The organism is Pseudomonas sp. Eth.TT006, assembly GCF_054456575.1.
On sequence record NZ_JBTJEN010000028.1, the window covers coordinates 1 to 42359 of the forward strand.

A 42359-nucleotide genomic window follows, 5' to 3' on the forward strand; every position below is an offset into this window, starting at 1 on the left:
GGGCAACGCGAACCACTGTTCCAGATATGGAACACTCAAGCCGGTTTTTGCCGGCTAGTCCTCCGCGCGTCATGGATTTAAGCTTAATCCATTGCGTCACCCACCTTTTTGGAGGCAACCATGAAAAACATCATCGGTATCTACACCAGCCCTCGCGGCCATTGGGTCGGCGATGGGTTCCCGGTTCGCACCCTGTTTTCCTACGACAATCTGGGCAAACACATCAGCCCGTTCCTGCTGCTCGATCACGCCGGCCCGGCCGAATTCACTCCGACCACCGAGCGCCGTGGCGTCGGCCAGCATCCGCATCGCGGGTTCGAAACCGTGACCATCGTCTACGACGGCGAGGTGCAGCACCGCGACTCCACCGGCAGCGGCGGCACCATCGGCCCGGGGGATGTGCAGTGGATGACCGCTGCGTCCGGGATCCTCCACGAGGAGTTTCATTCGGACGCGTTCGCCAGAACCGGCGGCAAGATGGAAATGGTCCAGCTGTGGGTCAACCTGCCGGCCAAGGACAAAATGGCCGCACCCGGTTACCAGACCATTCTCGATCGCGACATTCCGGTGATTGCGCTGAAGGACAACGCTGGCAGCCTGCGCCTGATTGCCGGTGAATTCGATGGCCATAAAGGCCCGTCGAAGACGTTCACTCCGATCGACGTCTGGGACCTGCGGCTGAATGCCGGCAAACCGCTGACGCTGGATCTGCACCAAGGGCGCAACAGCGCGCTGGTGCTGTTGAAAGGTTCGGTACGGATCAATGGCCGGGAAACGGCAGGTGTCGGGCAACTGGTGCTGTTCGAGCGCGACGGCAGTCAGCTGACTCTGGAGGCCAGCGAAGATGCGGTGGTGCTGCTGCTCAGTGGCGAGCCGATCGATGAGCCAATCGTCGGCCACGGCCCGTTCGTGATGAACACCGAGCAGGAAATTCATCAGGCATTCGCCGATTTCCAGTCCGGGCGTTTTGGCCGGATGCACGGCTGAATCCGTCCTCTGGACTGCTTTACCCCTGTGGGAGCGGGCTTGCTCGCGAAAGCGCACGGTCAGTCAACGCCTGTTCGACTGACTGACCGCCTTCGCGAGCAAGCCCGCTCCCACAGTTGTTTCGGGGTGTTTTCAACGGCGGATTAATCCTGCCAGATCAATTACTCCTACACTTGCCCAATCTGTGCGATCTTCTCGCGATTGGCCCGTGTCGGAGTGGTTTGATGTTGTCTTTCCTGACTGAACATCCGTTGTTTTGCGCGTTGATCCTGATCCTCCTCGACCTGGGCCTGTGGCGGCTGATCAGCTCCCATGGCAGTGCGTGGAAGCTGTTGGTGCGGGTGCTGATTTTCGCCCTGTACAGCGCGGTCCTGTTCAACGAAGGCCTCAACCCGATGGAAACGGCGCCGTGGCCCGACAACGTGCCGCTGCACCTGGCGGCGACCGGGTTGCAGATAGGCTGGTGGCTGTTCGGCGCGCGCACCCTGACCGTGCTGATCGGCGCGGTGATGCTGCAGCGGGTCGGGCACACCGGACGGTTGTTGCAGGACCTGCTTGGTGCGGTGATCTTCCTCATCGCGATTATCGCGGCGCTGGCCTACGTGCTCGATCTGCCGGTCAAAGGCGTGCTGGCGACGTCCGGGGCGCTGGCGATCATCGTCGGTCTGGCGTTGCAGAGCACATTGAGCGACGTGTTCTCCGGGATCGTGCTCAACACCACCAAGCCGTATCAGATCGATGACTGGATCTCGATCGACGGCACCGAAGGCCGGGTGATCGACATCGATTGGCGCGCCACGCGCCTGCAAACCAGTCAGGGCAGCATGGCGGTGATCCCCAACTCGCTGGCGGCCAAGGCCAAGATCATCAACTTCAGCCGGCCAAGCAACATGTTCGGCCTCGCCGTCAGCGTGCAGGTCAGCCCGCATGCACGTCCGACCACCGTGATCGACGCGCTGGAGCGGGCGATGCAGGGTTGCCGTCCGCTGCTGGATAATCCTTCGCCCAGCGTCGCGCTGAAAAGCTCCAGCAGCAGTGGCGTCGAATACGAAATCAGTGGCTTCGTATCGTCGATGGACCAGAAGCGTCCGGTGCGCAATCAGCTGTTCGATCTGGCCTATCGGCACTTGCAGGCGTCCGGGGTCAATCTGTTGTCGAGTGTCGAACCGAGCGTCTCCGCCAACCTGTCGCGGCCACGGGCGCTGCTCGACAGCTCACCAATTTTCTCCACCCTGCGCCAGGATGAGAAAGACACTTTCAGCCAGAACATGACCCTGCAGACCTTCCGCGCCGGCGAGACGATTCTGGATGCGGGGGAGGTCAGCGATCATTTGTTCATCATCGAATCCGGGGTAGTCAGCGTGACCCTGATCCGCCATGGCAGCCCGTTCGAGTCCGGGCGCATGGGGCCGGGGGAGGTGATTGGGGAGGCCGGGATTCTTTCCGATTCGTCGGTGCCGGCGACCTTCACCGCGAGAACCTTCTGTGCGCTGTACCGCATCGAAAAGTCCTACCTCAAACCCTGCCTGGATGCACGCCACGACATCAGCGAGGCGATGAAAGCCTTGCTCGATTATCGCCTGCACAAGGCCCAGACCCTGACTCAGGACGTGCCGACGGTGGTGGCGAAAACCGGGTTCCTGCAGTGGTTACGCAGTCGGGTGTGAGCGGGGTGGTCTACTCGTCTTCCGGGAGATTGGCTATTTGTCCGGGGCAGTGCCGGGACTACCTTAGTCACACATTCACTGGCCCCGGAAACTCATCATGCAAGCTCGTACCGATTTCTACACCGCTTCCCCAGACGCCCTGAAAGCGATGATGGCCCTGGAAGGCGCAGTCTCGAAACTGCCGCTGGAAAAGACCCTGATCGAACTGGTCAAGCTGCGCGCTTCGCAGATCAATGGCTGCGCGTTCTGCATCGACATGCACACTGCCGACGCGATCAAGGGCGGCGAGACTCCACGCCGGCTGTTCGCGGTGACCGCATGGCGTGAAGCACCGTTCTTCACCGAGCGCGAACGCGCCGCGCTGCTGTGGACCGAGTCACTGACCCAACTGAGCCTGACCCACGCCCCGGACGAAGACTACGACATCGTCGCCGCACAGTTCTCGCCCAAGGAAATGGTCGACCTGACCGTGGCGATCAGCACCATCAACAGCTGGAACCGCCTGGCAGTGGGCTTCCGCAAAACCCCACCGCTCTGATGTTCCACGGTCGATAACTGTGGGAGCGGGCTTGCTCGCGAAAGCGGTGTGTCAGATAACCACTAGGGTGAGCGACACGACGCCTTCGCGAGCAAGCCCGCTCCCACAGTGGAAAGTGCATACCGCTCAGAGCGGTGATCAATGCGCATCCGCACTCGGCGCCGCCGGTGGTTGCACCTTGCGCATCAGGGGCACCATCGCCGTGGCGATGATGAAGCACAGCATGATCATCAGAAAGGTGTCGCCGTAGGTCTGGGTCTGCGCCTCGCGGTAGGTCAGCAGCCAGAGTTGACGCAGGCCGGCGGTGATGCCGATATCACCGCTCTGGCCCAGCGTCGCGAGGTTGCCGGTGACCTGCGTCAGCCACTGGTTCATCGCTTCGTTGCTGCTGTTCAGATGCTCGGCCAATCGGGTGAAGTGCAGGTTGGTGCGGTCGTTGAGAATGGTCGCGCAGGCGGCAATACCGATTGCCCCGCCCAGGTTGCGCATCAGGTTGAACAGGCCCGAGGCATGCTTCAACCGCGCCGGTGCCAGCCCGCCCAACGTCAGCGTCACTGCTGGCGGAACCGCCAGTTGCTGAGCGATCCCGCGCAGCGCCTGCGGCAGCATCAACTGTGCGGCACCCCAGTCGTGGGTGATCGGGCTGAATTCCCACATCGACAGCGCAAACAAACCCAGACCTAGCATCATGATCCAGCGCAAGTCCACGCGATTGGCGAGAAACGCATACAGCGGAATCGCCATGATCTGGAACACCCCGGTGGAAAATACCGCCAGGCCAATGTCCAGCGCGCTGTAGCCGCGCACCCGTCCGAGAAACAGCGGGGTCAGGTAAATCGTCGCGAACAGACCGATGCCGGTGACAAAGGAAAAGAAGCAGCCGAGGGCGAAGTTGCGATCCTTGAGTGCGCGCAGATCGACGATCGGATTGGCCACGTGCAAGGTGCGGCCAATGAAAGCCAGCCCCGCCAGGCCGCTGATCCACGCCGTGGTCAGAATCGTCTGATCGCTGAACCAGTTCCAGCGCGGTCCTTCTTCGAGGGTGTATTCCAGGCAGCCGAGAAACAGCGCCAGAAACAGCATGCTCAGGTAGTCCGCGCCTTTGAGCAGCGACAGTTCCGGCTGGTCGATCTTCACCAGCATCGGCACCGCCACCGCGACGAAAATCCCCGGCAGCAGGTTGATGTAGAACAGCCAGTGCCACGAAGAGATATCGGTGATCCAGCCGCCGATAACCGGGCCCAGGGTCGGCGCCAGTGACGCCACCGCACCGATGGTTGCTGCGGCGATCACCCGCTGTTTGCCGGTGAAGAAAAAGAATGCGGTGGTGAACACCAGCGGGATCATCGAGCCGCCAAGAAAACCCTGCAACGCCCGGAAGGCGATCATGCTCTGGATATTCCAGGCTATGCCGCAAAGCAGGCTGGCGAGGGTGAAGCCGACCGCCGAGGCGCAGAACAGCCAGCGCGTGGAGAACACCCGCGACAGCCAGCCCGACAACGGAATCACGATGATTTCGGCGATCAGGTAACTGGTCTGCACCCACGCGGTTTCATCGGTGCCCGCCGACAGTCCGCCGCCGATATCACGCAGCGACGCCGAGACAATCTGGATGTCCAGCAGGGCAATGAACATGCCGATGCACATGGTGGCGAAGGCGAACACTTTGGTCGCCGTGGCCATATCAGCGGCGTTGAATGGCGGCGCTGCGGCGGTGAGTGTGGTGCTCATGGCGCCACGGCCACGGCGCTGTTTTCAGCGGGCGCGCGGGTGTCGACTTCAGCGGTGACCGACAACCCTGGACGCAGATGACCGAGCACACTGTCGGCCGGGTCGAGCAGGATCCGCACCGGCACGCGCTGGACGATTTTGGTGAAGTTGCCGGTGGCGTTCTCCGGCGGCAGCACGCTGAATTGCGCACCGGTGGCGGGGGCGAGGCTGTCGAGGCGACCGTGGAATTCCTGGCCGGAGAGCACGTCGGCGCGGATGCTAACCCGTTGTCCGGGGCGCATTCTGGCGAGCTGGTCTTCCTTGAAATTGGCATCGACCCACAGACCGCTGGCCGGCACCACTGACAACTGTTGCGACCCGGCCTGGGCATAGGCGCCGACCCGCGCACGCCGGTTGCCGATCACTCCGTCGAACGGTGCACGCAGTTCGGTGTAGCCGAGGTTCAATTGCGCCAGATCACGCTCGGCCCGGGCTTGTTGCAGGGCGGCGCGGGCCTGTTGTTTTTGCGTGTCGATGACTGCCAGTTGGCGTTGGGCGGCGAGCAGTTCGGCCTGGGCGCGGGCACTTAGAGCCTGGGCGGTTTTGAAAGTGGCGTCGGCACGCTGGGCGCTTTCCACTGACACCGCATTGCTGTTCACCAGGCGTTTGTAGCGCGTGTTGTCGTCCCGCGAGCGGGCGGTTTCGGCACCGGCTGCATCGATGCCGGCGCGGGCCTGGCCGATGACTGCTTGCTGCAGTTGTTCGGTGGCGTCGAGGTTGGCCAGGAGCGCCTGCTCAGCGGCGACTGCGCCTTCGGCTTTGGCAAGGTTGGCGCGGTAGTCGCGGGCATCGAGGCGGATTAACACGTCGCCGGCCTTCACTGACTGGTTGTCGCTGACCAGCACTTCGTCGATGTAGCCTGCGACCTTCGGCCCGATCACCGTCACGTCGCCTCCGATGTAGGCATCGTCGGTCTCTTCGAGAAAACGCCCGGTGCCCCACCAGTGCACGGCGTACACCCCAGCCGCCAGCAGCGCGATCAGGCCCGCGCCGGTCAGTAGCAGGCGTTTGCGCAGTGGCGCCCTGGCGCTGGTTACCGCTGCAGATAGCTCGGGTTCAAGGGAGGGCATGCTGGTCATGGCGTAATACCTGCGGGATCGATTAGTTATTACGGCTGTAATATGACGCGAGTAATATTTTGTCGCAAATGATTTTTCGTGCCGGTCGTCAGTTGCTGCTGAAGTCTCAGGGTTTGCAGCGGATTCCATCCACGACAGCGACAGGTATTACTGGGTCGGGAAATGGAAAACGTTATGCCAGCGCTCAGGCAAACCCTGAGACGATGCCGTTGAAAGCAACGAAATCAAATGTTTAAGAAATGTAAGCGTTGTAGGAAGCGTCTTGCATTTGTGTGGGAAGGCTCTGACTATCACTCGCATTGATGAAGTGGCATTACGCCAGTTTATGAGTGCAAGGATGTTGCGTGCCGTATTTGCTTCGCGCTGTTTTTCGTCGTCGTTCTACGTATTGCCCGCTGCTGTCGGCCGTCGTGTTGAGTGTGTGTGCCGCCTCAGCGCACGCCGCTGACCCAGCCGCGCCGGGCCAGGAAGTGCTGCGCCAGCAGCAACAGCAACAGCGCGATCTGCAACAACTGCAGATGGAGCAGCGCAAGCGTCAACTCGAGCGCGGCGCGTTCGGTCCGGCACCGGCCACACCCGCGATCCCGCAAACGGTCGCGCCCGATGAACGCTGCTGGCCGCTAAGTGGCACACGTATCGGCGGTGTCACATTGATCGACCGCGACAAACTCGATGCGCGGATCAAACCGCTGCTGGCACCGTGCATGGGCGTCGGCCAGATCAATCATCTGCTGGCGACGATCACCGCGATCTATGTCGAGAAGGGCTACATCGCCAGTCGCCCGTACCTGTTGAGCGCACCGGCGGCGGGGCAGTCGCTGGACATCAGGGTCGACGAGGGCTACATCGAGTCCATCGAACTGGCCGACCAGAGCCTGCCGGTGTCGCTCGGCGGGGCGTTCCCGCACATGCTCGGCCAGCCGCTGAACCTGCGCGATCTGGAGCAGGGTCTGGATCAGTTGAACCGTCTGCGCTCGATTGACCTGACCGCCGACATCGCCCCCGGCAGCCAGCCCGGCGCCTCGCGGATCATCCTGCGTTCGCGCACGGCCGGGCAGTCGCGCTGGGCACTGGGGTTGGGCGTCGACAACCTCGGCAGCGCCAGCACCGGACGCGATCGCAACAGTTTCAGCGTGAGTCTCGACAGCCCGTTGCAACTCAACGATCTGTTGAGCCTCAGTGCCAGCGACACCTTGAATCAGGGCGACCGCTACAACCGCAACGCCAGCCTGTATTACGCAATCCCCTACGGCTACTGGACCTACAGCGTGTTCGCCAGCCACGCCGAATACCGCGCGCCGTTCAAACTGCCGAGCGCAACCTTGCACAGCAGCGGCATCACCGATCAGTTGAGCCTGCGCGCCGACCGCGTGCTGTGGCGCGACCAGAGCCGCCAGCTCAGCGCCAATCTGCAACTGGCACACAAGGACGTCGACAGCTACCTGGAAAACGTCCGCCTGGGCATTCAAAGCCCGACCCTGACCGTGGCCGATGCCGGCCTCAATCTGTTCTGGCTCGACCGCGCGGTGTGGAACCTTGATCTGACTTACTCGCAAGGCTTGCGCTGGCTGGGCGCCGATGACGACGCCAATCACGCCGTCAGCAACTTGCCCAAGGCGCAGTTTCGCAAGTACCGCGCCGGCCTCAGCCAATGGCGCAACGGCCAGTTCGGCGCGCAGGCCTGGCAGTGGCAGAGCCAGCTCAATCTGCAATACAGCCCCGACCCGCTGCCGGCCATCGAACAGTTGCTCGGCACCGACGATTCGGCGGTGCGCGGCTACCGGGTCAGCAGCGCTTCCGGCGCCAGCGGCGCGATCTGGCGCAACACCTTGCGCCTGCCGCTGCGCCGTGATTGGCCGCTGCAGATAACTCCGCGCGTGGCGCTGGACAATGGCTGGCTCAAGGCCGACCACGGCGCCCAAGGCCAACGCCTGAGCGGCGCCAGCGTCGGGCTGAATCTGGGCTGGAAGAGTCTGCAAGTGGACGTCGATTACCAACGCGCCCTCAACACCCCCAACGGTTTGCAGCACGAGCCAGAGACCTGGCTGATGCGCGTGGGAGTGCAGCTATGAGCAGCACCGAGAATCAACAAGCAGTGAACAGACAGCCGTCGGATCTGAGCGCGACAGCCGCGGCCAAGACTAAATCGCGCGCCGTGACGCCGTACTTACATGGAGACGTTTTTATGCCAGCACACACCTTTGCATTTCATCTTTCTCCTCGGGGCAAATTGCGCTGGGCGATCGCCAGCCTGTTCTTCGCCGTGCACCTGCCCAGCGCCATCGCCGGCGGTGTCGTGGTCGCTCCCGGCCCCGGCGGCACCGCGCAATTGCAGACCCAGGGCGGCGTGCCCATCGTCAACATCGTCGCGCCTAACGGCTCGGGCTTGTCGCACAACCAGTTCCTCGACTACAACGTCGACCGCCAAGGGCTGGTGTTGAACAACGCGTTGCAGGCCGGGCAATCGCAGCTCGCCGGGCAACTGGCGGCCAACCCGCAATTGCAGGGCCAGGCGGCCAGCGTGATTCTCAACGAGGTGATCAGCCGCAACCCGTCGGCGATCAATGGCGCTCAGGAAATCTTCGGTCGCGCTGCCGATTACGTGCTGGCCAACCCCAACGGCATTTCGGTGAACGGCGGCAGTTTCATCAACACGCCAAACGCCAATCTGCTGGTCGGGCGCCCGGAACTCAACGACGGCAAACTGCAAGCGCTGAACACCCGCGATGCCAGCGGCCAGTTGCAGATCCACAGCGGCGGCCTGCGCAACGCTGAAGGCTCGATCAACCTGATTGCCCCGCGTATCGACAGCCAGGGGCGCATCGATGCCCGCGATCAACTGAACCTCACGGTCGGGCGCAATCAGCTGGATTACGCCAGCGGTCAGGTCAAAGCGGTGGACCCGGCGGGCAATACTGCCGATCAACGCATCGACGCCAGCCTGTTCGGCGCGATGCAGGCCGGGCGCATCAACATTGTCAGCACCGCCGAAGGCGCGGGTGTGCGCGTGGGTGCGGTGCAAGTGGCCGGGCGCGACGGCGTGCAGATTCGTTCCGCCGGTGACCTCAGCGTCAGCGGCGAAGCGATCCCCAACAGCCTCGAAGTCACCCGTGCCGGTATCCGCAGCAGCCAGGGCGATGTCGGCCTGCACAGCGGCAAAGACCTGACCCTGGCCGCCACCGATGTCAGCGCCCGCGACATCACCGTCGCTGCCAAACGCAACCTGACCCTCAGCACCGTAGAAAGCCGCAAGCTCCAGGAGCAACGCGAAAACTGGAACAACAGCACCATCGGCATTACCTGGGAAACCTACAATCGCACGCAGACCGACAGCGACTCACGCCAGCACGGCAGCCAGATCGTCGCCAGCCGTGACGCCAGACTGTCCTCCGGCAAAGACATCGAGCTCAAAGCCGCCAAGGTCGAGGCGGCGAATAATCTCGCGGTAAACAGCGGTGGCGATTTACGCCTGACTGCCGCCACCGAAAGCCACACCCAGACCGATCAGGGCAACCACCGCAAGCACCTGTGGAAGGCTGACTGGAACAGCAGCAGCGAAGAGCAGCGCAGCGTTACCAGCCAGTTGAAGGGCGGCAATATCGCCTTGCAAACTGCCGCGTTGTTGCGCTCCGAAGGCGCCGAATTGACCAGCGCCGGCGACATCAAACTGGCGGGCAAGCAAGTGGACGTCACCACCGCCACCCGCACCAGTCGCAGCAATGCCAACAGTTACTCCGGCGACTTGGTCGGCGGCGGTTTCTTCGGCAAGACCGGTGACGCCGACAAGGGCCAGACCCGGCATCAGGGCAGCAAAATCAACGCTGCCGGCAAACTGATCGTCAAGGCTGACGACGTGCGCATCAGCGGCAGCCAGGTGCGTGGCGGCAGCGACGCCAGCGTGATCAGCGACCAGGGTTCGCTGCTGATCGACGGCGTGCAGGACACCTCGCACAGCAACAATCACGATAAAGACAGCAAGTTCTTCGGCATCACCAAGGACGAGTCGCGGCAGAATTCCAAGGACAGCACCACCCTGGGCAGCGAGCTGGTCTCCGACAGCAACCTCAAGCTCAGAAGCGCCAAAGACATCGAAGTGGCTGGCTCCACAGTCAAGGCCGGTGCTGCGCTGACGGCGGACGCTGCCGGTGATGTCAACGTGCATGCCACGCAGAACAGCCACGACAACAGCACCACCAGCGCGACCCGTGGCTTCGACGCCTACGCCAAAGAAAACACCCCAGAGCAATACCGCGCCGGGGTGCACTACGAAGACAAACAGCAGACCGTCACCCGCAACGACGTCAACCAGCAAGGGGCCAGCCTCAGCGGCGGTAGCGTGCAGGTGCAGGCCGGCGGCGACCTGACCATCAAGGGCAGCGAGGTCAAAGCCACTGCCGGTGACACCACGCTGGGCGGCAAGAATGTGTCGTTGCTGGCCGGACAGGACAGCCACAAGACCTCGACCGATACCACCAGCACCGGCGGCGGTTTCTACTACACCGGCGGTCTCGATCGCGCTGGCAGCGGCGTCGATTTCGCTCACAGCAGCAGCCAAGACAGCAGCAGCAAGACCGTCGCGCAAACTACCCATCTGCAGAGCAGCGGCAACCTCAATATCAACGCGGACAAGCTGCTGACCGAAGGCGCACAGGTCAAGGCCGGCAACGGTCTACACGTGGCGGCCAACGAGATCGACAACCGCGCCGCCAGCAACAGCGAAAGCAGCACCCACACGCAGAGCAACTGGTCGGCGGACATCGGCGCCAATGTCGAATACAAGGACATCGCCCGGCCGATCGCTGGCGCGGTGAAAGATGTACTCAACGGCAAGATTCCAGACAAGGACGGCCTGAGCAATCTCGGCCAGCCGAACGTCGGTCTCGACGTGGTGATCGGTCACGCCAGCGCCGACCAGAGCCAGCAGAGCAACAATGCGGTGGTCAGCCGTTTCGATGGCGGCAACGTCGCGGTGAGCGCCGCCGGCACCCTGCACGATCAGGGTACGCAGTACAGCGCCAGCAACGGCAAGGTCAATATCAGCGCTGACAAACTGCTTGCCGACGCCGCGAGCAACAGCCACAGCAGCACGGATAACGCGGTGGACGCCAAGGTCGACGTGCGCGTCTACACCAAGACCGGCGAGGACGTGAACGTCGCCGGCAGCGGCGCCGGTGGCAACCACTACAGCAGCAAGGACAGCAGCACTGCAGTGGTTGGCGGCTATGCCGGCACTCAGGGCGTGAGCATCAAGGTCGGCGGTGACGCGCAGTTCGCCGGCAGCCGTTTCGACGGCGGGCAGGGCGGGGTGAGCATCAACACCGGCGGCGATCTGGCACTGAATCAGGCCAACGACCGCCAGAGCAGCAGCGACTCCAGCCTGCGCGGCAATGGCTCGCTGACAGTCGGCACCTTGCCGGGCACCGACGGCACCAACGTCGACCTCGGCGCCGGTTTCCAGCTCGACCACACTGCCAAGCAAACCACTGATACTCAGGCCCGCGTCGCCAGTATCAACGCTAACGGTCCGGTGCAACTGAGCAGCGGCGGTAACCAGGTTCAGCAAGGCACGCAGATCGACAGCGTCGGCCCCATCGATCTGCACGCTGACGGCAAGCTCGATCTGCAAGCGGCCAGCGCTACGCACAGCGCGACCGGCAGTAATCTTGGCGGTGGCTTGAAGGGCGGCGCCAGCAGGACCAGCAGCGAGAAGAGCCGCGATCAGGGCGGCAACCTGAGCGGCAACTTCAACATTGGCCGGATCAACGAAAGTTCGCAAACCCTCAGTGGTGGTCAGCTCAGCAGTGGGAGTGATGTTGCGTTGAGTGGTGACGCGGTGCATCTGCAAGGCACGCAAGTCAGCGCGCCAAGCGTCAAGATTGATGCGCAGCAGGGCGGTTTCATTCAGGAGTCGGCGCAGTCCAGCGAGAGTCGCAATAACTGGAACGTCGCGCTGAATGCCGGCGGCAACCTGAGCAGCAAGACCCCGACCGCTGCCGATGAAAAAGCCAGCAGCGACCACGGCTTTAACGCCGGGGCCAAGGTCGGTGTCGATTACCTGCAAGGCAGCATCCAGCAGAACAGCCAGATCAAGGCTGACAGCGTGGTGCTCAACAGCGCAGGTGATGCGCAGCTGTCGGGTGCACGGATCGACGCGAAAACCGTTAGCGGCAGGGTCGCCGGTGATCTACGCGTAGACAGCCGTCAGGACGCGAAAACCCAAGCCAAAGTCGATATCGATCTGGGCCTGACCGCGAAGAAGAACCCGCCGAGCGACAAGGAAAAACTCGCCGGCACCGACTACAAACCGACGTTGAAAGCACAGGGCGAATACAGCCACAAGGACGGCGTGACGCAGGCGTCCGGAATCAGTGGCAGCCAGGGCGTGAACCTCGCGGTGGGCGGCGCTACGCAACTGAGCGGCGCGCGGATTTCGGCGAGTGAGGGCAAAGTGGATCTGGGCGGTTCGAAGGTCGGCAGCAGCGATCTGGTCAATCATGAATACGGAGTGAAAGCCGGGCTGGACCTGCCGCAGAAAACCGAGGAGAACGCGCCGAAAGTGTCGTTCGATAACGGCAATCTGAAAGTCGGCCCGGTGACGTTGAGCGGGAATCTGGACAGCCAGACCCTGCAAGCCGGGATCGACGAAAAAGGCTAAACCACACCGCGGTCAAAACTGTGGGAGCGGGCTTGCTCGCGAAAGCGGTATTTCAGTCACGAAAGTATTGACTGAACCACCGCTTTCGTCGGAACGCCGCCCGGAGCAAGCCCGCTCCCACATTTGGTTTTCTGTTTCGATCAGGTCCGGCGATCAGTTCAAACCCTTCGCCTTACCCGCATTCACCAGCACGACCACCGCCAGCAACGCGGACAGGATCGAGCCCAGCAACACCCCCACCTTCACCGAATCCACCAGATGCGGCGCCCCCGGAAACGCCAGTGCGCCAATGAACAGGCTCATGGTGAAGCCGATCCCGCAGAGCAGGGCGACGCCGTACAGTTGCAGCCAGCTAGCGCCTTGCGGCAGTTGCGCCAGACCGCTGCGGATCGCCAGCGCGCCGAGGCCGAGGATGCCGATCTGCTTGCCGAACAGCAGCCCCAGCGCAACGCCCAGCGGTACCGGCTCCAGCAGGTTGCTCGGGGAAATGCCGGCCAACGACACGCCGGCGTTGGCGAAACCGAAAATCGGCACCACGGCGAACGCCACCCACGGATGCAGTTTTTCTTCGAGGACCAGCAGCGGCGAGTTGTGCTCGTCTTCCGGATGACCCAACGGAATGCACAGCGCCAGAATCACTCCGGCGAGGGTCGCGTGAATCCCCGATTGCAGCATGAAGAACCACAGGAAAGCACCGGCGAGCAAGTACGGCCAAAGCTTTCTGACCCCGCAGCGGTTGAGGATCACCAGCAACGCAATGACCGCCAGCGAAGCCAGCAACATGCTTAACGACAGGCCGCTGGTGTAGAAAATCGCGATGATCACCACCGCGCCCAAGTCATCAAGAATGGCCAGCGCCGAAAGGAAGATTTTCAGCGAGACGGGCACGCGTTTGCCCAGCAGTGACAGCACGCCCAAGGCGAAAGCAATGTCGGTGGCGGCAGGAATCGCCCAGCCGCTGAGGGTCTGCGGGTTGCCCCAGTTGATCGCGACATAGATCAGCGCTGGCACCAGCATCCCGCCCAGGGCGGCGAAGCCCGGCAGCGCGCGCTGACCCCAGGTCGACAACTGACCGGCGAGCATTTCGCGCTTGATCTCCAGGCCGACCAGCATGAAGAAGATCGCCATCAGGCCATCGTTGACCCAATGCTCGATCGACAAGCCGCCGAGTTTGATCTGCAGGTTCGAAAAATAGCTGGTCGCCCACGGCGAGTTGGCGATCAACAAGGCGGCGAGGGCCGAGGCCATCAGGACCAGACCGCCGGCCGATTCAGCGGCGAAAAATCGCGAGAGAAAGGCCATCGCAGAGGGCGAGCCCTGGCGCGTAGGGGCAGATTGCAGGCGTGACGGATCGTGGCTCATAGGCACAGCAACTCCGCGCGGCGGCCCGACCTGCGCTGAATTAAACCTGCCCTGCCGCGTTGTGCGGTGGCACCCGGGCGGCATTTTACACAATCGGCGCTGGCTTGGGGGCAACGTGGCGGCAGTTTCGCGGCCGTGTGTCGCCACGCTGAAGCTCAGCTGCCCCAACTACGTTTCAGACTTTGAGGGTTTTGCCACCAATCGCCACCGCCACCAACAGCACCGCCATCAACCCGAAGGCAAAACTCAGGCTGCTGGCATGGGCGACAAAGCCGATCACCGCCGGGCCCGCGAGAATCCCGGCATAGCCAAGGGTGGTGATCGCCGGCACCGCAATGCTTTCCGGCATCACCGTCTGCTTGCCCACTGCGGTGTACAGCACCGGGACGATGTTCGAACAGCCGGCGCCGACCAGCGCATAACCCAACAGCGCCGCTTGCCAGCTCGGGGCGAAGGTCGCCAGAAACAGCCCCGACGCCGCCAGCAGGCCACCAAACAGAATGATTCGCGTGGCGCCGAGTGCGCGCACGATGCGGTCACCGAGCAAGCGCCCGGCGGTCATGGTCAGGGCGAAGGCGGCGTAACCCAACCCGGCGTAGGCGGTGTCGATCCCGCGTTCCTCGGCGAGGAACACCGCGCTCCAGTCCAGCGCCGCGCCTTCGGTGAGGAACACGATGAAGCACATGCCGCCGATGAACAGCACGATGCCGTGGGGAATGGCGAACGCCGGTCCCGAACTTTCACTGCCGTACGGCAACATGTGTGGCACACACTTGAACAGTGCGCCGAGCAGCACCGCCACCACCACCAGCATCGCCGCCAGCGGCGTCAGGCCGAGGCCGAGCAGGGCGCTGACCCCCGCCGCGCCGACAATCCCGCCGAGACTGAACAGACCGTGAAAGCCCGACATCATGTGCTTGCCACTGGCGCGTTCGACGATCACTGCTTGCAGATTGACGGTCGAATCCACCGTGCCCAGCCCGGCACCGAACATGAACAGCGTGGCGATCAACGCCGGAATCGACGACAGCGTCGCCAGCAGCGGCAACGCCGCACAAATCAGCAGGGTGCCGCCGGTGGCAACTTTGCGGCAGCCGAACCGGGTGGCGAGAATCCCCGCCAGCGGCATCGCCAGAATCGAGCCGACCCCCAGGCACAGCAACAACAGACCCAGCGTGCCTTCATCCAGTCCGGCGCGGGCCTTGGCGTACGGCACCAGCGGCGCCCACGCGGCAATGCCGAGGCCGGCGATGAAGAAGGCGATGCGCGTCGACATCTGTTGCAGGCGTCCGGGGACGAAGGTGTCTTGCGGGTTGAGACTGGTCATATCGATCCTTGGCAAAAAACGTCGCGTTCCCGAATGACCTTGATTGCGCGTCGAGGTTCGATCGCAGGTCGGGGGGAGTGACATCGTAACCTGTGGGAATGACACTGTTGGGCGGTGTTCCGACGATTGCGTTGGTTCAGGCGATAAACATGGCGACTGACACGTCGCCTTCGCGAGCAAGCTCGCTCCCACAAGGATTGCGTTTTACAGTGGCTGCTTCGGGAGTATTTAACAGTAAGGGCCAGTGATGACGCAGTTCTATGACGCGCGGGGCAATATTTACGCGGTGGTTTCGCCGCAGGCACTGCGCGAGGCGGGAATCGATTTGCCGGTTGATGCCGCGCAGTGTGCCGTGTCGCGACCAGCCTGGAGCGCGGCCGCCATTGCGCTGTGTTGTGACTGGCCCGAAGGCCAGCGTCCGCCAGGCAGCAAATCCCACCGCAGCGATGGTCTGCTGATCGGGCCGTTTCAATCCGCGCCGCCGTTCGATGTGCTGATCGTCAACACCGACGGCACCCTGGCCGAACGCAGCGGCAATGGCCTGACGATCTTTTCCCAATTCTTGCTGGAGCAGGGGCTGATGCCGGCGGAGGGCGCATTGCTGCGCGTGCATCACGACAAGGGGCCTGCCGTGGAAACTTCGGTGAACCCGGCCGCCGTCGAGGGTGTAGATGGCTTCTGGCTGGACCTCGGGCAACCGGCCTTCGGGCCTGTTGCCGTGGCGGCGCAACAGGTTGAAAATCGCACCTTCAACGGACGGAAGTTGAGCCATGTAGCACAACTGGCCGAGCTGAGTCCGGCGTGGCAACACAGCCAGTTCGTGCGCATCGGCAACCCGCATTGCGTGACCTTGCTGAACGACATCGCCGCGTTACCCACCAATCGGCAAATGCGCGAAGCACCATGGGCCGAAGGCCTGACCCGCATCGCCTACGCCATGCCCACCGGTGCCGGCCAGCCATGCCCGGCGGGCGTCAATCTGCAATGGGCCGCGCGCGAATCTGCGCAACGCATCGTCGCCCGGGTGTTCGAACGCGGCGAAGGGCCGACGGAGTCGTCCGGCACCAGTGCCAGTGCGGTGGCCTGTGCGGCTTGGGCGGTGGGCTGGGTGGCGAGCGGGGAGGTGCAGGTGGTGATGCCCGGCGGGACGGCGCCGGTGTTGCTTGAGGAGGAGGGCGGTGAGTTGCTGCGGGTCAGGCTGTTTGGTACGGCGCGATTGATGGGCTGACGCGGCAATCGCTTTCGCTGGCAAGCCAGCTCCCACAGGGTTTTGAGGTGAACATGTTCTCTGTAGGAGCTGCCGCAGGCTGCGATCTTTTGACTTTGACTTTAAAAAGCAAGATCAAAAGATCGCAGCCTTCGGCAGCTCCTACAGGGGGCGCGGTCAATTCAGGGGGTTGCTGAACTCCACCACCGGCATCTGCCGCTGCATCAGCACTTTGCCGCCGCGAATTGAATACAGCGGCAGGCCTTGGCTGCGGATTACCTCGTAATCACTGTCCGCCGACAGAATCAGCAGGTTGGCCGGACGCCCCGGCTCCAGCCCGTAACGCTCGCCCAGGTGCATGGCTTTGGCGCTGTTATCGGTGACCAGATCCAGCGCATTTTGCAGGTTGCGGTAACCGAGCATGTGGCAGATGTGCAACCCGGCTTCGAGCACGCGCAGGATGTTGCCGTTGCCCAGCGGATACCACGGATCGACGATGGAATCCTGGCCGAAACACACGTTCATCCCGGCTTCGAGCAACTCGTTGACCCGGGTGACGCCACGGCGTTTGGGGAAGTTGTCGAAGCGTCCTTGCAGGTGAATGCTCTCGGTCGGGCAGGAGACGAAACTGATCCCGGAATGCCCGAGCAGGCGGAACAGTTTGGCGCAGTAGGCGTTGTCGTAAGAGCCCATCGCCGTGGTGTGGCTGGCGGTGACCCGTGCGCCCATGTCGCGGCTGCGCGCTTCTTCGGCGAGCACTTCGAGGAAGCGCGAATGCGGGTCGTCGGTTTCGTCGCAGTGCACGTCCACCAGGCAGCCGGTGCGTTCGGCCAGGTCCATCAGAAACTTCACCGAGCTGACGCCCTGTTCGCGGGTGTATTCGAAATGCGGGATGCCGCCGACCACATCGGCGCCCATGCGAATCGCTTCCTCCATCAGCTCGCGACCGTTGCGGAACGACTCGATGCCCTCCTGCGGGAACGCGACGATTTGCAGGTCGATCAGGTGTCGGGTTTCCTCGCGTACTTCGAGCATCGCCTTGAGTGCGGTGAGCTGCGGGTCGGTGACGTCGACGTGGGTGCGCACGTGCTGGATGCCGTGGGCGGCCAGGGCCTGAATGGTTTTTTTCGCGCGGGTCTTGGTATCTTCTTCGGTGATGGTGACCTTGCGCTCGCCCCAGCACTCGATGCCTTCGAACAGCGTGCCGCTCATGTTCCAGCGCGGCTCGCCGGCGGTGAGGGTGGCGTCGAGGTGGATGTGCGGTTCGACGAAGGGCGGCACCACCAGATTGCCGCCGGCGTCGAGGTCGCCAGGGTTGAGCGTCGGGGCTTCGGTCTGGCGGCTGATGCTGTGGATCAGGCCGTGTTCCAGGTGCAATTCGTGCAAACCTTCCTGGTTGCGCAGTCGGGCGTTGATGATGTGCATCAGGCGAATCCTTCTTATAAGTCTTGTAGTGGCGCAGAGGCGCGGCGGGCGCCGAGCACGCCGGTGACGATGACATACGTTAGCGCGGCGGCGGCAATCCCTACCAGCGGCGCGACCCATGGCGAGTGGAACGCGGCGAGCGTGCCGACCGCGTAAGCCGCCAGCCCCGCCCAGTTGAACGCCGGCAACCGCGCGTCGGCCAGACGCGGATAGCGCCCGCGCCAGCGGAAGAAAAAGTCGGCCATGATCACCCCGCCAATCGGCGGGATCACCGTGCCGAGCAGAATCAGGTACGGCACCAGCATGTCGTACATGCCCAGCAGGGCGAGTAACGTGCCGATCACCGCGCCCGCCAGGGTCACGGTCTTGCGCCGCCCGGTGCGCAGCAGGTTGCAGCCGGCGACGGCGAAGTTGTAGATGGTGTTGTCCTGGGTGCTCCAGATATTCAGCAACAGCATCGCCATCGCGGCCATGGCGAAGCCCTGTAGCAGCAATACTTCCACCACGTCCGGCTGCTGATAGACGATCGCCCCGTAGGCACCGATCAGCACCATCAGGCCATTGCCGATGAAAAAGCCGATCAGACTGGCCAGCACCGCCACCCGCGCCGAACGCGAGAAACGTGTCCAGTTGGTGGCCTGGGTCGCGCCGCTGACGAAGGTGCCGAACACCAGGGTGATGGCGGTCGACCAGTCCAGCGACCCCGTCGGCACCACGCTGAGCAAGCCGTCGAGGCCGCCGACTTTTACCGTGGCGACCCACATTGACAGCATCAGCAGCAACATCATCGCCGGTACCGCGATGTACGACAGAATCTCCAGGCCGCGATAGCCGATATACGCGGTGGCGCAAAACACCAGACCGAACAGTACCATCAGGCCGAGCACCGTGCCTTGATCCAGCTCGAAGTATTTGCCCAGTACCACCGCGGCGGTCGCGGTGCCCCAGGCGTACCAGCCGATCTGGGTGAAACCGAGGATCAGGTCACTGAGCTTGCTGCCGACCTCTCCGAAACAGAAGCGCCCCATCAACACCGAGTTGAGGCCGCTCTTGAATGCGATGTAGCCGAGTCCCGCCGCATACAGCCCGAGCAGCAGATTGCCGACGATGATCACCGCCAGCATCTCGCCGAAACTGAACGCCACGCCGAGCTTGCCGCCGGCAAACATGGTCGCGGTGAAGAAGGTGAAACCGAGCAGCACCATGGCGGTCGAGGCCAGGCCCTTGCGCGCATGCATCGGCACTTCGCTGAGGGGGTAATCGTTGCCGGGATCGTTCTGCGTCATGGGGCGTTCCTTGCTGAAAGGGGAGGACGCGAGGTTGGTTGCAGTGGTCGTGCCAAATACGGTTGGCGCGCTTATGTATAGACGAGTGAGGAATTTACGGCACGAAAGCAGTGCACCTGAGTACACCGAAGCCCAATGTAGGAGCCGGCGGAGAGAGAGGAATCGCATCAGGCGGCGACGATGCTGTCGCTAAAAATACGGGCATAAAAAAACAGCCGTGAAGGCTGTTCTCTATTTCCCTGCCAAAACACAAGCCCGTGTAGGAGCTGCCGCAGGCTGCGATCTGTTGATCTTGCCTTCCCAATGGAACGCGGAGCGTCCCTTGAGGCATTCCCACGCAGAGCGTGGGAACGATCAAAGATCAAAAGATCGCAGCCTGCGGCAGCTCCTACAGTGGATTTGTGTTGAATCATTCACCGCGATAGATGCAGCCGCTGGTGCAGGTCTCGTGGATGCGGATCGCGCTCAGTTCCGGCAGCAACGGCTTCATTTCATTCCAGATGAATTTGGCCAGCACTTCGCTGGTCGGGTTTTCCAGGCCGGGGATGTCGTTCAGGTAGTTGTGATCCAGACGCTCGTACAACGGCTTGAAGATCGCCTTGATCTCGGAGAAGTCGCGGATCCAGCCGGTGTGCGGATCGAGGTCGCCGCTCAGGTGAATCGCCACCTTGAACGAGTGACCGTGCAGGCGCCCGCACTTGTGGCCGTCCGGGACGTGCGGCAGGCGGTGGGCGGATTCGAAAGTAAATTCCTTGAAGATTTCCACAGTATTTTCGGCTCTGTTCAGGTGGCGTTCGCCGCAGCGATTCGGGCAGGCGGCGAGTCTACCAGCTTGTGTTTGGCGATGCGGCAAAACACTGACTAAAGGGTCAGCAAGCGCTCGGCGAGGCGACCGTTGGCGCTCAGTTCGAGAAATTCGTCGCCCAGCCGACGGCTCTCGTCCATCGCCGCGTGCCAGTATTTCTGCCGGCTTGGCGCATCGCCCATGAAGCGCTTGAAGTCATTGCGGTCCGGCAGCTTGCCGTAGGGCAGGCGCGCCAGGTATTCCTTCGACGGTGCCAGCAACAGCACGTCCCGCAAGCGTTCCACCGAGGCGCGGCGCCATGGCAGGGTCTTGTCGAACCAGCCGGGGATCACCCGGTCGGTGAAGTGCGGATAGAGCACGATGCCGTCGCCGCTGTAGGGCAGGTCGAGGTGATAGTCGAGCAGGCCGCCGTCGCGAAACGTGCCGGCCCCGGCGCCCGGCAGGTCACGCACGCCTTGCATGACCATCGGAATCGACCCGGAGGCCAACAGTGCCTGACGCAGGTTGCCCGCATTGAGCGCGACGAAGCGCGACGGGAAATCGTTCAGCGCATTGAGCGGCGGGGCGAGGCGCGGGTCGTGGATGATCAGCCGTTCGAAGTGCCGTGATAGGCGTGCGCGGCCACGCAAGTTGTCAGCGATCACCGAACCCAGCGCGAGGCCGAGGCGGCCGCGATGGTCGTCGGCCAGACGGCCGTGACTTTTCACCACCATGATGTTCAGGCGGTAATCGGGGTTGTTGAGGATGCTGGCGTCGCGGCCGTCGAGCAGGTCATTGAGCATGCGCTGCGAGCTCTGGCTGATCTCGGCCATGGTCACGCCCTTGTTGAAGTTCTGCTCGGCGTACAACTGGCCGAGCCGGCGGATGCCTGCGGCGGCGTCCGGCAGACAGGCGCTGGCGAAGCGCCAGGAACCGACCGAAGCGCCGATCAGCGAGCGCTCACGCGGCGCGCCCGGCAGCCATTCGCCGAACAACGCCAGATCCAGCCCCTGAATCCCCAGCGCTTTCGGGCCACCGGCGGCGCCGGGCAGGGTGCCGACGTCAGCGGCGTGCAAGCCCTGCGCACGAATCCGCGCCATGGCCCGTGGGCCGGCCTTGAGGGTGAGGGCAGGGAACTTGATGTGGATGGCAGTCATGCGGGTCTCGATCGTTAGCAAGCGAAGGATTATAAGCACATGTTGCCGCTTTTGTAGGAGCTGCCGCAGGCTGCGATCTTTTGATCTTGCTTTTATAAAGTCAAAAGATCGCAGCCTGCGGCAGCTCCTACAGGGGGGATGTGCGTTGAGGTAGGGCAATGATGGCAATTCAGTTTCAGTTAAGTTGATCCGGCTAAGGTGCGCGGCGTAGCAACACACAAGAATACGGAGACACCATGAAAACCCTGACTGCCCTGTCCATCGCCTCGATCATCGGCCTGACCGCCAGCCTCGCCCACGCCCGCGATCTGGGGCCAGATGAAGCCCTGCGCCTGCGCGACGCTGGTACTATCGTCTCCTTCGAGAAGCTCAACGCCACGGCGCTGGAAAAACATCCCGGCTCGACCATCACCGATACCGAGCTGGAGGAGCAGTACGGCAAGTACATCTACCAGATCGAACTGCGTGACCCGCAAGGGCTGGAGTGGGATCTGGAGCTGGACGCGGTGACTGGGCAGGTTCTCAGGGATCATCAGGATACGTAATGAAGGTTAATGTTCGCGCCACCCGCCGCACGGCGCTGGCGCTGGTGATGTGTTGCTCGACGGCGATGGCTCGCGACCTCGGTCCGGACGAAGCGCTGGTTCTGCGCAAGCAGGGCGTGATCCTGCCGCTGGAGCAAGTGTTGCAGCAGGCGATGGACCGTTATCCCGGCGCCAAACTGCTGGAAGTCGAGCTGGAAGAAAAACACGACGTCTACATTTATGAAGTCGAGTTGCTCACCGTCGAAGGTGTGGCCCGTGAGCTGCATCTGAAGGCCGATACCGGTGAACTCGTGAAAGACAAGGAAGATTGACCGATGCGTTTGCTTCTGGTGGAAGACCATGTGCCGCTGGCCGACGAATTACTCGCCGGCCTGCAACGGCAGGGCTATGCGGTGGACTGGCTGGCGGACGGGCGCGACGCGGTTTATCAGGGCAGCAGCGAGCCCTATGACCTGATCATCCTCGACCTCGGCCTGCCCGGCGTGCCCGGGCTGGAGGTGCTGGCGCAATGGCGCACCGGTGGTTTGGCGACCCCGGTGCTGATCCTCACCGCCCGCGATTCCTGGGCCGAACGCATCGAAGGCCTGAAGGCCGGTGCCGACGATTACCTGACCAAACCGTTCCATCCCGAAGAGCTGCACCTGCGCGTGCAGTCGCTGCTGCGCCGCTCCAAGGGCCAGGCCAACCAGCCGACGCTCAAGGCGGCCGGCCTGCAACTGGACGAGGGCCGGCAATGCGTGTTGCGCGACGGCAGCGAGATTCAACTGACCGCCGCCGAGTTTCGTCTGCTGCGCTATTTCATGCTGCACCCGGAACAGATCCTGTCGAAAACCCACCTCGCCGAGCACCTCTACGATGGCGAGACCGAGCGTGATTCCAACGTCCTCGAAGTCCACGTCAATCACCTGCGGCGCAAGCTGGGCAAAGCCGTGATCGAAACCCGTCGCGGCCAGGGTTACCTGTTCGGCGGAAACGCTTCGTGAGGTCGATCCAGCGCCGCTTGAGCCTGGGACTGATCAGCGTGATGTTGGTTGTCGGCGTGGTGCTGGCGCAAACCAGTTTGTGGCTGTTCGAAGTCGGGCTGCAGCGCTATCTGGAAGCCGGCCTGCGTAACGATAGCGAAAGCCTGCTGGTGGCGCTGGTGCGCGGCCCGCAAGGCTTGCAGCTGGATGAGCGGCACTTGTCGCCGGCCTACCAGCGGCCGTTTTCCGGGCATTACTTCCGCATCGATTTCACCGACAGCCACTGGCGCTCACGTTCGCTGTGGGATCAGGACTTGCCGCTGCTCGACCACCCGGGACTGCACAGCAATCTGCAACTGGGTCCGGAAGGTCAGCAATTGCTGGTGCTGCGTTCCGATTATCGCCGGCTGGGCCAGTCGATCTCGATCAGCGTCGCTCAGGATTACACCCCGGTGCGCGAGAGCTTTCAGCGCATGCGTCAGATCGGCCTCGGCATCGGCCTGGCCGGTTTGCTGCTGATCCTGCTGCTGCAACGGTTGACCGTACGCCGTGCGTTGAAACCGCTGGAGCGCGCGCGTGAGCAGATCGCCCAGTTGCAGCAGGGCCAGCGTTCGCAACTCGACGATCAGGTGCCGGTGGAACTGGAGCCGCTGGTGGCGCAGATCAACCATCTGCTGGCGCACACCGAAGACAGCCTCAAGCGCTCACGCAATGCCCTGGGCAATCTCGGGCATGCGTTGAAAACCCCGCTGGCGGTCTTGCTCAGCCTGGCGTCGAGCGAAAAACTCGATGGCCATCCCGAACTACGCAAGATCCTCAAGGAACAACTCGAGCAGGTACAGCAACGCCTCAATCGCGAACTGAACCGCGCGCGCCTGTCCGGCGATGCGCTGCCGGGGGCGCTGTTCGATTGCGACGCCGAGCTGCCGGGGCTGCTGGCCACGCTGAACATGATCCACGGCGAGCATCTGCAGTTGAGCTACGTCGCCCCGCCGGGGCTGCAACTGCCGTGGGACCGTGAAGACCTGCTGGAACTGCTCGGCAACCTGCTGGACAACGCCTGCAAATGGGCCGACGCCGAGGTGCGCCTGAGTGTGATCGAGCGTAGCGATGGTTATGCGTTCAGCGTGGAGGATGACGGGCCGGGAATCCCCGAAGAGCAGCGCGCTCAGGTGTTCAGCCGCGGCACACGCCTCGATGAACAAACCCAGGGTCATGGGCTGGGGCTGGGGATCGTCCGCGATATCGTCGAGACCTGGGGCGGGCTGCTGGTGTTGGGCGAGAGCGAGTGGGGCGGGTTGAAAGTGGTGATCGAACTGCCAAAACGCTAATCCCGAGCCCCACAAATCCCTGTAAGAGCTGCCGCAGGCTGCGATCTTTTGATCTTGATCTTTAAAAACAAAATCAAAAGATCGCAGCCTGCGGCAGCTCCTACAGGTGGCGATGGCTGTCAGACGCGGAACTGATCCATCAAACTCTGCTGCTGATTCGCCAAACTATTGAGCGACTGACTGACCCGCGCCGATTCATTCGCCTGCCCGGACAGCGACTCGGTCACGTCACAGATGGTCGCCACGTTGTTGTTGATCTCCTCGGCCACCGCGCTCTGTTCTTCCGCCGCGCTGGCGATCTGCAGGTTCATGTCGCTGATCACTGTCACCGCATCGCCGATCTGGCGCAGTGCGGTTACCGCCTGGCCGACCTGCTCCACGCTGCCCTGGGCCTGGCGATGGCTGTTGCCCATCGAGCCAACCACATCCTGGGTACCGGTCTGCAGTTGCTCGATGACCTGACGGGTTTCCTCCACCGACTCTTGCGTGCGGCGGGCGAGGTTGCGCACTTCGTCGGCGACCACCGCGAACCCACGCCCGGCTTCCCCGGCACGCGCCGCTTCAATCGCCGCGTTGAGCGCCAGCAGGTTGGTCTGTTCGGCGATGGCGCGGATGGTTTCCAGCACGGTGCCGATCTTCTCGCTGTTGGCGGCCAGACCCTCGACCTGGGCCATCGCCGCGCTCATGTCGGCGGCGAGGGTATCGATGCTTGCGGTGGTGCGGTCGATCACGGTCAGGCCCTGACGGGTGGCGCGATCGGCGTCCTTGGCCGCTTCGGCAGCTTGCGCGGCACTGCGCGCGACGTCTTGTGCGGTGGCGCTCATTTCGTGGGACGCGGTGGCCACCTGATCGACCTGGCGGTATTGCTGCTCCATGCCGGCGCTGGTCTGGGTGGCGATCGCCGAAGACTGGTCGGCGGTGTTGCGCGCGTCCTGCACCGAGCGTTTCACTTCGGCGATGATCGGCTGCAATTTGTCGAGGAACTTGTTGAACCAGCCGGCCAGTTGCCCGAGTTCATCCTGCTTGTCGTAGGCCAGACGGCGGGTGAGATCACCTTCGCCACTGGCAATGTCTTCGAGCATGTTGGCCACGCCGAGGATCGGCTTGGTCACGCTGCGCGCCATCAGCCACACCAGCAGCAGACCCACCAATGCCGCGAGCACGCCGAGGCTCAGTTCGATCAGGGTGCCGGAGTTGTTGCTCTCATCCAGTTGCTGCTTGAGCGCTTCGGCGCGGCTGACCAGGACCTTTTCCGGCACGTCGAGCAACACCGCCCACGCCGGGCCGCCGGGGATCGGCTGGAACGGCGACAGCACTTTCAACTGGCCGTTGCGGTGCAGGCTGCTGACGCTGCTGCTGGCGCCGAGTTGCCGCAGCAGTTCGGCGCCGCTGACCGTGTCCACGGCATCCAGACGCTTGCTCAGCTTGCTTGCGTCCGGGCTGTAACCGGCGAGCAGACCGGTCGGGCTGACGATGCTCACGGCAGTCTGGCCGTCATAGAGCTTTTTGCTCGCGCCCTGGCTGATCGCCTGCAGGCTGTTGAGGTTGATGTCCACCGACAGCGAAGCGATGACTTTGCCGTTGACCATCAGCGGAAAGACGATGCTGGTCATCAGCACGTTCTGGCCGTCGATCACGTAGAAGTAAGGTTCGATCACACAGGGTTTGAGCGTGGTGCGCGGGCAGGTGAACCAGGCGTTGGCCGCCTGACCGCTAGGGCCGGTGCTGGTGTCTGTCATGTCGCTTTCCGGCAGGGCCATCGAGGTGACTTTGCCCGGCGTCGGCTGCGACCAGTACAGGGCGAAGCGGCCCTTGTCGTTGCTGCCCAGTTCCGCCTGACCGGCGAACAGCTCGTCCTTGCCGTCCAGCGCGTTGGCTTCGAACACCAGCGAGAGGCCGAGCAGTTCCGGGTTGGCCTGCAGCGCGGACTTGACCTGACGGGTCATGTCTTCGCGCAGGTCGAAGGCATCGAGGAAGCGCTTCTCGGCCTGTTCGCGCAGGAACAGCACCTGACGCGAGAAACCGTGGCCATATTGATAGGCGTCCATGAACTGCTGGCGAATCCCCGACGCCTGCACTTCGCCTTGCGACTCAATCCGCGCCTGGGCCGACTCGGTCAGCATCTCCATGCTCGAGGCCTTCACCAGCGCGGAGCTGTGCTCCATGCGGTACAGCGAAAGACCCACCAGCAGGGTCACGATGCCTGCCAGGCACAGCCCGGCGAGCAGGGTGATTTTCCATTGAATGGAAAGTTGTCTGAGCGACATGGAGACGTCCTTATTCGATAAATATCTGAGACTTTGCACTGTAACGGCCGCGCATAGGCTTTCTTTATCGTTCAAACACAATATGACCAATTGCCGCATGCCCCCCAATCCCTGTAGGAGCTGCCGCAGGCTGCGATCTTTTGATCTTTCTTTTTAAAGTCAAAAGATCGCAGCCTGCGGCAGCTCCTACAGGGGTTGTTCATCGGTTGTTACATTCGCTTGTTTTGACACTGCGGCCACTCTGCGGCACAGTGCGCGCCCTTCTAATAAGACCCTCTTTGCAAATCCGCCGGTGCTCCGTGGGCGGACTCATCCTGTCTGGCGGTGACGGTTCATCGCCGTGTTTTTGAGGTAGTGAAATGAATGCAGTGATTGCTGCGGTCGGCGTCATGCTGATCCTCAGCCTGTCCCGCGTGCACGTGGTGATCGCGCTGATCGTCGGTGCACTGGTCGGTGGCCTGACCGGTGGTCTGGGCATCGACGCCACGCTCAAGGCGTTCAACAGCGGCCTGGGCGGCGGGGCAACCGTGGCGTTGTCCTACGCGTTGCTCGGCGCTTTCGCGGTGGCGATTGCCAAGTCCGGCCTGGCCCATGCACTGGCCGACAAGGCCCTGGCGATGGTCGACCGCCAGCACTCGACCGGCGGCGGCAGCGTCAAATGGCTGCTGATCGGCCTGCTCTGGGTGGTGGCAATTGCCTCGCAGAACATCCTGCCGATCCACATTGCGTTCATTCCGCTGCTGGTGCCACCACTGCTATATGTACTGACCAAGCTGCAACTCGATCGCCGGCTGATCGCCTGCGTCATGACCTTCGGCCTGATCACCCCGTACATGGTGTTCCCGGTCGGCTTCGGCAACATCTTCCTCAACCAGATTCTGCTGGCCAACGTCAGCAAGGCCGGGGTCGACATCAGCCAGATCAACGTCATGCACGCCATGGCGATTCCGGCGCTGGGCATGGTCTTCGGCCTGTTGATGGCGGTGTTTTTCAGCTATCGGAAAAAGCGCGTTTACGACCTGGAAAAGATCGAGCAGGTCGAGCAGGTCAGCGTCGCCTACAACCCGAAGACCATCGGCATTGCCGGTCTGGCGATTGCGGCGGCGTTCATCATTCAGCTGTTGCTGGACTCGATGATTATCGGCGCTCTGGCCGGATTCCTGATCTTCTCCGCCTCGGGCATCGTCAAATGGCGTGAGACCGACGACCTGTTCACCGAAGGCATGAAGATGATGGCGATGATCGGCTTCATCATGATCTCCGCCTCGGGCTTTGCTGAAGTGCTCAAAGCCACCGGCGAAGTGCGCTCGCTGGTGGAAAGCGCTGCCGCGTGGATCGATCACAGTCAGGCCATCGGCGCCTTGTTGATGCTGCTGGTGGGGCTGATGGTGACCATCGGGATCGGCTCGTCGTTCTCCACCGTGCCGATTCTGGCGGCGATTTTCGTGCCGCTGTGCGTGCAACTGGGCTTCAGCCCGATGGCCATCGTGTGCATCGTCGGCACCGCCGGGGCGCTCGGCGATACCGGCTCGCCGGCCTCGGACTCGACCCTCGGCCCGACCTCCGGGCTGAACGTCGACGGCCAGCATCACCACATCTGGGACACCGTGGTCCCGACCTTCCTGCATTACAACCTGCCGCTGCTGGCGTTCGGCTGGGTGGCGGCGATGGTGCTCTGATTAAAAGCTGAAGATCAAAAGATCGCAGCCTGCGGCAGCTCCTACACCGATCCCTGTAGGAGCTGCCGAAGGCTGCGATCTTTTTTTGGGTTCAACTTTTGCCCGGGTGTGCCGTTAAAGCCTTTAAGCACGCCAATAAAATCAAAAAGTGAGCCCCCCATGCGCTTGAGTCTCAAGGCCAAAGTCCTGTCCCTTGCCGTCCTGCCGGTGTTGCTCTTTGCGCTGGTCATCAGCCTGACCACGCTGTTCATCCTCAAGCAACAGGCGCACACCGAGGTCGAACAGACCCGCGAGCGTCTGCTCGGCGACGCCAAGGCCACGCTGCAAAGCTACGTTGCTGTGGCCATGACCACGATCAAGCCGCTGTACGACGCGGCCGCCCCCGGTGATAAAGAGGCGCGGGCGCAGGCGATCAAGCTGCTGTCGGGGATTCGCTACGGCAAGGACGGCTACTTCTTCGGCTACGACTCCGAGACCGTGCGCCTGTTCAAGGCCAACGACCCCGACGGCGTGGGCAAAAGCTTCAAGGACAACCGCGACCCCAACGGCGTCTACGTCAATCGCGGTCTGGTCAGCGTGGCCAAGGACGGCACGCACTATCTGCAATACAGCTCGCCGCTGCCGGGCAACGCCAATGTACTGGTGCCGAAGCTCGGCTACACCGAGTACCTGGCCAAGTGGGACATGGCGGTCGGCACCTCGGTCAACCTTGACGGCATCGAAGCGCAGGTCGCGGTGGTCGAGGAGCAAGTGCAGGAGCGCATGCAAGGCGTGATCCTCAGCATCGTCGGCGTAGCGCTGGTGGTGTTGCTAGTGATTGCCGCCGCGGGCCTGCTGCTGGCCAATACCATTCTGCGTCCGCTGACCCTGATGAAAGCCAACCTCGACGACATCGCAGCTGGCGAGGGCGACCTGACGCGCCGGCTGAACATCACCAGCCAGGACGAACTCGGCGAACTGGCCGGTTCGTTCAATCGTTTTGTCGACAAGATCCACGGCCTGGTGCGGCAGATCACTGAGATGACCACGCAACTGACCGGGCTGGTGACCCAGGTCTCGGATCAGGCGCAGCGCTCGGATCAGGCGATGGAGCGGCAGCGTCACGAGACCGATCAGGTTGCCACGGCGATCAACGAGATGTCGGCTGCAGCGCAGGAAGTGGCGAAGAGCGCGCAGAGTGCGGCAGTTGCCGCGCAGCAGACCGACGAAGAAGGCCAGAGCGCCAAACGCGTGGTGGCCGGCAGCATCAAACAGATTCATGCGCTGGTGGATGACATCCGCAGCAGCGGCGTGTCCCTCGATAGCCTGCAGCAGGACGTGTCGTCGATTGTCGGCGTGCTTGGGGTGATTCGCTCGATTGCCGAGCAGACCAACCTGCTGGCGCTGAACGCGGCGATTGAGGCTGCCCGGGCCGGTGAGGCCGGGCGTGGTTTTGCGGTGGTCGCGGACGAAGTACGCGCGCTGGCCAGCCGCACGCAGATCAGCACTCAGGAAATCCAGAGCATGATCGATCGCCTGCAGGCGGGCACGCAGTCGGCGGTCGAGGCGATGCGCCGCTCCAGCGAGGCCGGCGATGGCACCTCGGCGCAGGCTAATCAGGCCGGGGCGTCGCTGGATGCCATGGCGGAGCTGATCGCGACCATCAACTCGATGAACGCGCAGATCGCCAGTGCTGCCGAGGAGCAAACCGCGGTGGCCGAAGAGATCAATCGCAGCGTGCACCAGATCGCGGTGGCGGTGGACAGCGTGGCCGATGAGACCCAGTTGGGCGCACAGACCTCGCGCAGCCTGGCCGAACTTGGCCAGCGCCTGGGCAAACTGGTGGGGCAGTTCCGTATCTGAAACACCACGCCCCTGTAGGAGCTGCCGCAGGCTGCGATCTTTTGATTTTGTTTTTAGAAGATCAAGATCAAAAGATCGCAGCCTGCGGCAGCTCCTACAGGGATAGCGTTTGGTTCAAGATTTGTCCCAGTACGGGGTTTCGCCGAAACACTCGACAAAAAAATCAATCACCGTCCGCACCTTCACCGACAGCCGCCGGCTCCCCGGCCACAGCACCGCAATCTGCTGCGGCTCCAGGCTGTTCGACACCTGATATCCGCTCAGCACCGGCACCAACGTGCCTTCGCGCAGCGCTTCGCCAATCAGCCATGACGGAAACATCACCAGCCCCAGGCCTTGCTCGGCGGCCTGGGTGAGGGTGTCGGCGTGGTTGCCGGTGATCGGGCCTTTGACCGAGTAGGGCGTCCACTCGCCCTGATCCTGGCGGAAGAACCAGCGCTGCTGGCCGGCCGCGCCCTTGTAGGCCAGGCACTGATGCTGCGCCAGTTCGTCGGGATGCTGCGGGGTGCCGTGGCGCTGCAGATACGCCGGGCTCGCCGCGACCTGAAAACGATGCGGCGCGATAATTCGTGCCTGCATGCTCGAATCGTGCAGCGCGCCGATGCGAAACAACAGGTCGGCGCCTTCCTGCAACGGGTCGACGTAATGGTCGGTCTGCTGGAGATCCAGTTGCAGCTTCGGATAGCGCGCACACAACTGGCCGAGCCACGGCGTCAGATGCCGTTGGCCGAAGACCACCGGTGCGTTGATCCGCACCAGCCCGGTGGGTTCGCTTTGCTGTTCCTGCAAGGCCTGTTCGGCTTCTTCCAGTTGCATCAACACCAGCCGCGCATGGTGACCGAGCATGCGCCCGGCCTCGGTCGGGGTCACGGCGCGAGTGTGGCGGTAAAGCAATTGCTGATTCAGCGCCTGCTCCATCAACTGGATCTGCCGCGAAATCGAAGACGGCGCCACGCCCTCGCGGCGCGCGACCTCGGAAAAACTGCCGTGGTCGAGCACCGCGACAAACAGCCTGAGTGCCTTGAATCCCAGTTCATTGAATCCGTGCATGAATCATCCGCTGTGCGAGTTGCGCAAAAGTGTTGTCCGGATGCTCCCATTTATCGCACAGCGGCGCCAGCCGATAATCCGCGCCATTGTTGACTGTGTGGAATGTTGTTTATGCAGACGTTGGATGAAGTGAGTGGGGCGGCGCCAGTGCGCAAGCCGCTGTTGCGCCTGTTATTGCTGCCGCTGGTGATCCTGGCCGGCATGGGCCTGTCGGTGGAGGCGGGCCTGCTCGGACCGCTGGGCGAGCAGGTCGGGCATCTGTGGGCGACCTTGAGCATCTTCGGCGTGGGCTCGGCGATTCTGTTTTTGCTGTTGCTGTTCGCGGGGCCGCAGAAAGGCCCGGCGCTGACTGATCTGCCGCGCTGGCAGTTGATCGGCGGCATCCTCGGGCCGATTTATGTGGTGGTGCTGACCCTGGCGACGCCGCATATCGGTATCGCCATGACCATGATCGCGATTCTTTCCGGGCAGGTCGGCAAGAGTGTGCTGATCGACCATTTCGGCTGGTTCGGCGCGACGCGCAAGAAGGTCAATGGTGAACGCTGGCTGGCGTTGGGCCTGATTGTGGTAGCACTGGTTTTGATTGCGCGGGGTTGAGTGATGAGTCTGGTTATTTTGTTGGCAGTGGTGGTGTTGGCCGGCGCGGTGTTGAGTGTGCAGGCAGCGATCAATGGACGCCTCGGCGAGAGCGTGGGGGTGCTGCGCAGCAGTCTGCTGACGTTTTTTGTCGGGGCAGTGGTGACCGGGTTGCTGATTCTGTTTTTTGAACCGGCGCAGGCGGTGAGTTTGCTCGATGTGCCGAAGTGGCAGGTCTGCGGGGCTCTGTTTGGTGTGGTTTACATGATGGTCATGGTTGGCGCGGTGCCTATCGTCGGGACCGCGGTGGCGACGGTGGCGGTGATTGTCGGCCAGTTGGGGATGGGGATGTTGATTGATAACTTCGGCTGGCTGGGGAATCCGGCGATCGAGCTTTCGTCTTCCCGCATTTTGGCGATGGTTTGTCTGGGGTTGGCGTTGGTCTTTATGTATCGCAGTAGTTTGCGTTCGGCTGAGTGATTTCTGGGGATGTATCGGGTGTTGCGGCTGGCGGTTTCTGTAGGAGTGAGCCTGCTCGCGATTGCGTGATTTCAGGCAGTTGTGTTCTTGCTGACTGAGTACATATCCGTTGCTGCGGTAACGGCTGCTTAGGGTTTCGCCCTTACGGCGACTCACTTTTTTTACAAACGCCTAAAAAAAGTAAGCAAAAAAACGCTTGCTCCTACGTCCGGCCCGCTCGCTAGGGCTCGGGGTCCCTTCGCTCCGGGCTTGATCCGGGCGCAGCGCCTACGGTTTGCTTCGCTGCACCTCCTCTCGCTGTGTTTGGCTGCGCCAAACGGTCGCTGCGCTCCCACCCCCGGATCAATCCCTCCACTCAGCCTCCCGACGTCGCCTGCAGATCAAAAGCTGCAGCCGAGCTAACGCTCATCCTGTTGAGTGGTGAAAAGCGCAGGCGGTCTGCCTTGGCTTTTCTGTGGGAGCTGGCTTGCCAGCGATGGCGACCTGCCAGCCGACCTGATTCTTCAGGTTGAACACATCCCCTGTAGGAGCTGCCGAAGGCTGCGATCTTTTGATCTGCTCTGGCTCTGGCTCTTGATCTGGCTTTTGACTTTCCGCCCCTTCGGCAGGCCGAGCGTAGGTGTCCATCAGGGGGTAGGCGCGCAGCGCCGTGCGGCGAAGCCGCATACATCGAGAGGAGGTGCAGCGAAGCAAACCGTAGGCGATGCCCCCTGATGGACATCGTAGCGAGGGAACACTGAGCCCAAGCGAAGTGCCGTACGCCGGGGCAAAGCCTTTTGGGTTACCTTTTCGGCGTCTGGAAAAGGTGACTCGCTGTAAGAGCGAAACCGCCAGCGGCAACACCCGCAGCAACGGATATGCCCCCAATCCCAACCACTCCAGTTTCAAAAAAATCCAGATCAAAAGATCGCAGCCTGCGGCAGCTCCTACACTGTTCTGTACGGCTTGCTTCATGAGCCCGGACAACCACCACCAAAGGAGTCTGCCCCATGCCCGATAGAAAATGCGATTGCCCCAACTGCAACTGCACCATCAAGGAAGGCGAACACGCCTACGCCGTGCACGGCAAACACTACTGCTGTGAAGCCTGCGCCCACCACCACAAGGGCGGCGAAGAATGTTCAAGCAAGGGCTGCCAGTGCGCCCATCCCAAATAACCGCACCCATAAAAAAGTGGAGCCTAATCAGGCTCCACTTCCAGTTTCAGGCTTTCATCATCCAGCCATTGCGTCTGACGCACCGTGCCGTTGAGCCGCCGACCTTCAACCCAAACCACCAGGATTTTCGCCTGATCCAGATCTTCCGGAACCGGCGGCGGCACGCGCACGGCGAAGCGATAGGGGTCTCCTTCGACGGGTTCCAGGCCAAGCGGACAGTCAATGCTTTTGGTAATACGGCCGAACAGGGTGTCGAGGCCGTAGTCCAGGTGCGCGGTGCTGACGATGTCGCTCATGTAGATCCCCCCGAAAAAGTCCCAATGCCTGGCGCGAGTCTAGCTCGCTGGCCGCCATTTGACGTTTTCCACGCCGAATTTCTCCGCCATCGGTTTGCTGGTCTTTTGCACTTTTTCCCGGCCGAAACGCGGGATGCGACCCACGCCGGCGTCGCAGCTAGCCCAGTGCCACGCCTCGGCGTTGTCCATTCTGTCCGAGCGGATAATGAACGACTTGGGCGTGCCGTGAAGGGTGTAATCGATGACAAACAGTTTTGCGTTGTTCATAAAGCCCGTAATCCTCCCTGTGGTATTAGAAGGATCGCGGTGCGTGTGGAAAATTCATTCGGATTGTCCGACGGTATCTATCGTTGGCGACACCCCGGCGCAGTGGTTACCATGGCCGCTCCGCCAACCCTCAATGAATGCTCGCCATGGCCCTCGCCGCGCCCCCCGATCTGAGTGATACCGCTGTGCCGGTGCAACCGCTGGCGCGTACTTATCCGCGTGGTTTGTTCATCGAGCCGCATGAGCATGTCTGGGGGCAGTTGCTGTATGCGATGAGCGGGGTGATGTGGGTCGAGACCCCGCACGAGGCGCTGGTGGTGCCGCCGCAGCGCGCGGTGTGGCTGCCACCCGGAGTGCCGCACGGGATTCGCGTGGTCTCGGATTTGCAGATGCGCAATATCTACCTGCGCCCGGCGCTGGCGGCGACGCTGGATGATACGGTGCAGGTGATCGAAGTCGGTGGGCTGTTGCGCGAGTTGATCGTCGGGCTGGTGGCGCAGGGCGACAGCGCTGAGCCGGCCTATTACGAGGCGTTGGTCGGGCTGGCGTTGCTGGAGCTGCAGCGCGCCCGGCGCTCACAATTGAAGATTCCGCTGCCGGACGATTCCGACCGGCGCCTGATGAACCTGTGTCAGGCGGTGATGGCCGCGCCGTCGCTGGAGATCCCGTTCGAGCAGCATGCGGAAAACGCCGGAGCCAGTGTGCGCACGCTGGCACGGCTGTTCAAGGACAGCCTCGGCATGGGCTTCGCCGAATGGCGGCGGCAGGTGCAACTGGCAACGGCGGTGGCGGAGTTGATCCAGGGCGTGCCGGTGAGCGCGATCGCCCGGGAACTGGGCTACTCGCCGAGCAGCTTCAGCGACATGTTCCGCCGCGAACTGGGTGTGGCGCCTTCGCAATTTAGTGCCTGAACACAATCCCTGTAGGAGCTGCCGCAGGCTGCGATCTTTTGCCTTTGATTTTTAAAGGCAAGATCAAAAGATCGCAGCCTGCGGCAGCTCCTACAGGGGGCAGCCTGATTTGGCCGAAATACAGAAGTCCTTGGCCGGTACCTGCCGCGACGATTCCCTAGACTCTGCCCATTCCTTTTACGCGGCGGAGTTTCTTCCATGAATTACCTGATTTCGCTGGCCATCGGCCTGGGTGTCGGCCTGTTGTATGGCGCGCTGAATTTCCGTTCGCCGGCGCCACCGGCCATTGCCCTGGTGGGGCTGCTCGGCATGCTCGCGGGTGAGCAGTTGTGGCCGTGGGGTCGGCAGTTGGTTGCCGGTTGGTTCTCGTGAATTTCCTTTTTCTCTTTGGTGGATGTCCTCATGAAAGCACTGCAATTCGATCAAACTGGCGACCTGTCTTCCCTGCGCTTCGTCGACGTCGCCACTCCCGTACCCGGTGCTGATGAGGTGCTGGTGGAGATCAAGGCAGCAGGCCTGAACCCCAGCGACGTGAAGAACGTGCTCGGGCGTTTCCCTTACACCACGTTGCCACGAATTCCCGGTCGCGATTTTGCCGGGATCGTGGTGGAAGGGCCACAGACGTTGCTCGGGCAGGCAGTCTGGGGCACCGGGCGTGAGCTGGGCTTTTTCGCCGATGGCTCGCACGCGCAGTTCGTCAAACTGCCGGCTAATGGCGTGGCGCATAAGCCCTCGCACCTGAGTTTCGCCCAAGCCGCCAGCCTTGGCGTGCCATACACCACAGCGTGGGATGCGCTTGAACGCAGCCTGGTGAATGCCGACACCCGCTTGCTGGTGATCGGCGGCGGGGCGGTGGCGACGGCAGCGCTGGCACTGGCCAAGGTTCGTGGCGCGCAGATCCTGGCGGCGGCGCGACGTCCGGAGCAGGTCAAGGATCTGCAGGCGCAGGGTTTCGAGACGATTCAGCTGGATCAGCCTGAAGATCTCGGCGCTCAGGTGCACGCGGTGTACAGCGACGGTGCCGACGTGATCTTCGACACCACCGGTTTCTGGCTACCGGCCTCGGTGCCGGCGCTGGCCGCGTTCGGGCGCATTGCGATCATTGCCGCACCGGTCGACGGCCATGTGCAGTTGCCGGCGCTGGCGCTGTACCGCAAGGGCGGTTCGGTGGTCGGGATCAACTCGTTGCTGTACGGCGTGCATGCCTGTGCGGCGATGCTCGAACAGTTCGGGCGGTTCTTTAATGAGGATCGGCTGCCGTTGCCGCAGGGCTTGGTGGAGGTGCCGTTGGCGGAAGGTCTGGCGCGTTATGCCGAGGTGAATCAGGGGGCGGGGGACAAGATCATTTTGATCCCTTGAATTCCCAAGCAGCGCAAAACTTGTGGGAGCTGGCTTGCCAGCGATAGCGTCAGCACAGTCGATGACGATGTTGACTGCACTAACGCGATCGCTGGCAAGCCAGCTCCCACAGGGTATTTTGTTGTTTTCAGGACTGCGGAACACCTTTCTCCCACGCCGACCAGTTTTTCAGGATGTCCTGCACCAGCGGATTACCACTGCGATAGAGGTTTTCCAGCGCCGGCACAAAGCCGCCCTGATCGGCGTATTTCAGCAGGTTGTCGACCTCGCTGCCGCCCGGCGCCGGGCGGTCGAAGTCGGAGCCGGCGCGCACCACGGCCAGGCGCTGCACATCCACCAGACCTTCGCGACTGGCGCGCAACAAGGCCTCATAGGTCGAGTTGTCCTCCTGTTGCGTGGTGCAGTATTCACCTTTGTTATCGGTCAGCAATTTGGTCCAGACTTCGGCGCGTTCGCTCAGACGCGTGCCGGAGAACCAGGTGTTGCCCGCCAGCGTGTCGCAGCGCGTGACCACCGGTGGCTGGTTGGCCGGGGCCGACGGGTATTTGCGCCGCCATGCCGCCGATTCCTTACTCTCGCTGAGTTCGACCTTATGGCTCAGGGCAAAGGCTTTGGCCTGCAATTTGGGGTTGAGTTCGAAGACTTCGGTCTTGTAATCCAGCGGCGGTTTTTCGTTGGGGCCCTTGGTGTTGATGCCGAGGTAACCAGTCGGCCAGCTCGACGGCGCATCGCGCGAATCCAGCTCCCATTGCGTGCCGAACTCCACCAGATAATGCGCCCACGCAGCGGTGCCGATGGTCCCGTGTTTCGGGCTGATCCCGGCGATCCCGGCGATCAGGAAGTAACTTTTACGCAGGTCGAATTTCGGCGACAGCGCCAATGCCAGAGTCGACGCGGCAGCGTTGGTCTGGCCCATGCCGGTGGTCAGCAGGCATACCTGCTGCGCGTTGCAGCGGATCGTCGGGTACTCGGCGGACAGCCCTGGCACGCGGATTTCCTGCTTGAGATTCAGGCGCTCGATCCAGTGTTGTGCCTCCGGGGCGAACATGGTGATCAACACCACTTTCGGCTTGATCGGCGCTTCAGCCGCCCAGGTGCTGGAAGAGAGCAGGGCCGCAGCGGCCAGGGTCAGACGCGTCATTGCTTGCATGAGAATCTCCTGAATTCAGAACTGGTAGCCGATGCCGGCGTAGTAACCCCAACCGTTGGAGCGGGCGCGGAAATTGCCGTCGCCGAAGTTCAGCTCGCTGCCGTCCTCCCAGTTGCCGCCGTTGTGGAAATAACGGCCGACCAGGGTGAAGCGCAGGTGAGTGAACGAATACAGCAACACGTTGGTCGCCACCGTGGCGTTGGCGGTGCGCGCCGGATTGTCCTTGTGCAGGTCCGAGCCGAAATCGAAGTTGGTAAAGCCGATGTAGGTCAGCGACGCGCCGTTGCTGAACTTGTCGATGGGCACGATGTACTTGAGTTGCGCGCGGTAACCGTCCCACGAGTATTCATTGCTCGCGCCATAGTTTTCCCACTGGTAACGCCCGTACAGATTGGCCGACAGGTTGACCCGCGAATGGGTGTCGATGTCCGTGCCCAAACCGCTGTACAGGGTGTTGGCGCGGTTTTCCTTGCGACTGCCGTGATCGTAGATCCAGTCGAACGCCACGTACCATTCCTTGAACGGGCCGATGGCCAGGCTGCGGCCGGCGAGGTAGTCGATGGAGATGCGCGGTTCGTGCTCCATGAACACTGGCGAGCCGTGGTCCCACACGCCTTTGTCGTGGCTGTTGCCGATGTTGAAAATCTTCGGAATGTCGACGTAACCGTACAGCTCGAATGGCCCCTTGCGCCCGAAATATTCGTATTCCAGATAGATATCGTCGGCCGGTTGCGGACCGAAACTGATGTCCTTACTGCCGATCAGCGTCAGGTCCTGGTTGTACCAGTCCGACAGGTACGCGCCTTCCTTGGGCGGGCTGGCATCGGGGCTGAGGGTTTCGCCCTGGGCGGACTCTTCGGCCGGGGCCGGTTGCGCCAGTGCGCTGTGGCTGAGAACTCCGGTAACGGCGGTCAGTAGCAGGGAAACAGCAAACGTGCGCGCAAATGGGGCGCGCTTAGGGAAAGCGGCGTGCATTCAAAGTCCTTTTTTGCGGATCAAGGCCCACGTTCTGCGGGTCTGTACGGTTATGTCACGAAAAAGCCGTTATAGGCAGCTCGCAAACGTTTGCACAAGCCGTACCAAGTCCCTGTAGGAGCTGCGGCACGCTGCGATCTTTTGATCTTGTTTTTAAATCGCCAGTTGCCAATCCAAGGTGGGAGCGAGCTTGCTCGCGAAGGCCCCCGCACATCCAGCAGCAGAATCTGCCCACCCGCGCTCTGCTAGAATTCGCCGCATTCCCTGCCAGAGACCCTCTCATGAGCGAGCCGATTCGTCTGACCCAATACAGCCACGGTGCCGGTTGTGGCTGCAAGATATCCCCGCAGGTGCTGGAAGTGATTCTGGCCGGTAGCGGTGCGCAAAACCTCGACCCGAAACTGTGGGTCGGCAATGCCTCGCGTGATGACGCGGCGGTGTACGAGATCGATGCCGAGCGCGGAGTGGTATCGACCACCGATTTTTTCATGCCGATTGTCGATGACCCGTTCGATTTCGGCCGGATCGCCGCGACCAATGCGATCAGTGACATCTACGCGATGGGCGGCGATCCGTTGATGGCGATTGCGATCCTCGGCTGGCCGGTGAATGTGCTGGCGCCGGAAGTGGCGCGGGACGTGATTCGCGGCGGCCGTGCGGTGTGTGACGCCGCCGGTATTCCGCTGGCCGGCGGGCATTCGATCGATGCGCCGGAGCCGATCTTCGGGCTGGCGGTGACCGGTCTGGTGGAAAAACGCCACATGAAACGCAACGACACCGCCACTGCCGGTTGCCTGTTGTACCTGACCAAACCGCTGGGCATCGGCATCCTCACCACCGCCGAGAAGAAGGGCAAGTTGCGCGCCGCCGATGTCGGCGTGGCCCGCGACTGGATGTGCACCCTGAACAAGCCCGGCAGCCGGTTCGGCAAGCTCGCCGGTGTCGCTGCGATGACCGATGTCACCGGTTTCGGCCTGCTCGGGCATCTGGTGGAGATGGCCGACGGCAGCCAGTTGACCGCGCGCATCGGCTACAACCATGTGCCGCGTCTGGACAGTATCGAGTATTACCTCGAACAGGGCTGCCTGCCCGGCGGCACCTTGCGCAACTTCGACAGCTATTCGAGCAAGCTTGGCCGCCTGCAGGAACTGCACAAACGCGTGCTGTGCGACCCGCAGACCAGCGGCGGCTTGCTGATTGCGGTCACCCCCGAAGGCAACGCCGAGTTCCTTGCCGTCGCCGCCGAACTGGGCCTGGACCTGGCGCCGATCGGCGAGCTGGTTGAGCGACAGACCCACGCAGTCGAGGTGATTTGATGTCACGCGACTGCACCGATTACTGCGATATTTTCCTCAACGACCGGCCGCTGATGGATGCGCGTGCGCCGGTCGAGTTTCACAAAGGTGCGTTCCCTGGCGTGGTCAATCTGCCGCTGATGAACGACGTCGAGCGGCAGAAGATCGGCACCTGCTACAAGCAGCACGGGCAGCAGGCCGCCATCGAACTGGGCCATCAACTGGTGTCCGGCGCGCTGAAGGCCGAACGCATTCAGGCCTGGGCCGATTTCGCCCGGGCCCATCCTGATGGTTATCTCTATTGTTTTCGTGGCGGCTTGCGTTCGCAGATCACTCAACAGTGGCTGCGTGACGAGGCCGGCATTGACTATCCGCGGGTCGGCGGTGGCTACAAGGCGCTGCGCAGCTTTCTCATCGACACCCTTGAACAGGCGCTCGGGCAGTGTGATTTCGTGCTGCTCGGTGGCATGACCGGCACCGGCAAGACCGAAGTGCTGGTGCAACTGCGTAATGGCCTCGACCTTGAGGGACACGCCAATCATCGCGGTTCCAGTTTCGGCAAACGCGCCACCGGCCAGCCGTCGAACATCGATTTTGAGAACCGTCTGGCCATCGACATCCTGAAGAAACGCGATGCCGGTATCGGGCAGTTTGTGCTGGAGGACGAGAGTCGGGTAGTCGGCAGTTGTGCGCTGCCGTTGCCGCTGTATCAGGGCATGCAGCAATACCCGATGGTCTGGCTGGAAGACCGCTTTGAAGACCGGGTCGAGCGGATCCTGCATGATTACGTGGTGGACCTGTCAGCCGAGTTCTCGGCGGTACACGGCGAGGGCGGATTTACCCTGTTTGCCGAGCGTCTGCTGGAAAGCCTGAACAACGTGCAGAAACGCCTCGGCGGCGAGCGCCATCGGCGGATGTTGCTGTTGATGGAAGACGCGCTGGCCGAGCAGGCGCGCAATGGGGCAGTGGATTTGCACCGTGGCTGGATCGAAGGGCTGTTGCGCGAGTATTACGACCCGATGTATGTGTTCCAGCGCGAGAAGAAAGGCGGGCGGATTGAGTTTGCCGGGGAGCGCGAGGCGGTTCTGGAATATTTGCGTGAGCGGTTAAGCCAGAGGGCTTGAGGTTGTAGCGGCTGGCCTCTTCGCGAGCAAGCCCGCTCCCACAGGGGATTTGTATTTCACACAGATCCAATGTGGGAGCGGGCTTGCTCGCGAAGGGGCCGAGTCAGACCACACAACACTCAAGTCGGGCAAGTCTCCTTGCCATGATCCAGCCCCTGCTTGTAGCTGTGGCTCTGCAAGCTGGCCTTGCCGTTGTGCCAGGTCAGGGTCAGCACGTACAGCGAATCGAAATCGTCACCGGCCCAGTCATCGGTGATGTTCTGTTTGCCGCCGACCGCGTTTGCCGCAACCTTGTTGATCAGCTCCGGCAGATAGCCGTGCGACCAGGCGGTGTAGATCGTCGAGTTGTGGTACTTGTCTTCGGTCAGCTCACGGGCCAGGTCGCTGGTGTCGTTGGCCGAGAACTCGATGTTCACCGGCAGGCCGAGCTTGATCGCCGCCGGGTTGATGGTCATCAGCGGGCGGACATAGCTGTAGGAGTTGTCCAGTTCACCTTCCTCGACATTGCGCGTCGGGTTGGCGGCAAACACGTAATCGGCCTTGCCGAATTTTTCCGGCAGCAGGGTCGATAGTTCGAGCGCGCGGTTCAGGCCCTGGCAGTTGAGCTGGCCGAGGCCGCCGGCGGGTTTTTCCGCGTGGCGCAGGAACACCAGGGTCTGGGTGCCGTCCACCGGCTGGGCACGAATCTGGCTCGATTCCAGCGACAGGGTCAACGCACTGACTGCCAGCAGGGAGGGCAGGGCCACGTACGCGCGATGTTTGAAGCGTTTGGCGAATCTCATGAGGTTCGTCATTGGATAAATAAGTCTTCAGCAAATTCGGTTGAGGCTGACAAACCGTTGCACCGCGGGCTCCCAGCGCCGGGCGTTGTCCATGTCGTGTGCCGTGCTTCCTTTGCGAAAGGCATAGCTCAGAGTCCTCTGAGGCCGGTTTGGTTCATGCACGCTATCGCAGGGATGTTACGGTTCATGTAGGAGCTGCCGCAGGCTGCGATCTTTTGATCTGTCTTCCAATTGGAACGCGGAGCGTCCCTTGAGGCATTCCCACGCAGAGCGTGGGAACGATCGATCAAAAGATCGCAGCCTGCGGCAGCTCCTACATTATGATCAGTGTTTTCCTTGCGACTGGATGTTTCCCATGACCGATCTGTCCGCGTTCCCGATCACCCAGAAATGGCCGGCGCAGTACCCTGACTGGATTCAGCTGTATTCCCTGCCGACCCCCAACGGCGTCAAAGTCTCGATCATGCTCGAAGAGATCGGCCTGCCGTACGAGCCGCACCGCGTCGGCTTCGACACCCAGGACCAGCTGTCCCCCGAGTTCCTGTCGCTGAACCCCAACAACAAGATCCCGGCGATCCTCGACCCGCATGGCCCCGGCGACCAGCCGCTGCCGCTGTTCGAGTCCGGCGCGATCCTGATCTACCTCGCCGACAAGAGCGGCCAGTTGCTGGCGCAGGAAGGCGCGCTGCGTTACGAGACCATTCAGTGGCTGATGTTCCAGATGGGCGGGATCGGCCCGATGTTCGGCCAGCTCGGTTTCTTCAATAAATTCGCCGGCAAGGATTACGAGGACAAGCGGCCGCGTGACCGTTACGTCGAAGAAAGCCGCCGTCTGCTCAGCGTCCTGAATACCCGGCTGGAAGGCCGCGACTGGATCATGGGCGAGCGCTACACCATCGCCGACATCGCCACGTTCCCGTGGGTGCGCAACCTGCTCGGGTTCTACGAGGCGGGCGATCTGGTCGGCATCAACAATTTCCCCGACGTCACTCGGGTGCTGGAGCGTTTCCTGGCACGTCCGGCGGTGATTCGTGGCCTGACCATCCCTTCGTAATCACCACATTCCC

The 42359-nt window shown here is 62.3% G+C and carries 36 protein-coding genes and 3 pseudogenes; 22 read left to right on the plus strand and 17 right to left on the minus strand.

What is annotated here, in order from left to right:
* Window positions 1-120 precede the first annotated feature (120 nt).
* From ACXR0M_RS26390 to ACXR0M_RS26400, 3 genes are all read left to right on the plus strand, one after another.
* Window positions 121-987, plus strand: coding sequence for a pirin family protein (locus ACXR0M_RS26390; RefSeq protein WP_458834553.1), 867 nt, complete (start codon window positions 121-123; stop codon window positions 985-987).
* A gap of 224 nt (window positions 988-1211) precedes the next feature.
* Window positions 1212-2654: a mechanosensitive ion channel domain-containing protein gene (locus tag ACXR0M_RS26395; RefSeq protein WP_458834554.1), complete on the plus strand. Its 1443-nt coding sequence runs from the start codon at window positions 1212-1214 to the stop codon at window positions 2652-2654.
* A 97-nt stretch (window positions 2655-2751) separates the two neighbouring features.
* Complete coding sequence (locus tag ACXR0M_RS26400) at window positions 2752-3192, plus strand: carboxymuconolactone decarboxylase family protein (protein WP_458834555.1); 441 nt, start codon at window positions 2752-2754, stop codon at window positions 3190-3192.
* A 138-nt stretch (window positions 3193-3330) separates the two neighbouring features.
* On the opposite strand, the gene ACXR0M_RS26405 is transcribed toward ACXR0M_RS26400, so the two are convergent.
* On the minus strand, window positions 3331-4923 hold the full coding sequence (locus tag ACXR0M_RS26405; protein WP_458834556.1) for a DHA2 family efflux MFS transporter permease subunit: 1593 nt from the start codon (window positions 4921-4923) through the stop codon (window positions 3331-3333).
* Window positions 4920-6041: an HlyD family secretion protein gene (locus tag ACXR0M_RS26410; RefSeq protein ID WP_458834557.1), complete on the minus strand. Its 1122-nt coding sequence runs from the start codon at window positions 6039-6041 to the stop codon at window positions 4920-4922. The genes ACXR0M_RS26405 and ACXR0M_RS26410 overlap by 4 nt, the downstream gene beginning before the upstream one ends.
* Window positions 6042-6385: 344 nt before the next feature.
* Here ACXR0M_RS26410 and ACXR0M_RS26415 point away from each other — a divergent pair, with 344 nt between their 5' ends.
* Both ACXR0M_RS26415 and ACXR0M_RS26420 read left to right on the plus strand, forming a co-directional pair.
* Window positions 6386-8113 (plus strand): ShlB/FhaC/HecB family hemolysin secretion/activation protein, encoded by a 1728-nt coding sequence (locus ACXR0M_RS26415; protein WP_458834558.1) that lies wholly within the window; start codon window positions 6386-6388, stop codon window positions 8111-8113.
* Between the two features lie 113 nt (window positions 8114-8226).
* A complete protein-coding gene (locus tag ACXR0M_RS26420) occupies window positions 8227-12696 on the plus strand; it encodes a hemagglutinin repeat-containing protein (protein ID WP_458834559.1) in 4470 nt (1489 codons plus the stop codon).
* Window positions 12697-12849: 153 nt separating this feature from the next.
* On the opposite strand, the gene nhaA is transcribed toward ACXR0M_RS26420, so the two are convergent.
* Together nhaA and ACXR0M_RS26430 are read right to left on the minus strand one after the other, a co-directional pair.
* Entirely contained in the window at window positions 12850-14058 is a 1209-nt protein-coding gene (nhaA, locus tag ACXR0M_RS26425; protein WP_458834560.1) for a Na+/H+ antiporter NhaA, read from the minus strand.
* A 175-nt stretch (window positions 14059-14233) separates the two neighbouring features.
* Window positions 14234-15385, minus strand: coding sequence for an MFS transporter (locus ACXR0M_RS26430; RefSeq protein WP_458834561.1), 1152 nt, complete (start codon window positions 15383-15385; stop codon window positions 14234-14236).
* A gap of 247 nt (window positions 15386-15632) precedes the next feature.
* Between ACXR0M_RS26430 and ACXR0M_RS26435 the strand changes: the two genes are divergently transcribed.
* Entirely contained in the window at window positions 15633-16613 is a 981-nt protein-coding gene (locus tag ACXR0M_RS26435; RefSeq protein ID WP_458834562.1) for a diaminopimelate epimerase, read from the plus strand.
* Window positions 16614-16769: 156 nt separating this feature from the next.
* Here the strand turns inward: ACXR0M_RS26435 and codA are convergent, their stop codons facing one another.
* The 4 genes from codA to ACXR0M_RS26455 form a co-directional block, all read right to left on the minus strand.
* Entirely contained in the window at window positions 16770-18017 is a 1248-nt protein-coding gene (gene codA, locus ACXR0M_RS26440) for a cytosine deaminase (RefSeq protein WP_458834563.1), read from the minus strand.
* A gap of 14 nt (window positions 18018-18031) precedes the next feature.
* Complete coding sequence (codB, locus tag ACXR0M_RS26445) at window positions 18032-19303, minus strand: cytosine permease (RefSeq protein ID WP_458834564.1); 1272 nt, start codon at window positions 19301-19303, stop codon at window positions 18032-18034.
* Window positions 19304-19712: 409 nt separating this feature from the next.
* The gene (gene queD, locus ACXR0M_RS26450) at window positions 19713-20069 is read right to left on the minus strand and encodes a 6-carboxytetrahydropterin synthase QueD (protein WP_003223505.1); all 357 of its coding nucleotides are present in this window, start codon (window positions 20067-20069) and stop codon (window positions 19713-19715) included.
* Between the two features lie 95 nt (window positions 20070-20164).
* Window positions 20165-21244 carry a patatin-like phospholipase family protein gene (locus ACXR0M_RS26455; RefSeq protein WP_458834565.1) on the minus strand — a complete coding sequence of 360 codons (1080 nt, stop codon included), beginning with the start codon at window positions 21242-21244 and terminating at the stop codon, window positions 20165-20167.
* Between the two features lie 236 nt (window positions 21245-21480).
* Here ACXR0M_RS26455 and ACXR0M_RS26460 point away from each other — a divergent pair, with 236 nt between their 5' ends.
* The 4 genes from ACXR0M_RS26460 to ACXR0M_RS26475 are packed head-to-tail and all read left to right on the plus strand — an operon-like array spanning window position 21481 to window position 24082.
* On the plus strand, window positions 21481-21789 hold the full coding sequence (locus ACXR0M_RS26460) for a PepSY domain-containing protein (protein WP_458834566.1): 309 nt from the start codon (window positions 21481-21483) through the stop codon (window positions 21787-21789).
* Entirely contained in the window at window positions 21789-22100 is a 312-nt protein-coding gene (locus ACXR0M_RS26465) for a PepSY domain-containing protein (RefSeq protein WP_458834567.1), read from the plus strand. The genes ACXR0M_RS26460 and ACXR0M_RS26465 overlap by 1 nt, the downstream gene beginning before the upstream one ends.
* Before the next feature lie 3 nt (window positions 22101-22103).
* The gene (locus ACXR0M_RS26470; protein ID WP_458834568.1) at window positions 22104-22772 is read left to right on the plus strand and encodes a response regulator transcription factor; all 669 of its coding nucleotides are present in this window, start codon (window positions 22104-22106) and stop codon (window positions 22770-22772) included.
* Window positions 22769-24082 (plus strand): sensor histidine kinase, encoded by a 1314-nt coding sequence (locus ACXR0M_RS26475; protein WP_458834569.1) that lies wholly within the window; start codon window positions 22769-22771, stop codon window positions 24080-24082. The genes ACXR0M_RS26470 and ACXR0M_RS26475 overlap by 4 nt, the downstream gene beginning before the upstream one ends.
* 119 nt (window positions 24083-24201) lie before the next feature.
* Here ACXR0M_RS26475 and ACXR0M_RS26480 read toward each other — a convergent pair whose 3' ends face one another.
* Window positions 24202-24957, minus strand: coding sequence for a methyl-accepting chemotaxis protein (locus ACXR0M_RS26480; protein WP_458834585.1), 756 nt, complete (start codon window positions 24955-24957; stop codon window positions 24202-24204).
* A gap of 102 nt (window positions 24958-25059) precedes the next feature.
* Window positions 25060-26448 (minus strand): annotated as a pseudogene (locus ACXR0M_RS26485) (cache domain-containing protein); the annotation flags it as partial.
* 260 nt (window positions 26449-26708) lie between these two features.
* Here ACXR0M_RS26485 and ACXR0M_RS26490 point away from each other — a divergent pair.
* The 3 genes and pseudogenes from ACXR0M_RS26490 to ACXR0M_RS26500 all read left to right on the plus strand — a co-directional run.
* Entirely contained in the window at window positions 26709-28028 is a 1320-nt protein-coding gene (locus ACXR0M_RS26490) for a Na+/H+ antiporter family protein (RefSeq protein WP_003223519.1), read from the plus strand.
* 159 nt (window positions 28029-28187) lie between these two features.
* A pseudogene (locus tag ACXR0M_RS26495) lies at window positions 28188-28964 on the plus strand (cache domain-containing protein); the annotation flags it as partial.
* 312 nt (window positions 28965-29276) lie between these two features.
* Window positions 29277-29870, plus strand: a pseudogene (locus ACXR0M_RS26500) (methyl-accepting chemotaxis protein); the annotation flags it as partial.
* 114 nt (window positions 29871-29984) lie between these two features.
* Here ACXR0M_RS26500 and ACXR0M_RS26505 read toward each other — a convergent pair.
* Window positions 29985-30920: a LysR family transcriptional regulator gene (locus ACXR0M_RS26505; protein ID WP_458834570.1), complete on the minus strand. Its 936-nt coding sequence runs from the start codon at window positions 30918-30920 to the stop codon at window positions 29985-29987.
* Between the two features lie 111 nt (window positions 30921-31031).
* Here ACXR0M_RS26505 and ACXR0M_RS26510 point away from each other — a divergent pair, with 111 nt between their 5' ends.
* On the plus strand, window positions 31032-31517 hold the full coding sequence (locus tag ACXR0M_RS26510; RefSeq protein WP_458834571.1) for a DMT family transporter: 486 nt from the start codon (window positions 31032-31034) through the stop codon (window positions 31515-31517).
* A gap of 3 nt (window positions 31518-31520) precedes the next feature.
* A complete protein-coding gene (locus tag ACXR0M_RS26515; RefSeq protein ID WP_458834572.1) occupies window positions 31521-31976 on the plus strand; it encodes a DMT family transporter in 456 nt (151 codons plus the stop codon).
* A 405-nt stretch (window positions 31977-32381) separates the two neighbouring features.
* On the opposite strand, the gene ACXR0M_RS26520 is transcribed toward ACXR0M_RS26515, so the two are convergent.
* The gene (locus ACXR0M_RS26520) at window positions 32382-32930 is read right to left on the minus strand and encodes a hypothetical protein (protein WP_458834573.1); all 549 of its coding nucleotides are present in this window, start codon (window positions 32928-32930) and stop codon (window positions 32382-32384) included.
* 35 nt (window positions 32931-32965) lie between these two features.
* On the opposite strand from ACXR0M_RS26520, the gene ACXR0M_RS26525 reads away from it, so the two are divergent.
* Window positions 32966-33133: a metallothionein gene (locus tag ACXR0M_RS26525; protein ID WP_458834574.1), complete on the plus strand. Its 168-nt coding sequence runs from the start codon at window positions 32966-32968 to the stop codon at window positions 33131-33133.
* A gap of 23 nt (window positions 33134-33156) precedes the next feature.
* On the opposite strand, the gene ACXR0M_RS26530 is transcribed toward ACXR0M_RS26525, so the two are convergent.
* Together ACXR0M_RS26530 and ACXR0M_RS26535 are read right to left on the minus strand one after the other, a co-directional pair.
* Entirely contained in the window at window positions 33157-33429 is a 273-nt protein-coding gene (locus ACXR0M_RS26530; RefSeq protein WP_458834575.1) for a hypothetical protein, read from the minus strand.
* Window positions 33430-33468: 39 nt separating this feature from the next.
* Window positions 33469-33696, minus strand: a complete 228-nt coding sequence (locus ACXR0M_RS26535) for a DUF6555 family protein (protein ID WP_102355787.1) — start codon at window positions 33694-33696, stop codon at window positions 33469-33471.
* A 137-nt stretch (window positions 33697-33833) separates the two neighbouring features.
* Between ACXR0M_RS26535 and ACXR0M_RS26540 the strand changes: the two genes are divergently transcribed.
* The 3 genes from ACXR0M_RS26540 to ACXR0M_RS26550 all read left to right on the plus strand — a co-directional run bounded on the left by ACXR0M_RS26540 (window position 33834) and on the right by ACXR0M_RS26550 (window position 35966).
* Complete coding sequence (locus ACXR0M_RS26540; protein WP_458834576.1) at window positions 33834-34607, plus strand: AraC family transcriptional regulator; 774 nt, start codon at window positions 33834-33836, stop codon at window positions 34605-34607.
* A gap of 198 nt (window positions 34608-34805) precedes the next feature.
* Window positions 34806-34979, plus strand: coding sequence for a DUF1427 family protein (locus ACXR0M_RS26545; RefSeq protein WP_458834577.1), 174 nt, complete (start codon window positions 34806-34808; stop codon window positions 34977-34979).
* Between the two features lie 30 nt (window positions 34980-35009).
* On the plus strand, window positions 35010-35966 hold the full coding sequence (locus ACXR0M_RS26550) for a quinone oxidoreductase family protein (protein ID WP_458834578.1): 957 nt from the start codon (window positions 35010-35012) through the stop codon (window positions 35964-35966).
* Between the two features lie 127 nt (window positions 35967-36093).
* On the opposite strand, the gene ACXR0M_RS26555 is transcribed toward ACXR0M_RS26550, so the two are convergent.
* A complete protein-coding gene (locus tag ACXR0M_RS26555) occupies window positions 36094-37116 on the minus strand; it encodes a purine-nucleoside phosphorylase (RefSeq protein WP_458834579.1) in 1023 nt (340 codons plus the stop codon).
* Between the two features lie 15 nt (window positions 37117-37131).
* Window positions 37132-38091 carry a nucleoside-specific channel-forming protein Tsx gene (locus ACXR0M_RS26560; RefSeq protein WP_458834580.1) on the minus strand — a complete coding sequence of 320 codons (960 nt, stop codon included), beginning with the start codon at window positions 38089-38091 and terminating at the stop codon, window positions 37132-37134.
* A gap of 281 nt (window positions 38092-38372) precedes the next feature.
* On the opposite strand from ACXR0M_RS26560, the gene selD reads away from it, so the two are divergent.
* On the plus strand, window positions 38373-39407 hold the full coding sequence (gene selD / locus ACXR0M_RS26565) for a selenide, water dikinase SelD (RefSeq protein ID WP_458834581.1): 1035 nt from the start codon (window positions 38373-38375) through the stop codon (window positions 39405-39407).
* Window positions 39407-40510: a tRNA 2-selenouridine(34) synthase MnmH gene (gene mnmH / locus ACXR0M_RS26570; RefSeq protein WP_458834582.1), complete on the plus strand. Its 1104-nt coding sequence runs from the start codon at window positions 39407-39409 to the stop codon at window positions 40508-40510. Before selD ends, mnmH begins: the two co-directional genes overlap by 1 nt.
* 119 nt (window positions 40511-40629) lie before the next feature.
* Here mnmH and ACXR0M_RS26575 read toward each other — a convergent pair whose 3' ends face one another.
* On the minus strand, window positions 40630-41304 hold the full coding sequence (locus ACXR0M_RS26575) for a histidine phosphatase family protein (RefSeq protein WP_458834583.1): 675 nt from the start codon (window positions 41302-41304) through the stop codon (window positions 40630-40632).
* Window positions 41305-41647: 343 nt separating this feature from the next.
* Here ACXR0M_RS26575 and ACXR0M_RS26580 point away from each other — a divergent pair, with 343 nt between their 5' ends.
* The gene (locus ACXR0M_RS26580) at window positions 41648-42346 is read left to right on the plus strand and encodes a glutathione S-transferase family protein (protein ID WP_458834584.1); all 699 of its coding nucleotides are present in this window, start codon (window positions 41648-41650) and stop codon (window positions 42344-42346) included.
* The last annotated feature ends 13 nt before the right edge of the window (window positions 42347-42359 follow it).

Coding starts and splice junctions, on each gene's coding strand:
- ACXR0M_RS26465 (WP_458834567.1), top strand. CDS start 21,789: ATGAAGGTTAATGTTCGCGCCACCCGCCGCACGGCGCTGGCGCTGGTG.
- codA (WP_458834563.1), bottom strand. CDS start 18,017: ATGCACATCATCAACGCCCGACTGCGCAACCAGGAAGGTTTGCACGAA.
- ACXR0M_RS26520 (WP_458834573.1), bottom strand. CDS start 32,930: ATGAAGCAAGCCGTACAGAACAGTGTAGGAGCTGCCGCAGGCTGCGAT.
- ACXR0M_RS26430 (WP_458834561.1), bottom strand. CDS start 15,385: ATGACCAGTCTCAACCCGCAAGACACCTTCGTCCCCGGACGCCTGCAA.
- ACXR0M_RS26455 (WP_458834565.1), bottom strand. CDS start 21,244: ATGACTGCCATCCACATCAAGTTCCCTGCCCTCACCCTCAAGGCCGGC.
- codB (WP_458834564.1), bottom strand. CDS start 19,303: ATGACGCAGAACGATCCCGGCAACGATTACCCCCTCAGCGAAGTGCCG.
- ACXR0M_RS26535 (WP_102355787.1), bottom strand. CDS start 33,696: ATGAACAACGCAAAACTGTTTGTCATCGATTACACCCTTCACGGCACG.
- ACXR0M_RS26410 (WP_458834557.1), bottom strand. CDS start 6,041: ATGACCAGCATGCCCTCCCTTGAACCCGAGCTATCTGCAGCGGTAACC.
- ACXR0M_RS26505 (WP_458834570.1), bottom strand. CDS start 30,920: ATGCACGGATTCAATGAACTGGGATTCAAGGCACTCAGGCTGTTTGTC.
- ACXR0M_RS26435 (WP_458834562.1), top strand. CDS start 15,633: ATGACGCAGTTCTATGACGCGCGGGGCAATATTTACGCGGTGGTTTCG.
- nhaA (WP_458834560.1), bottom strand. CDS start 14,058: ATGAGCCACGATCCGTCACGCCTGCAATCTGCCCCTACGCGCCAGGGC.
- ACXR0M_RS26515 (WP_458834572.1), top strand. CDS start 31,521: ATGAGTCTGGTTATTTTGTTGGCAGTGGTGGTGTTGGCCGGCGCGGTG.
- ACXR0M_RS26480 (WP_458834585.1), bottom strand. CDS start 24,957: ATGGAGCAGCAATACCGCCAGGTCGATCAGGTGGCCACCGCGTCCCAC.
- ACXR0M_RS26560 (WP_458834580.1), bottom strand. CDS start 38,091: ATGCACGCCGCTTTCCCTAAGCGCGCCCCATTTGCGCGCACGTTTGCT.
- ACXR0M_RS26550 (WP_458834578.1), top strand. CDS start 35,010: ATGAAAGCACTGCAATTCGATCAAACTGGCGACCTGTCTTCCCTGCGC.
- ACXR0M_RS26545 (WP_458834577.1), top strand. CDS start 34,806: ATGAATTACCTGATTTCGCTGGCCATCGGCCTGGGTGTCGGCCTGTTG.
- ACXR0M_RS26470 (WP_458834568.1), top strand. CDS start 22,104: ATGCGTTTGCTTCTGGTGGAAGACCATGTGCCGCTGGCCGACGAATTA.
- ACXR0M_RS26460 (WP_458834566.1), top strand. CDS start 21,481: ATGAAAACCCTGACTGCCCTGTCCATCGCCTCGATCATCGGCCTGACC.
- mnmH (WP_458834582.1), top strand. CDS start 39,407: ATGTCACGCGACTGCACCGATTACTGCGATATTTTCCTCAACGACCGG.
- ACXR0M_RS26400 (WP_458834555.1), top strand. CDS start 2,752: ATGCAAGCTCGTACCGATTTCTACACCGCTTCCCCAGACGCCCTGAAA.
- ACXR0M_RS26510 (WP_458834571.1), top strand. CDS start 31,032: ATGCAGACGTTGGATGAAGTGAGTGGGGCGGCGCCAGTGCGCAAGCCG.
- ACXR0M_RS26580 (WP_458834584.1), top strand. CDS start 41,648: ATGACCGATCTGTCCGCGTTCCCGATCACCCAGAAATGGCCGGCGCAG.
- ACXR0M_RS26395 (WP_458834554.1), top strand. CDS start 1,212: ATGTTGTCTTTCCTGACTGAACATCCGTTGTTTTGCGCGTTGATCCTG.
- ACXR0M_RS26490 (WP_003223519.1), top strand. CDS start 26,709: ATGAATGCAGTGATTGCTGCGGTCGGCGTCATGCTGATCCTCAGCCTG.
- ACXR0M_RS26525 (WP_458834574.1), top strand. CDS start 32,966: ATGCCCGATAGAAAATGCGATTGCCCCAACTGCAACTGCACCATCAAG.
- ACXR0M_RS26530 (WP_458834575.1), bottom strand. CDS start 33,429: ATGAGCGACATCGTCAGCACCGCGCACCTGGACTACGGCCTCGACACC.
- ACXR0M_RS26540 (WP_458834576.1), top strand. CDS start 33,834: ATGCTCGCCATGGCCCTCGCCGCGCCCCCCGATCTGAGTGATACCGCT.
- selD (WP_458834581.1), top strand. CDS start 38,373: ATGAGCGAGCCGATTCGTCTGACCCAATACAGCCACGGTGCCGGTTGT.
- ACXR0M_RS26555 (WP_458834579.1), bottom strand. CDS start 37,116: ATGCAAGCAATGACGCGTCTGACCCTGGCCGCTGCGGCCCTGCTCTCT.
- ACXR0M_RS26575 (WP_458834583.1), bottom strand. CDS start 41,304: ATGACGAACCTCATGAGATTCGCCAAACGCTTCAAACATCGCGCGTAC.
- ACXR0M_RS26420 (WP_458834559.1), top strand. CDS start 8,227: ATGCCAGCACACACCTTTGCATTTCATCTTTCTCCTCGGGGCAAATTG.
- ACXR0M_RS26390 (WP_458834553.1), top strand. CDS start 121: ATGAAAAACATCATCGGTATCTACACCAGCCCTCGCGGCCATTGGGTC.
- ACXR0M_RS26405 (WP_458834556.1), bottom strand. CDS start 4,923: ATGAGCACCACACTCACCGCCGCAGCGCCGCCATTCAACGCCGCTGAT.